At 70.6% G+C, this 57,671-nt stretch carries 49 protein-coding genes (2 of these 49 cut by a window edge); 30 read left to right on the top strand and 19 right to left on the bottom strand.

Features of this window, described 5'->3' with window-relative positions; genetic code table 11:
* The 5 genes from ACI2K4_RS32880 to ACI2K4_RS32860 form a co-directional block, all read left to right on the top strand.
* A protein-coding gene (locus ACI2K4_RS32880) for a glycosyltransferase 87 family protein (RefSeq protein WP_404517005.1) crosses the window boundary here: on the top strand, positions 1-1,134 show its 3' portion. Its footprint begins 129 nt before the window's first position; 1,134 of the gene's 1,263 nt are visible here — the last part of the coding sequence; the start codon falls outside the window, past its left edge; its stop codon occupies positions 1,132-1,134.
* Between the two features lie 176 nt (positions 1,135-1,310).
* On the top strand, positions 1,311-2,423 hold the full coding sequence (locus ACI2K4_RS32875; RefSeq protein ID WP_404516990.1) for an endonuclease/exonuclease/phosphatase family protein: 1,113 nt from the start codon (positions 1,311-1,313) through the stop codon (positions 2,421-2,423).
* Between the two features lie 163 nt (positions 2,424-2,586).
* A complete protein-coding gene (locus ACI2K4_RS32870) occupies positions 2,587-3,648 on the top strand; it encodes a glycosyltransferase family 2 protein (RefSeq protein WP_404516989.1) in 1,062 nt (353 codons plus the stop codon).
* A complete protein-coding gene (locus ACI2K4_RS32865) occupies positions 3,645-4,667 on the top strand; it encodes a lysylphosphatidylglycerol synthase domain-containing protein (RefSeq protein WP_404516988.1) in 1,023 nt (340 codons plus the stop codon). The genes ACI2K4_RS32870 and ACI2K4_RS32865 overlap by 4 nt, the downstream gene beginning before the upstream one ends.
* A 163-nt stretch (positions 4,668-4,830) precedes the next feature.
* Positions 4,831-5,460 (top strand): class I SAM-dependent methyltransferase, encoded by a 630-nt coding sequence (locus tag ACI2K4_RS32860; protein WP_404516987.1) that lies wholly within the window; start codon positions 4,831-4,833, stop codon positions 5,458-5,460.
* A gap of 39 nt (positions 5,461-5,499) precedes the next feature.
* Here ACI2K4_RS32860 and ACI2K4_RS32855 read toward each other — a convergent pair whose 3' ends face one another.
* The 3 genes from ACI2K4_RS32855 to ACI2K4_RS32845 all read right to left on the bottom strand — a co-directional run bounded on the left by ACI2K4_RS32855 (position 5,500) and on the right by ACI2K4_RS32845 (position 8,126).
* Complete coding sequence (locus tag ACI2K4_RS32855; protein WP_404516986.1) at positions 5,500-6,306, bottom strand: BTAD domain-containing putative transcriptional regulator; 807 nt, start codon at positions 6,304-6,306, stop codon at positions 5,500-5,502.
* A gap of 96 nt (positions 6,307-6,402) precedes the next feature.
* Complete coding sequence (locus tag ACI2K4_RS32850) at positions 6,403-7,119, bottom strand: polysaccharide deacetylase family protein (RefSeq protein WP_404516985.1); 717 nt, start codon at positions 7,117-7,119, stop codon at positions 6,403-6,405.
* A complete protein-coding gene (locus ACI2K4_RS32845; protein ID WP_404517003.1) occupies positions 7,116-8,126 on the bottom strand; it encodes a glycosyltransferase family 2 protein in 1,011 nt (336 codons plus the stop codon). The genes ACI2K4_RS32850 and ACI2K4_RS32845 overlap by 4 nt, the downstream gene beginning before the upstream one ends.
* A gap of 267 nt (positions 8,127-8,393) precedes the next feature.
* Here ACI2K4_RS32845 and ACI2K4_RS32840 point away from each other — a divergent pair, with 267 nt between their 5' ends.
* The 6 genes from ACI2K4_RS32840 to ACI2K4_RS32815 all read left to right on the top strand — a co-directional run bounded on the left by ACI2K4_RS32840 (position 8,394) and on the right by ACI2K4_RS32815 (position 14,589).
* A complete protein-coding gene (locus ACI2K4_RS32840; RefSeq protein WP_404516984.1) occupies positions 8,394-9,707 on the top strand; it encodes an aspartate aminotransferase family protein in 1,314 nt (437 codons plus the stop codon).
* Positions 9,701-10,747 (top strand): NAD-dependent epimerase/dehydratase family protein, encoded by a 1,047-nt coding sequence (locus ACI2K4_RS32835; protein WP_404516983.1) that lies wholly within the window; start codon positions 9,701-9,703, stop codon positions 10,745-10,747. Before ACI2K4_RS32840 ends, ACI2K4_RS32835 begins: the two co-directional genes overlap by 7 nt.
* A gap of 12 nt (positions 10,748-10,759) precedes the next feature.
* Positions 10,760-11,731, top strand: a complete 972-nt coding sequence (locus tag ACI2K4_RS32830) for a UbiA prenyltransferase family protein (RefSeq protein ID WP_404516982.1) — start codon at positions 10,760-10,762, stop codon at positions 11,729-11,731.
* Positions 11,728-12,741 carry a glycosyltransferase family 2 protein gene (locus tag ACI2K4_RS32825; RefSeq protein ID WP_404516981.1) on the top strand — a complete coding sequence of 338 codons (1,014 nt, stop codon included), beginning with the start codon at positions 11,728-11,730 and terminating at the stop codon, positions 12,739-12,741. The genes ACI2K4_RS32830 and ACI2K4_RS32825 overlap by 4 nt, the downstream gene beginning before the upstream one ends.
* Positions 12,738-13,775: a glycosyltransferase family 2 protein gene (locus ACI2K4_RS32820; RefSeq protein WP_404516980.1), complete on the top strand. Its 1,038-nt coding sequence runs from the start codon at positions 12,738-12,740 to the stop codon at positions 13,773-13,775. The genes ACI2K4_RS32825 and ACI2K4_RS32820 overlap by 4 nt, the downstream gene beginning before the upstream one ends.
* Positions 13,776-14,070: 295 nt before the next feature.
* Positions 14,071-14,589, top strand: coding sequence for a hypothetical protein (locus tag ACI2K4_RS32815; protein ID WP_404516979.1), 519 nt, complete (start codon positions 14,071-14,073; stop codon positions 14,587-14,589).
* 257 nt (positions 14,590-14,846) lie between these two features.
* Here the strand turns inward: ACI2K4_RS32815 and ACI2K4_RS32810 are convergent, their stop codons facing one another.
* Complete coding sequence (locus ACI2K4_RS32810; RefSeq protein ID WP_404516978.1) at positions 14,847-16,538, bottom strand: hypothetical protein; 1,692 nt, start codon at positions 16,536-16,538, stop codon at positions 14,847-14,849.
* Between the two features lie 287 nt (positions 16,539-16,825).
* Between ACI2K4_RS32810 and ACI2K4_RS32805 the strand changes: the two genes are divergently transcribed.
* From ACI2K4_RS32805 to ACI2K4_RS32795, 3 genes are all read left to right on the top strand, one after another.
* Entirely contained in the window at positions 16,826-17,182 is a 357-nt protein-coding gene (locus ACI2K4_RS32805; RefSeq protein ID WP_404516977.1) for a hypothetical protein, read from the top strand.
* Complete coding sequence (locus ACI2K4_RS32800; RefSeq protein ID WP_404516976.1) at positions 17,169-18,212, top strand: T3SS (YopN, CesT) and YbjN peptide-binding chaperone 1; 1,044 nt, start codon at positions 17,169-17,171, stop codon at positions 18,210-18,212. The genes ACI2K4_RS32805 and ACI2K4_RS32800 overlap by 14 nt, the downstream gene beginning before the upstream one ends.
* Before the next feature lie 238 nt (positions 18,213-18,450).
* A complete protein-coding gene (locus tag ACI2K4_RS32795) occupies positions 18,451-19,053 on the top strand; it encodes a class I SAM-dependent methyltransferase (RefSeq protein WP_404516975.1) in 603 nt (200 codons plus the stop codon).
* Positions 19,054-19,120: 67 nt separating this feature from the next.
* Here the strand turns inward: ACI2K4_RS32795 and ACI2K4_RS32790 are convergent, their stop codons facing one another.
* On the bottom strand, positions 19,121-21,595 hold the full coding sequence (locus ACI2K4_RS32790) for a family 20 glycosylhydrolase (protein WP_404516974.1): 2,475 nt from the start codon (positions 21,593-21,595) through the stop codon (positions 19,121-19,123).
* Between the two features lie 282 nt (positions 21,596-21,877).
* Between ACI2K4_RS32790 and ACI2K4_RS32785 the strand changes: the two genes are divergently transcribed.
* Positions 21,878-23,026 carry a magnesium and cobalt transport protein CorA gene (locus tag ACI2K4_RS32785; protein WP_404516973.1) on the top strand — a complete coding sequence of 383 codons (1,149 nt, stop codon included), beginning with the start codon at positions 21,878-21,880 and terminating at the stop codon, positions 23,024-23,026.
* 70 nt (positions 23,027-23,096) lie between these two features.
* Here ACI2K4_RS32785 and ACI2K4_RS32780 read toward each other — a convergent pair whose 3' ends face one another.
* Positions 23,097-23,882 (bottom strand): peptidoglycan DD-metalloendopeptidase family protein, encoded by a 786-nt coding sequence (locus tag ACI2K4_RS32780; RefSeq protein ID WP_404516972.1) that lies wholly within the window; start codon positions 23,880-23,882, stop codon positions 23,097-23,099.
* Positions 23,883-23,984: 102 nt separating this feature from the next.
* Complete coding sequence (locus tag ACI2K4_RS32775; protein WP_404516970.1) at positions 23,985-25,406, bottom strand: short-chain fatty acyl-CoA regulator family protein; 1,422 nt, start codon at positions 25,404-25,406, stop codon at positions 23,985-23,987.
* 228 nt (positions 25,407-25,634) lie between these two features.
* Here ACI2K4_RS32775 and aceA point away from each other — a divergent pair, with 228 nt between their 5' ends.
* Both aceA and aceB read left to right on the top strand, forming a co-directional pair.
* Positions 25,635-26,978 carry an isocitrate lyase gene (gene aceA / locus ACI2K4_RS32770; protein WP_404516969.1) on the top strand — a complete coding sequence of 448 codons (1,344 nt, stop codon included), beginning with the start codon at positions 25,635-25,637 and terminating at the stop codon, positions 26,976-26,978.
* A gap of 47 nt (positions 26,979-27,025) precedes the next feature.
* Positions 27,026-28,627 carry a malate synthase A gene (aceB, locus tag ACI2K4_RS32765; RefSeq protein WP_404517002.1) on the top strand — a complete coding sequence of 534 codons (1,602 nt, stop codon included), beginning with the start codon at positions 27,026-27,028 and terminating at the stop codon, positions 28,625-28,627.
* Positions 28,628-28,688: 61 nt separating this feature from the next.
* Here the strand turns inward: aceB and ACI2K4_RS32760 are convergent, their stop codons facing one another.
* The 3 genes from ACI2K4_RS32760 to ACI2K4_RS32750 all read right to left on the bottom strand — a co-directional run bounded on the left by ACI2K4_RS32760 (position 28,689) and on the right by ACI2K4_RS32750 (position 33,114).
* Positions 28,689-29,318: a VOC family protein gene (locus ACI2K4_RS32760; protein ID WP_404516968.1), complete on the bottom strand. Its 630-nt coding sequence runs from the start codon at positions 29,316-29,318 to the stop codon at positions 28,689-28,691.
* A gap of 133 nt (positions 29,319-29,451) precedes the next feature.
* The gene (locus ACI2K4_RS32755; protein WP_404516966.1) at positions 29,452-32,253 is read right to left on the bottom strand and encodes an AfsR/SARP family transcriptional regulator; all 2,802 of its coding nucleotides are present in this window, start codon (positions 32,251-32,253) and stop codon (positions 29,452-29,454) included.
* Positions 32,254-32,451: 198 nt separating this feature from the next.
* Positions 32,452-33,114 carry a hypothetical protein gene (locus tag ACI2K4_RS32750; protein ID WP_404516965.1) on the bottom strand — a complete coding sequence of 221 codons (663 nt, stop codon included), beginning with the start codon at positions 33,112-33,114 and terminating at the stop codon, positions 32,452-32,454.
* Between the two features lie 101 nt (positions 33,115-33,215).
* Here ACI2K4_RS32750 and ACI2K4_RS32745 point away from each other — a divergent pair, with 101 nt between their 5' ends.
* A complete protein-coding gene (locus tag ACI2K4_RS32745; protein ID WP_404516964.1) occupies positions 33,216-33,746 on the top strand; it encodes a DUF1707 domain-containing protein in 531 nt (176 codons plus the stop codon).
* A gap of 57 nt (positions 33,747-33,803) precedes the next feature.
* On the opposite strand, the gene ACI2K4_RS32740 is transcribed toward ACI2K4_RS32745, so the two are convergent.
* From ACI2K4_RS32740 to ACI2K4_RS32710, 7 genes are all read right to left on the bottom strand, one after another.
* Positions 33,804-36,446: a ThuA domain-containing protein gene (locus tag ACI2K4_RS32740; protein WP_404516963.1), complete on the bottom strand. Its 2,643-nt coding sequence runs from the start codon at positions 36,444-36,446 to the stop codon at positions 33,804-33,806.
* A gap of 257 nt (positions 36,447-36,703) precedes the next feature.
* Positions 36,704-38,002, bottom strand: coding sequence for a low temperature requirement protein A (locus ACI2K4_RS32735; RefSeq protein ID WP_404516961.1), 1,299 nt, complete (start codon positions 38,000-38,002; stop codon positions 36,704-36,706).
* 66 nt (positions 38,003-38,068) lie between these two features.
* Positions 38,069-39,838: a thiamine pyrophosphate-dependent enzyme gene (locus ACI2K4_RS32730; RefSeq protein ID WP_404516960.1), complete on the bottom strand. Its 1,770-nt coding sequence runs from the start codon at positions 39,836-39,838 to the stop codon at positions 38,069-38,071.
* Positions 39,839-39,867: 29 nt separating this feature from the next.
* Positions 39,868-40,047, bottom strand: coding sequence for a hypothetical protein (locus ACI2K4_RS32725; protein ID WP_404516959.1), 180 nt, complete (start codon positions 40,045-40,047; stop codon positions 39,868-39,870).
* A gap of 159 nt (positions 40,048-40,206) precedes the next feature.
* Complete coding sequence (locus ACI2K4_RS32720; RefSeq protein ID WP_404516958.1) at positions 40,207-40,701, bottom strand: sigma factor; 495 nt, start codon at positions 40,699-40,701, stop codon at positions 40,207-40,209.
* Positions 40,702-40,774: 73 nt separating this feature from the next.
* A complete protein-coding gene (locus ACI2K4_RS32715) occupies positions 40,775-42,202 on the bottom strand; it encodes an Nramp family divalent metal transporter (protein WP_404516957.1) in 1,428 nt (475 codons plus the stop codon).
* A 145-nt stretch (positions 42,203-42,347) separates the two neighbouring features.
* A complete protein-coding gene (locus ACI2K4_RS32710; RefSeq protein ID WP_404516956.1) occupies positions 42,348-43,394 on the bottom strand; it encodes a hypothetical protein in 1,047 nt (348 codons plus the stop codon).
* Between the two features lie 275 nt (positions 43,395-43,669).
* On the opposite strand from ACI2K4_RS32710, the gene ACI2K4_RS32705 reads away from it, so the two are divergent.
* From ACI2K4_RS32705 to ACI2K4_RS32685, 5 genes are read left to right on the top strand one after another with little or no spacing between them, the layout of a single operon-like run.
* The gene (locus ACI2K4_RS32705; protein ID WP_404516955.1) at positions 43,670-44,713 is read left to right on the top strand and encodes a LacI family DNA-binding transcriptional regulator; all 1,044 of its coding nucleotides are present in this window, start codon (positions 43,670-43,672) and stop codon (positions 44,711-44,713) included.
* 20 nt (positions 44,714-44,733) lie between these two features.
* Entirely contained in the window at positions 44,734-46,359 is a 1,626-nt protein-coding gene (locus ACI2K4_RS32700; RefSeq protein WP_404517001.1) for an FAD-dependent oxidoreductase, read from the top strand.
* Positions 46,360-46,372: 13 nt separating this feature from the next.
* Complete coding sequence (locus tag ACI2K4_RS32695; protein ID WP_404516954.1) at positions 46,373-47,647, top strand: ABC transporter substrate-binding protein; 1,275 nt, start codon at positions 46,373-46,375, stop codon at positions 47,645-47,647.
* A gap of 10 nt (positions 47,648-47,657) precedes the next feature.
* The gene (locus tag ACI2K4_RS32690; RefSeq protein WP_404516953.1) at positions 47,658-48,623 is read left to right on the top strand and encodes a carbohydrate ABC transporter permease; all 966 of its coding nucleotides are present in this window, start codon (positions 47,658-47,660) and stop codon (positions 48,621-48,623) included.
* A complete protein-coding gene (locus ACI2K4_RS32685) occupies positions 48,613-49,455 on the top strand; it encodes a carbohydrate ABC transporter permease (RefSeq protein WP_404516952.1) in 843 nt (280 codons plus the stop codon). Before ACI2K4_RS32690 ends, ACI2K4_RS32685 begins: the two co-directional genes overlap by 11 nt.
* An 89-nt stretch (positions 49,456-49,544) precedes the next feature.
* Here the strand turns inward: ACI2K4_RS32685 and ACI2K4_RS32680 are convergent, their stop codons facing one another.
* Positions 49,545-50,060: a DinB family protein gene (locus ACI2K4_RS32680; protein WP_404516951.1), complete on the bottom strand. Its 516-nt coding sequence runs from the start codon at positions 50,058-50,060 to the stop codon at positions 49,545-49,547.
* Between the two features lie 203 nt (positions 50,061-50,263).
* Between ACI2K4_RS32680 and ACI2K4_RS32675 the strand changes: the two genes are divergently transcribed.
* Positions 50,264-50,791: a hypothetical protein gene (locus ACI2K4_RS32675; protein WP_404516950.1), complete on the top strand. Its 528-nt coding sequence runs from the start codon at positions 50,264-50,266 to the stop codon at positions 50,789-50,791.
* Between the two features lie 244 nt (positions 50,792-51,035).
* On the opposite strand, the gene ACI2K4_RS32670 is transcribed toward ACI2K4_RS32675, so the two are convergent.
* Positions 51,036-51,548: a hypothetical protein gene (locus ACI2K4_RS32670; RefSeq protein WP_404516949.1), complete on the bottom strand. Its 513-nt coding sequence runs from the start codon at positions 51,546-51,548 to the stop codon at positions 51,036-51,038.
* A 104-nt stretch (positions 51,549-51,652) separates the two neighbouring features.
* Here ACI2K4_RS32670 and ACI2K4_RS32665 point away from each other — a divergent pair, with 104 nt between their 5' ends.
* The 6 genes from ACI2K4_RS32665 to ACI2K4_RS32640 all read left to right on the top strand — a co-directional run.
* The gene (locus tag ACI2K4_RS32665) at positions 51,653-52,606 is read left to right on the top strand and encodes an ABC transporter ATP-binding protein (RefSeq protein ID WP_404516947.1); all 954 of its coding nucleotides are present in this window, start codon (positions 51,653-51,655) and stop codon (positions 52,604-52,606) included.
* A 2-nt stretch (positions 52,607-52,608) separates the two neighbouring features.
* The gene (locus ACI2K4_RS32660; RefSeq protein ID WP_404516946.1) at positions 52,609-53,460 is read left to right on the top strand and encodes an ABC transporter permease; all 852 of its coding nucleotides are present in this window, start codon (positions 52,609-52,611) and stop codon (positions 53,458-53,460) included.
* Positions 53,461-53,471: 11 nt separating this feature from the next.
* Positions 53,472-54,236 (top strand): ABC transporter permease, encoded by a 765-nt coding sequence (locus ACI2K4_RS32655; protein WP_404516945.1) that lies wholly within the window; start codon positions 53,472-53,474, stop codon positions 54,234-54,236.
* A gap of 90 nt (positions 54,237-54,326) precedes the next feature.
* Entirely contained in the window at positions 54,327-54,725 is a 399-nt protein-coding gene (locus ACI2K4_RS32650; RefSeq protein WP_404516944.1) for a DUF1992 domain-containing protein, read from the top strand.
* Between the two features lie 108 nt (positions 54,726-54,833).
* Complete coding sequence (locus ACI2K4_RS32645) at positions 54,834-57,035, top strand: SGNH hydrolase domain-containing protein (RefSeq protein WP_404516942.1); 2,202 nt, start codon at positions 54,834-54,836, stop codon at positions 57,033-57,035.
* A 239-nt stretch (positions 57,036-57,274) separates the two neighbouring features.
* On the top strand, positions 57,275-57,671 hold the 5' end (the start) of the coding sequence (locus ACI2K4_RS32640) for a low temperature requirement protein A (protein WP_404516941.1). It continues 839 nt past the right edge of the window; only the first 397 of its 1,236 coding nucleotides appear in the window; it begins with the start codon at positions 57,275-57,277; its stop codon lies beyond the right edge, outside the window.

Genomic DNA, 57,671 nt, shown 5'->3' with positions numbered 1-57,671 from the left:
TTCTGGTGGGACCTCGCGGCCTACCGCACCGGCGCGGCGGCCGCGGCCGGCGGGGACGGCCGGCTGTACGACGTGGCGGTCCGGGGCGCGGACGGGATCGAGCTGGGCTTCACGTACCCGCCGTTCGCGGCGCTGCTGTTCCAACCGCTCGGGTACGCGCCCACGGAGGTGGCGATCGGGCTCTGGGCGTTCGCCTCGGTCCTCGCCCTGCTGGCGGTGATCCGGCTGACCTGGCGGGCGGTCGCCCCGACGGCGGACCGCCGGGCGGTGCCGGCGCTGGTCGCCACGGTGCTGGCGCTGCCGCTGTTCGCCGTCTCGGGGCACCTCCAGGCCGGTCAGGTCGGGCTCTTCCTCATGCTGCTGGTGCTGCTCGACCTGACCGGCGACCCGTCCCGACGCTGGTACGGGCTGGGCGTCGGGATCGCCGCCGGGATCAAGCTCACCCCGCTGATCTTCGTGGTCTACCTGCTCGCCACCGGACGCCCGAGAGCCGCCGGTACCGCCGTGGCCGGCTTCCTCGCCACGGTCGGCGTCGGCTTCGCCTGGCGTCCCGCCGACTCGGCACGGTTCTGGGGCGGCACGCTGCTCGACTCGTCCCGGGTGACCGGCGACCCCCGTACGATCCTGAACCAGTCGCTGCACGGCGCGCTGGCCCGGCTGGCCGACTCGGCCGAGGTCCGACACCTCTGGCTGCCGCTGGCGGCGCTGGTCGCGGTGGCCGGGGTCGGGGTCGCGGCCTGGTGCGCCCGCTCCGGTGACCACCTGCTCGGCGTGCTCGCCTGCGCCGCGACCGGCCTGCTGGTCTCCCCGGTCTCCTGGCATCACCACTGGGTCTGGGCGGTGCCGGCGCTGGTGCTGCTCGCCGAACGTGCCTGGCGGGTCCGCAGCCGCCCCGGGCTGGTCGTGGTCGGCCTGGGCTGGCTGCTGCTGGTGCTGAGCACGACCTGGGTCCTCGCCGGAATCCAGGGCTGGGACCTGCACTTCCGGGGGGCGGGGTTGGTCTACAGCAACCTGTACGTGCTGATCGGGCTCGCCGCGCTCGGGTACCTGCCGTTCCACCTGCGGTCGGTCGGGTCGGCCGCGACGAATCGCCGTACCGGCGCACGCCGTCGCCCCGTCGGCGGCACCGCGTGAGCGGCGGGCGGACGCCGGAGCGGCCGTCACCGAACGCAGTCAAGGTCGCGTACAGCACCGGTCCAGGGAAGATCGCGAGCGGGCCGGTAACGTCGCCTCGTGTCGAACTTCCCCAGCGGGGCGACCCGTGGTCCGTCGTCCCCCCGCCCGGTCCGGGCCACCCGGTGGATGCCGGCATGACGGTGACCGCGCCGGTGGCGCCCGAGACGTCGACCGCCGGCCCGACCGGCCGGCGGCGCAGCTGGCGCTGGTGGCTCTACTCGGCCCTGATCGCCGCCGGTCTGCTCTGGCTGGCCTTCACCGTGGCACACCTGGTGCTCAGTGGCCGGTGGTGGCTGTGGCTCGCGGTCGACGCGATCCCGCCGATCTTCTTCGTGGCCGTGCCGGTGCTGCTCGCGGTCGGGGCGGCGCCGTGCCGCCGCTCGCGCCGGCCGGTGGCCCTGCTCTGCGCCGCCGCGCTGTTGCTCGGCGCGCCACTGTCCGGGATCAACGTCCAGGCCCTGCGGGGCGGGGACGGACCGGCCCCGGCGGACGCGATCCGGGTCTTCTCCTGGAACACCGGCTACTGGGACGAGGGTGGCGAGACCGAGGCGATGTACCGGGTGCTGCGGCAGGCGGACGCGGACGTCTACCTGTTGCAGGAGTACTGGTACGCCAACACGCCCGAGCCGCTCGACCCGACGGTGGCCCGGTTGCGGACCGAGTTCCCCGGGTTCCACGTCGCCACGGTCGGCGAGTTGGTCACCGTCTCCCGGTTCCCGATCCTGCGGCAGGTCCCGCTGGAGGCGCCGGACATGCCGCCGCCGGCCGCCGGCTCGGCCGAGCACTGGCTGTACAAGACGCTCCGGACCGACCTGGATCTGGGCGACGGGCGGGTGCTGTCGGCGTACAACTCGCACCTGCCGGTGCAGTTGTCCCCGGACGACGGCCCGTTCGACGGCGACTTCTACCGGGTCATCCGGGAGCAGCACGCCCAGCGGGAACCCCAGTTGCGCGCCCTGGCCCGGGACGTGGCGGGCAACGACAACCCGGTCCTGCTCGCCGGTGACCTGAACACCAGCCCGGCAATGGGCGACCTGCGCGAGCTTCCCGAGGGGCTGCGCGACGCCGGCTACGCCATGCCGTCGCTCTATCCGGCGTCCTGGTCCGACCTGCCGCCCTTCCCCCGCTGGTGGCGGCTTGACTGGGCGTTCGTCTCGCCCGGCGTCCGGGTCCACTCCTACCGCTTCGGCTCGGCCGAGGGCGCGTCCGACCACCGCTCGCAGGAATTGGTGATCTCCACCGGATAGGCGCCGCCGGAAAGGCTTCTCCCGCGCACGTAATCCCGTCACGGGCCAGGTCCGCAATTCCGTGCGGACCAATTCGCGCGCGCCCCGGAGACCGTCGAGAAATTGTACGACGAAGATATCGGCAACCATTGTTTTCCGGTGGGACCGGCACTAGCCTCGATTTGTGCGAGTCTCGGTGGTCATTCCGAACTACAACAAGGAAAAGACGATCAGGGCCTGCCTGACGGCGGTCTACGCGCAGACCCACGAGCCGGCCGAGGTGGTGGTGGTCGACGACGCCAGCACCGACCGGTCCCGGGAGATCGTCGGCGAGTTCGACTGCGTGCTGGTGGCCTTCCCGACGAACCGGGGCGTCTCCGCCGCCCGTAACGCGGGTGCGGCCCGGGCCGGCGGCGAGCTGCTCTTCTTCGTCGACTCCGACATCGCGCTGGCGCCGGACGCGCTGGCCAACGCCGTACGGATCCTGCGGGCCCATCCGGAGTGCGGGGTGGTGCAGGGGATCTACGACCTGCGCCCGTTGTTCGAGGACGGGCCGGTCGAGTCGTACAAGACGCTGTTCGAGCACTTCTGGCGCCGGGGCGCCGACGGGGTGAGCAGTTCCACCATGTTCGCCCTGACGGCGGTGCCACGGCGAGTGTTCGAGCTGGTCGGGGGCTTCGACGAGGGGCTGCGCGACGCCGAGGACGTCGAGTTCGGCACCCGCCTGCCGGCCGCGTACGAGATCCGGACCAGCGCGCTGGTGGTGGGGCGGCACGACGACGTGGACCGGCTGTGGCCGTACCTGTCCGAGCTGTTCCGCCGCGCGTTGACGTACGCCGACGCGGTGGTGCTGGCCCGGTGGGCGGCCCGGCCGGGGACGGACGGGTCGGCCTCCCCGGCTGCGCGGCCGGACGGGACACGAGCGCCGCACCGGGTCGACCTGGGCGCCGTCGCCGGCCTGACGAGCAGTGCCGGCCTGGTCGCGACCCTGCCACTGGCGCTGCTCTCCCCCTGGCTGCTGGCCCTGCCGCTGACCCTGCTGACGGTCTGGCTCACCGCCGACCGGGCGCTGCTCGGCTTCGCCCGCCGCGAGCGGGGGCCGGGATTCCTGGTCTTCGCGGCGGTGATGCGGTTCCTCACCCACCTGACCGAGTTCGTCGGTCTGACCGTGGGCGTGCTGCGGGCGTTGGCACGGCGGTCCGGACCGGGTCGGGTCCGGCCGGTGGCGCTGGAGTCACGGCGATGACCTCCGCTGGCCCAGGCTCGCGCGAACGCACCGTCGGCGGGTCCAGGTTCAACTGGTGGCGGCTGCTCAACCAGGTGCTGGTCGTGGTCTTCGTGGTCGGCCTGACGGTCGGCCTGGTGCTGTTCGTACGCGACCAGGACTGGGCACCGGTGCGTGACCTGGCCACCCGGCTCGACCCGGTCCAGGTCGGGGCGGCCCTGGTCGCGGCACTGCTGATCAACGCGGCCGGGCTGCTGCTCGGGCTGGTCTCCTGGCGCGCGCTCTTTGTCGACCTCGGCGCCCCGGTCGACCGGTGGACCGCCTACCGGTTGTTCTTCGTCGGCTTCCTGGCCAAGTTCGTGCCCGGTCGGTTCGTCGCCCTGCCGGTGCTGCTCCGGATGGGCAAGCAGATCAACGTCGGGCCGGTCCGGCTGGCCGGTGTCTTCATGCTGAGCTGGGCGGTGGTCGCGCTGACCGGGATGACCGTCGCCCTCGCCGCCGGGCCGGCGGTGCTCGGCGGCACCGCCGGCTGGATGCTGCTCGCCACGGTCCCGCTGGTGCTCCTCTTCGTCCGGCCCGACCTGCTCAACCTCGGTCTGACCACGGCGACCCGACTGTTCCGCCGGCCACCGCCGCAGGTGACCGCCTCACCGGCCGGTCTGCGCCGGGCGATCACCTCGCAGTCGCTGTCCTGGGTGGTCTCCGGGCACCACCTCTGGCTGCTCGCGGTCACCGCCGGGGCTCCGCCGCTGAAGTCGTACCTGGTCTGCGTGGCCGGATTCGCCGCGGCGACGGTCGCGGGTCTGCTGGTGATGGTCGCCCCGGACGGGCTCGGCGTACGGGAGGCGGTGCTCATGGTCGGCCTGGCCACGGTGATGCCGGTCTCGGTCGCCACCCCGGTGGTGCTGGCCAGCCGGCTGGTCTGCGCGCTCAGCGAGGTCGCGATCGGCGCGGGCGGGCTGCTGCTCGCGCAGTACATGCACCGCCGCCGGACCACCGCCGTAGCCGAAGCCAGACCGGACCCGGCACTGGCCAACTGAACGCTGTTCCCGCTTTCTCAACACAGATTCGACAGCCCGTAATCTGACCGCGTCGATGATTGTCGGTGATCTCATGTCCAAAGGGCTCTTCCGGGCACTGTCGCGGCTGACCAGTCTTCCGGTACGGAGATTCGTGCGACCCAATCGCAGAATCAACGCGGCGATGTGGGACACGCAGTACGCGCTGGGTCTGTGGAGTTATCTCGACGGTATGTCCGACGGGACCGTACCGCTGTCGCTGATCGAATCCTGGGCACCTCGCCCGACCATTCTCGACCTGGGTTGCGGCACCAGCGCCAACCTTCCCCTGGCTCCCGGGCGCTACCGGCACTACCACGGGGTCGACATCAGCCGCAAGGCGATCGCGCAGGCTCGCGCGCTCGACCGCCCGGACACCTCGTTCGAGGTGGCCGACATCCGCGCCTTCCGCAGCGCCGACCGGTACGACGCGATCCTGCTGCGCGAGGTCATCTACTACCTCTCCGCGGCGGAGTCGACGGCGCTGCTGCGGCGGCTGCCGACCCTGCTCACCGAGCGCGGCCGGATCGTGGTGCAGGTCTACGACGTGGCCCAGACCAGCGACTTCGTGGAGATCATCCGGAGCTGCGGGGTGCCGGTCGTCGCGGAGCTACCGACCCGGCTCGGCGACGGACCGGCCGGCGCCCTCTTTGTCCTGGGTCCGGGGCAGGTCGGCGACGTCGCCAGCGAAGCCGACAACGCCGGGTCGACGCCGTCGGTGGCGGGCAGGTCGACCGGCGAGTCCACCCCGTCGGTGATCCCGCCGCCCGGGTGACCGGCCACACCGCCGCCATGCCGGTGGCCGGTCACCCGTTCAGACCGAGACGCGCCGGTCCCACCAGGGGCGTACCGTGACCGGCTCGCTCCGCAGCAACCTGCGGTGCAGGTCCTGCAACTGGTGTCCCGGTTCCACCCCGAGCCGGTCGGCCAGGGTGATCCGGGCGTCCTCGAAGGCGGTGAGCGCCTCCGCCCGGCGTGAGGTCTGGCCGAGGGCGACCAGGAGCAGTTCCCAGAGCCGTTCCCGCATCGGCTGCTCGGCCAGCATCCAACGCAGCTCCGAGATCAGGTTCTCGTCGTCGCCGAGCAGCAACCGTACGCCGGTGGTCTCCTCCACGACGTCCTGGCGCAGCTCGGTCAGGCGGATCCGCTCGGCCTCGGCCAGCGGTCCGGTCGCCTCCTGCAACGCCGGCCCGGACCACTTCCCCAGCGCCCGCTGGAAGTGGTGCAGCGCCTGCGGCAGATCGGCCTGGGCCCGAGCCCCCCGGGCCAGCTTGATGTCCCACTCGAACCGGGTGATGTCGACCGACCCGTCCGGGATGTCGAGGGTGTAGCCGGGGCGGGTGGAGCGGAGCACCCGGGCCAGCGCCGGTCTGCGCCCCGGCGGCTCCAGCACCCGCCGCAGCCGCCCGATGTAGGTGTGCACCATGTTCTCGACCGAGTTCGGACGGCGCCCGACCCAGATCGCGTCGACGATCTGCGCCACCGACATGACCATCCCGCTGCGCAGCGCGAGCACCGCCAGCACCTCCCGTTGGCGGGGGGTGCCGAGATAGAGATTCACCCCGCACCGCTCGGCCCGGATCGGGCCGAGGAGTGTGATCGACAGGTCGTCGTCCTGCATAGGTCTCTCTCCCACCAAGCTGTCGACCGACACGGCCCCCGCTGACCATCGGTTTCGCCCCGGCTCCGGTGGGGACCGCCCCGACACGCCCACCGTCTACCGCCCGTCGACCGGGGTGACGAACCGCAGCCCTCGACCGAGCAGGCGGGGCAGCACGGTTTCGAGGGCCTCGACGGTCTGCGACCGGTCGCCGCCGCCGTCGTGGCAGAGCAGCACCTGACCGGCGCGGCCACGCGACAGCGACCGGGTGATCCGGGGTACGCCCGGACTGCGCCAGTCGCTCGGGTTGACCGTCCAGTCGACCGGGGTCAGCCCGAGGTCGGCGGTGGTGGCCAGGACGGACCTGGACCAGTTGCCGCCCGGGGCGCGGAAGAGCCGCGTCGAGACACCGGTCGCGTCCTCGATCTCGGACTGGGTCCGGGAGATCTCGTCGCGCATCCGCTGGCGGGAGAGCGCCGCGAAGGGCTGCGGGTGCGACATCGAGTGGTTGCCGAGGGTGTGACCGGCGGCAACGATCCGGCGGGCCAGGTCCGGCCGTTCCCGGACCCGCCCGCCGATGAGGAAGAAGGTGGCCCGGACCTGGTGCCGATCCAGCAGGTCGAGCATCAGGGGCGTCCACTCGGGGTGCGGACCGTCGTCGATGGTGAGCGCCACCCCGGCACCCGGCACCCCGAACGCGGGCCAGTGCCGGCCGCCGAGGGTGGCATGTCGGCGCAGGAACTGTTGGCCCCGGATCGCGAAGAACAGGTAGTGCAACGCCTGCGCGGACAGGTACGACCAGGGGCGGACCACGTCGTCCCGGTTGCCGGTCATCGTTCCGGCTCCGGGACCGGCAACCGGCTCGGGCCGAAGTTCCGGTCGGCCAGGTGCCGTACGCCACCGACCGCCGCCCCGGCGACGACGCTCAACTGGACCAGCAGGTGTACGCCGTAGAAGAACACCGCGAACGCCGGTCCCCGCTGGCGCAGCACGAACCGGAGCAGCGCCGGTTCGACGGCGGCGAAGAGCCCGAACAGGCCCAGTGGCAGCAGCAGGAACAGCGGGCCGAGCAGCCCCAGGGGCAGGGTCAGGGGCACCAGCAGGGCGGTGAGCAGCCCGGCCGGGGTGTTGGCCCGGATGCCGGCCGGTCCCCGCTCGGCCAGGGCGACCGGGACGAGGAGCTGGGAGCGGCCGAACTGTTTGCGGAGCAGCTTGCCGAGGTGGCTGTCGTCGTCGTGCCGGCAGACCACGGTGTCGGTGAGCACGGTGCCGTACCGGGCGGCGAGCCGGTCGCCGAACTCGACGTCCTCGGAGGCGCGCAGGTTCTCGTCGAAGAGGCCGACCTCGTCGAACGCCACCCGACGGGTGACGCAGACGGCGAAGAGGGTGGTGCGTACCCGGCCGACGTTGCGCAGCCGCCAGTGGTGGCCGTGCAGCAGCCGGTACGCCTCGACCGGGCCGTCGTCGAAGAGTGGCCGCAGCGCGTAGATGCCGTGTACGCAGGCGACGTCCGGCTGGTCCCGCAGGATCGCCAGCGCGTTGTCCAACGCGTCCGGCTCCGGGGCGCAGTCGGAGTCGACGAAGAACAGCATCTCGCCGGTGCTGGCGAGGATGCCCCGGTTGCGTCCGGCCGCCGGCCCCCGGTTGCGCTCCGCAACCAGGACCCGGCACGGAAACTCCCCGGCGATGGCCCGGGTGTCGTCCACGCTCGCGTCGTCGACGACGATAACCTCGGCGACCGGGTGTCGCTGTGCGTAGACGGCCTCGAGGCATGCCCGCAGCGTCTTCGCACTGTTGTACGTGGGGATGATGACCGACACCGTCGAGCGCATGATCAACACCTCACCAGGGCGGGGACGAATGGTCGGGGACATTGACACATCGAAAACGATCGTGCCGCGACCACGCTATCTACCCGGTATGTCAGTGGCAAGCGTTGCCTTACGTAGTCAAGGTTCCGTCCAGGGCCGGTCCAGAAAAGATTCCGGACCGAACTATAGCGTCGCAGTATGTCCAATTTGGTCAGCCTCGACGATTGCGAGCGGCTCACTGTTCGTGAGGTGCATGACCTCTATCGCCGATACGTGAACTCCAGCCAGGTATCCCTCATGACCTCCTTCGGGTTCGGCCGGGAATTGGTCGACCACGCGGAGGGCGCGTACCTGGTGCTGCGCGACGGGCGGCGCATCCTCGACCTCACCGGCGGCGTCGGCGTCCTCAACCACGGGCACAACCATCCGCGCATCGTGGCGGCCCGGCAACGGTTCGCCGAGCAGCGGCGGATGGAAGTGCACAAGACGTACTTCTCGCCCTACCTGGCCGCGCTCGGGCACAACCTGGCCCAGCTCCTCCCCGGCGACCTCTCCATGTCGTTCCTGCCCAACTCGGGCGCGGAGGCGGTCGAGGGCGCGGTGAAGCTGGCCTACAAGTACCACGGCGGCCGGCGCCACAAGATCCTTCGGGCCGACTGCGGATTCCACGGCAAGCTGCTCGGCTCCGGCGGCCTGACCGGTCAACCGCAGTTCGCCTTTCCCACCATTCCCGGCATCGTCCCTTTCACCTACGGCGACCTGGAGTCGGTCCGCGCCGCGGTGGCCGCCCATCCGGATGACGTTTACGCGGTGATCGTCGAGCCGTTCAGCGCGTCGACCATACAGTGGTGTGACGAAGACTTTCTCCGTGGACTGCGCGAACTCTGCGACCGGCACGACATTGTTCTCATCTTCGATGAGATTTACACCGGCTGGGGCAAGACCGGCAGCCTGTTCTATTTCATGCGGTACCCGGGACTGGTGCCGGACGTACTCACCACGAGCAAGTCCTTCGGCGGCGGGAAGTCGTCCATTTCGGCCTTTGTCGCTCGCAAGCCGATTTTCCGCAAGGCGTACGACAACCTCACCGACGCGCTGTTGCAGAGCACCAGCACCACCTACTACGGCATGGGTGAGGAGTGCGTCACCGCGATCGAGGCGATCAACATCGTGGTCGAGGACGACTACCCGGGCCGCGCCCGCGAGCTGGAACGGGTACTGGAACCGGCCCTGCACCGGCTGGCCAAGGAGTACCCGGACGCGGTGGGTCGGGTCGCCGGGGCCGGCGCGCTCTGGGGCGTACACATCGACGGCGGGCCGAAGATCCTCGACCTGGTCGCCCGGATCGCCCCGGCCGGCATGGCCCGCGATCCCCGGTTCAAGGCAAAACTGGTCACCTGCGCGGTGATCAACGCGCTCTACCAGGACCACCAGATCTTCACCTACTACACCCTCAACGGGCTCAACCCGCTGATCATCGGCCCGTCGCTGGTCACCGACCCGATCGACGTGCAGCGCGCCACCGAGGCGCTCGGCGAGGTGCTCGACCAGGGCCTGACCCGACTGGTCACCCGGTTCGTGGCGCAGAAGGTGGGGTCGTCGCTGTGGTGATCACGATTACCGGGGCGGCCGGAATGCTCGGCTCCCGGCTCGCCGAGCGGTTCGCCGCGGACGGGCACGAGGTACGCGGGGTCGACCTGCGCCCCGGGCCGGACGTGAGCGTGCTCGGCGACATCCGCGACCCGGCCCTGATGGCACGGGCCGCCGACGGGGCCGACACCCTGATCCACTGCGCGGCGGCGCTGCCGAGCTACCCGACGGGCGAGATCCGCTCGATCATCGTGGACGGCACCGGCAACGTGCTCGGCGCCGCGCGTCGGGCCCGGGTACGGCACGTCGTGCACGTCTCCTCCACCGCCGTGTACGGGCTGCCGAAGGTGGTGCCGACGCCGGAGGAGCACCCCCGCGCACCGGTCGACGCGTACAGCGCGGCCAAGGCCGAGGCGGAGGAGGTCGCCGAACGCTTCCGGGCCGACGGCACGCTGATGTCGATCCTGCGCCCGAAGACCTTTCTCGGCCCGGGACGGATGGGGCTGTTCGCCATGCTCTTCGAGTGGGCCGAGGAGGGGCGCAACTTCCCGGTCCTCGGCCGGGGCGACGTACGCATCCAGATGTTCGCCGTCGAGGACCTGGTGGACGCCGTGGCGACGGTGCTGCGGGCTCCCGACGACCTGGCCAACGACACCTACAACCTCGGCGCCGAGCGGTTCGGCACCCTGCGCGAGGACTTCCAGGTGGTGCTGGACGCGGCCGGGCACGGCAAACGGGTGGTGTCGCTGCCGGCCCGGCCCGCGCTCGCCGCGCTCGGCCTGCTGGAGCGCACCCGTCTCTCCCCGGTCTACGGCCGGTTGCTGCACAAGCTCATGGGCGACTCGTACGTCAGCGTCGACAAGGCCCGCCAGCGTCTCGGCTTCGCGCCCAAGTTCTCCAACGCCGACGCCATCCTGCACACCTACCGCTGGTGGCGGGAGCAGCGGCAGTCCCCGGCCGAGCCGACGTCCGGCGCGGCCGGGCAGGCCACCCCGTCCGGGCGGACCAGCCGCGATCCGTGGCGGCAGGGTGCCCTCGGCTTCGCCAAGATCTTCTTCTGAGCGGGGGAAAGAGTGACCGCCGTCGAGACCACGGTCGAGCGGCCCGTACCGGCCCCCGCGACCGGCCGGGCCGCGAGCGCACCCGCGCTGGCCCGGCATTTGATCACGTTGACCCGGCCGGGACACTGGGTCAAGAACGTCCTGGCCGTACCGCTGGCGCTGGTCGACGCGCCGGCCTGGACCGGCTCGGCGTTGCTGCGTACCGGCTGGGCGGTGCTGGCGTTCACGCTCGCCTCGTCACTGATCTACGTCGTCAACGACATCGCCGACCGCCGACTCGACCGGGAGCACCCGGTCAAGCGGCACCGGCCGATCGCCTCGGGCCTGGTCCCGCTGCCGGCGGCCTGGCTGCTCGCCACCGGACTGGCCGGTCTGCTGGTCGCCACCGTGCTCGCCGGGCCGGGCATGTCGTGGTGGCCGCTGGCCGTGTACCTGGCCCTGAGTGCCGCCTACAGCCGGCGGCTCAAGCACCTGCCGCTGCTGGACATCTGCGTGATCGCGGCCGGATTCGTGCTCCGCGTGCTCCAGGGCTACGCGGCGGCCGGTGGTGTCCCGTCCACCCTGATGCTCACCGCCGTCTTCACCGGCTGCCTGGTGCTGGTGCTGGGCAAGCGACGCGCCGAGCTGGCCGCCGCCGGGGTGAGTCACCGGCCGGCGCTGGCCGGTTACAACGTCCTGCTCGCCGACCACCTGCTCGGCCTCAACGCCTCGCTGGCCGCCGCCACCTTCCTGCTCTACCTGCACACGGAGGCGCCGATCGACCCGTACCGCCCGGTGGTGCTGACGGTCGTGGTGCCGCTGGGCCTGCTCGCCGCCTTCCGCTACCTTCAATCGGTCCTGGTGCTCCGGCTCGGCGGTGAGCCCATCCGGGCCCTGCTACGGGACCGCATGATCGTGACCAGCGCCGTCCTGATCGGTACGACGCTGGCCGTCGCGGAGGTCGCTGCCCGCTATCCGGAACTGCTGAGATGGATGGACAAGTGAACAACCCGCTCGTGTCGGTCATCGTGCCGAACTACAACTACGCCAGAGCGCTGGGCCTCTGCCTCACCTCGATCAGGGAACAGACCTATCCCCACCTGGAACTCATCGTGGTGGACGACTGCAGCACCGACGACTCGGTGACGGTCGCCGAGTCGTACGGCGCCCGGGTGCTCCGTACCCCGGAGAACTCCGGACCGGCGGCGGCCCGGAACCTGGGCGCGGCGAACGCGTCCGGTGAGATCCTGTTCTTCATCGACTCGGACGTGGCGGCCAAGCCCGACGCGATCGCCAACGCGGTCGAACTGCTCGGCTCCGACCCCGAGATCGGCGCGGTCTGCGGCAACTACGACCCCGTCCCGCTGATCCGGGACAGCCTGGTCGAGGAGTACCGCTGCCTGCAACAGTCCTACTGGCTGATCGCCGACGAGGGCCGGATCATGACGCTCTACACCGCGCTGCTCGCCGTGCCGGCACGGGTCTTCGCCGAGATCGGGCCGTTCAACCCCCGGCTGCGCGAGACCGAGAACGCCGACTACGGACTGCGGCTGGCCCAGCGTTACCAGATCTGGCTCACCCCCCGGGTGCGCGGCGTGCACGACCACGACCACGAACTGCGGGTGCTGGTCCGCAAGGTGTTCACCCGGACCGCGCTGCACATCCCGATGTACGCCCACAAGCCGGAGTTCCCCGGCGGGCTGAGCAGCGGCCCCCGGGCCTGGGTGAGTATCGCCGCGCTGCTGACCGTGCTCACCCTCGCCCTGCCCCCGCTGTTCGGGCTCGCGTTCCTCCTGGTGCCACTGGCCGCGTTCGCCGCGTTTGTCGCCGGGGACCTGCCGATGCACCGGTTCGTGGCCCGGGAACGGGGACCGGTGTTCCTGGTCTACTTCGTGCTGATGCACTTCCTCCTGAACCTGGTGATCGCCGCCGCCGCCTTCAGCGGCGTGGTCGCCTGGCTCAGCTCCGGCCGGTTCCGCCGGCTCTACCAGCGCCCGGAGGCGGTCGCCCGATGACGTCGATCCCACTGGTCTCGGTGATCGTGCCGAACTACAACTACGCCGAGTCGCTGGACCTGTGCCTGCGTTCCATCCTCGACCAGACCTACCCGAACATCGAGATCCTGGTCGTCGACGACTGCAGCACCGACCAGTCGGTCGAGGTCGCCGAGGCGCTCGGCGTACGGGTGGTCAGCACCGGGGTGAACGGCGGCTGCGGCCAGGCCCGCAACGTCGGCGCCGCCAACACCCGGGGCGAACTGCTCTGTTACGTCGACTCGGACCTGGTGATGGCCCCCGACGCGGTGGCCAACGCGGTACGCCTGCTCGACGCCCAGCCCGACGTCGGCGCGGTCTGTGGCATCGAGGACCCCGAACCGCTGCTGCACGACACCGCCGTGGCCCGCTACCGGGGATTGCAGTACCACTACTGGTCGATCAGTTCGGAGGGGGACATCGGGTTCCTCTTCCCGGCGGTCTGTGTCATCCGGCGCGACGTGTTCGACGAGATCGGGCCGTTCAACCCGGCGCTGCGGCAGACCGAGGAGGTCGACTACGGCTACCGGCTGACCCGGCGTTACCGGATGGTGCTCACCTCCGCCGTACGCGGACGGCACGACCACGACCACGAGTTGCGTGGGTTGCTGCGCAAGCTGTTCCACCGGGGACGGTTGCGGATCCCGCTGTACGCGCGGGCGCGCCGGTTCGGCAAGGGTTTCGAGACCGCCTCCCGGGCCTGGGGCAGCCTGGCCGCGTTCGCCGTGTTGCCGGCACTCGCGGCGCCGCTGCTGCTCGGTGCCTGGGCCGCGGTGCTACCGGCCGGGCTGCTGGCCGCCTCGCTCGCCTGCGACGCCGGCATGTACGCCTTCGTCCACCGCCGGCACGGCTGGGCGTTCCTGGTCTTCTTCGCCGGTCTGCACTTCGTCGTCAACGTGACGATCACCCTGGGGGTGGCCGCCGGGACGTTGCAGTGGCTGGCCTCGCGGACCTTCCGGCAGCTCTACGACGCCTCGTTCCCGGTGGAGGGTAGGCCGCTACCGGGAGCGGCCTGAGCGACGCTCCCAGGGCTGCCTCGGCCGGCAGCCCTGGGTGGCCCGCGACCATCGGCGGCGGTGGCGAGGACACTCCCCCGTTGCCGCCGGAGCGACGAGCGCCCACACCCACCGCCGCTGACGACCGCCGCACTCCAGGGCACACCCGTTGCGCAGACAACGCCTCCCGGGCTACGCCTGTTGCGCGCGACGGCGGTGAGCATACGCCCGTATTGAAAACACACTCAACAGTTGTGTCCCACACCGGCGGCGGTACGGTACGAGCGTTCATCGCTCGTTCATGACAGGAGTGACGATGGCCGAGCAGAGCCCGTGCGGCGCCGACGTGCCCGCCCTCGACACCCTGGCCGGCAAACTCGAGTTCCTGTTCGACAACATCCGGCCGACCGCCGACGAGTTGGGGGCGAACGACGAACCCGGCCGCCGCTACACCATCAGGGAGATCGCCAACAAGATCAACAAGGCGGCGGCGTCCGACCCGGACGCGCCGACGATCAGCGCGGCGTACATCGGCGAGATGCGCCGGGGGGTGACCACCGACCCGCGGGCCTCGCACATCCTGGCTCTGGCCAGGGCGTTCGGCGTGGACCCGGGTTTCCTCATCGACCGCCGGGTGACCCGCGTCGTGCAGGAGCAGATCGACCTGCTCAACGAGCTGCGCCAACTGGACGTACGGCACGTGGCCCTGCGCTGGGTGCTGCGCGAACAGGGCCTCTCGGCCGACACGTCCCGACTGATCGAGCAGATCGTCGAGCGGTGCCGACAGCTCGAGGGCCTGGACCTGGTCGAGACGCGGTCCGATCGACCGCAGTGACACCCGAGCGCTCTCCCGGGTAGCGCGATCGCCGCGTTCGTGCTTTTATTAACGACAGAAAGGCCGGTCATCTCCCCCCGTGGATGCCCGGCCCTTCTCTTTTCCACCCCTCCCGACACCCGGACCCGTCGGACACACCGGCCCGCCCGCACGACCGGCCGCCGTCCGGGATCGGGCGGTCCCGATCCCGGACGGCGGCTCGTGGCGTTACCTGCCCGGTCGATCCCGGCCAGCCGGACGGAACCGGCCGGAGGCGATCAGCCGAAGCAGTTGGGCACCGGGTCGGCGCTGCCCGAGCAGTTCGTCGGCCGGTTGTCGATGATCACGGTCCGTTCGTCCACCGTGACCAACGTGCCGTCCGCGAAGATCCCGCCGGGCGGGTCCAGGGAGTCGTTGCGGGACACCCGGCTCTCGGTCAACGACAGGCTTCCGCCGTTGGTCCAGATGCCGCCGCCCTGCGAACTCGCACCCACCGTACGGTTGGAGTCGACCAGGCTCCGGCGTACGACCAACGAGCCGTCCACGTTGAACAGCCCGCCACCGGCCTCCTGGGCGGTGTTGTCGGCGACCTTGGTCTCCTCGACCACGACCTCGCCACCGCCGTTGTAGATCCCGCCGGCCAGACCGCCCGCGTTGTTGCGGACAACCTCGCTGTGCCGGATGTGCAGCGACGATCCGGTGTTGAGGATGCCGCCACCGGCGGCGGTGGGCGCGGTGCTCTCGTTGTCCAGCACGCCGCTGTACACGATCTTGGTGATGGCGTTGCTGCCGGCCTGGATGCCCCCGCCGAGACCCACCGCGACGTTGCGGGCGATCTTGCTCCGGCTCACCGAGAGGGTGCCTCCGGTGTTCGAGATCCCGCCGCCGTCCCGGGCGGTGTTGTTGTGGCTCACCTCGACACCCTCGACAACGAGGGCGCCGTCGGTGTAGATGCCGCCACCGTGGCCGAGCGCGCTGTTCTCGCTGACCTTGGTCGCGTACACGCTCTTGTCGTGGTCCCAGCCGTCCTTGCTCCAGCCGTCCTTCGTCCAGCCGGGCAGGCCGGCGCCGTCCTCGGCCGGCTCGGCGCCCTCCACCGAGCGGGCCTCGGCGGCCTCGTCCTCCGCCGCGCCGTCGGCCTCGTCGCTCGACGTCTCCGCGTCCTTGGGCTGCTCCCGCGACTCCTCGCCGGCCGCCCGTCCCTCCTCACCCCTGGACGGATCGCCGTAGTCGCGCTCCTCGCCGGAGACGATCGCGGTGATGCCGAAGTTGGCGATGCCGCCGCCGACCGTCGTGCTGCGGTTGCCGACCACGGCGCTCTTCTCGACCACCGCCTTGCCGCCGGACTGCACCAGCAGGCCACCGCCGCCGTCACCGCTGCGGTCGTCCCCGCCCCGGACCGTGACACCGCTGAGGACCAGCTCGCCGCCGGGGCCGACGTTGAAGATGCGGAACGGCGCGGCGTTCGCCGCCCGTTCGATCTTCGCGCCCTCGCCCTTGATCGCGACCGGCTGGGTGATCACGGGTAGCCCGTCGTCGCCCTGGTGGACGGTCAGGCTGTACGTGCAGCCCTTGGTCAGCTTGAGCTTCGCGCCGTCCTCGGCGTTCGCCTCGACCAGCGCCGAGATCAGCTCGTTGGAGTCGCACCCCACCTGCCTGGCGTCCTTGTCCCACTCCGGGCGCCAGCCACCGGGATCCTGACCGCCGTTGTCGTTGCCGCCGTCGCTGCCACCGTCCGCGCGCGCGTCGGCGGCGAAAAAACGCGGCAACCCCAACGCGTTGGTGGCACTGGCCAGGGCGGGCGCGCCGCTCATCCCGGCCACGGCGGCCAGGCTGGCCACACCGGCCACGCTGGCCACACCGCCCACGTACCGGCGGACCCGCCGGATGCCGCCGGACAGCGCCGAATCGGTGCCTTCGACACCGCTCGGGACATCTTGGTGTTCCGGTAGTTGGTTGGACATCATCACTGGCTGTTCCTTCCTCCTACGTCACGTGCCGACAGGGCCACAAACGTGGTCGCGGCCACTGATCGTCACCGTAGGCGGAGGTTCCCGGCAATGCGGGCTTATATGAATAGTTCACACATTTGGCACAACCACCCCTTTGCCGACACGCCCGTACGCGGGACCCGCCGGGGCTCCGGCTTGTCCCCGCCGGCTACCGTTTCGGGAAGTACGGCGACACCGGCAGGGCGGTCGCGCGGCGCCCGGTACCGGGTGGGTAGGTGCGCGAACACGATCAGTACAGTAGGGACGTGTCTCTATGGATCGCCGCAATCTGGGGACTTGTCGGCAGCGCCGTCTCCGAGGCGCTGAACCTCTACGCGATGATGCGCCCGACCACCGAGTCGAAGGGCCGCTGGCAGTGGCCGTGGCGGGACCGCCGCGACCGTCCGATCGTGATGTTCGCGGTGCTGCTCCGGGCGCTCGCCGGCACCGGGCTGGCCGCCGCCGCGTGGGCCGGCGGACTGGCCACCACCGCCTTTGCCACGTTCACCTTCGGCGTGGCGGCACCGCTGGTGATCGCGAAGATCTTCGACCAGATCAGGGTGCTCGACCAACCGTCGAGTCAGGACGTCCGGTCGGAACGGAGCGACGATGACGCCGCGTGAGAACCCGTTCCGGCGGCTGGCCTCCGCGCTCGCCGCCCAACCGTCCACCACCACCGCCTCCGTACCGCTGCCGACCCGCACCAGGTTCGCCGCCGCGCTCGCGGCTCGACCGGTCAGCCGCGCCAGCGGGACGAACAGCCAGAAGCCAGCGCTGGACCGACACACCGAGCCCGGCGACAAGCTCGCCGACCGGGTCAAGTGGGTGCTGGCCCATCTGCTCGGCACCACCCCGGACCAGTTGCGGGTGGACTCCGACGGCGACATCGGCGTCCGCGCCGGCTCAGCCATGATCTTCGTACGGGCACAGGAGGATCCGCCCCTGGTGGACGTCTTCTCCCCGCTGCTGACCGGGGTGCAACCCACCGAGACGCTCTACCGGCGACTCTCCGACCTGACCAACGGCATGATCGTCGGCCGGGTCTACTGCACCGGCGACACGATCTGGGCCTCGATACCCGTGTTCGGGCAGGACTTCCAGGCGAGCCACCTGCTGCTGGCGATCCAGGCGATGATCGAGCTGGCCGACGACCTCGACGACCACCTGCGCCGGGAGTTCGGCGGCAGCCGTTTCTTCGGTCCCGAGGCGTCCGGCATCGTGCCCGTTCCCGATCCCACCGGCTACCTGCGGGATCTCGCCGACAGCGGGGAGTCCCGGGCGGGCCGGATCCTGGCGGACCTGCTGGCCGACCGAGGCCGTACGGACGAACTGCGGACCCGGGCCGAGAACGGCAACGGGCACGCCGCCGCGCGGCTCGCCGTACTGCTGCTGGACCGGGGCGAGGCCGACGACGCCGAGCACTTCTGGCGGCTCGCCGCCGACCAGGGCGAGCCCTCCGCGCGGGCCGAGCTCGCCGACCTGCTGGTCACCCGGGGCCGGGTCGAGGAGGCGGTCGAGTTGCTCCGCGACGGGCCGACCGACGACCGGCGTTCGCTCGGCCTCCTGCTCACCCTGCTCACCGAGTCGGGCCGGGTGGAGGAGGCGGTCCACCTCCTGCGCGACCGTAGCCCCCGGACCGACGACGACCGGTAACAGCGCGTCCGTACCCATCCCCGGCCGGCGCGCGGGGCACTCGGCCGAGACGGTCGGGCACCACCGGGACATGGCCGCCGCTCCTTCTCCCCCGTGCCGTCGCGACCGGGCCACGGACGCCGTCGCGGCTTACGTTCGTCACGGTAGGTGGAACTGCGAACCGACGGGGGCTTACGTGAAGACTTCCCACGTTCGGGGCGGCGCCGGCCGGCGCCGACGACCCGGTTACGGTAACGACATGGGGCAAGCGACACGCTGGGTGACCGATACCGATCCGGGACACTCGCAGTGGTACATCGACCGGTTCCGTCAACTGGCGGCCGACGGCGCAGACCTCGCGGGTGAGGCGCGACTGCTGGACACGCTGGTCGCGCCGGGCTCGCGGATCCTGGACGCGGGCTGCGGCACCGGCCGGGTCGGGGCCGCACTCGCCGCGCGCGGTCACCGGGTGGTCGGTGTCGACGCCGACCCCGCGCTGATCGAGGCGGCCGGCGTGGACCACCCCGAACTGACCCTGCTCGTCGGTGACCTGGCCGAGCTGGACCTGCCCGCCGTCGGGCAGACCGAGCCGTTCGACGCCGTCGTGGTGGCCGGCAACGTGATGGTGTTCGTCGCGCCCGGCACGGAGGGCGCGGTGCTGCGTCGGATCGCCGCGCACGTACGCCCGGACGGGGCGGTGGTGGTGGGATTCCGTACCGACCGGGACTACCGGCTGGAAGCCTTCGACGCGGACGCGTCGGCCGCCGGTCTCCAGGTGGAACACCGGTTCGCCACCTGGGACCTGCGCCCGTGGCGGGCCGACGCGGGCTTCGCCGTCACCGTGCTGCGCCGCCCCGCCTGACCGCCGGTCGAGGACCGGGGCGGGTTCGACCGGCTTCCGGCCGCCGAACCCGCCACAATCATGCTGGTCAGAGTCCCTTGCACTGCCCGACGACGGGCCCGCGTACGGTGTTGCGCAGCCCGTTGTCGGTCGGCGCCGGACTGTTGCCGGTGCAGGAGAGCGGGCCGTTGACCGTGTTGCCGGCGACCAGTGGTGCCGGGGCGGTGGTGTTGCCGTGCAGGACGACCGGGCCGCTCACGTCCACCCGCTCGACGATGACGTCGCCGGTGCTGCCGGTGATGCTCACCGGACCGCTGACCGTTCCGCCGATCAGTTCGACCAGGACACCGTCGGTGGCGGTCACCGGTCCCCGGATGGTCGCGCCGGTGGCGATCAGCGAGGCGCCCGGACGTACCACCACGGGGCCGGCGACGGTGGCCCCGGGCAGGCAGGTCACCCCGTCGGTGAGAACGAGCGGACCACGGTGGCCGCCGGTCACCGTCGCGGTGCAACTGCTCGCCACCACCGTGAACCGGGCGGTCGTGGTGCCGCCACCGGGACGGGTGGCGGTGACCGTGGCCTGGTAGACGCCGTCCCGGGCGTAGGTGTGGTCGGCCACGGCCGAGTAGATGCCGTTCACGCTCCTGTTGGTGCCCGGGGTGCCGGTCAGGGTCGCCGCCGAACTGGTCCCGTCGCCCCATTCGACGGTCGCCGACACCTGGTCGGCGGTGGTGCCCGGGGCGACCACCGAGGCCACCTCGCCGCCGACCGTACGGTTCGCGGTGGTGCGGTCGGGGGCGGCCACGTCGACCCGCCACGGCACCTGCGGCGAGGGGTAGAAGTTGTGGCCCCGCGCCTGCCACCGGGGACCGTGCGCGGCCAGCCGGCCGACGAAGGAGGCGAGGTTGCGCTCCGGGTGCTCCCTCGGCGACCAGCCGATCTCCGCCGTGGCCGGCATCCGGGGGAAGAGCTGGAACTCGATGTCCGGCAGGTTGGCCAGCGTCTCGGACCACATCGGCGCCTCCACCCCGAGGATGTGGGTGTCGGTCACCGCGGGGAGCGTGACCCCGCCGGTGGTCCGCGCCGGGATGTACGTCGCCGGGTCACTGCTGCCGGCGGACCAGTTGTAGAAGTGCGACACGTCGAGCCGACCGGCCCAGCTCAGCCCGAGCGGGCTGCCGACGAACTGCTGCATGTCGAGATAGGTGTGGTTGGCCGGGGACATGACGACCTTCATGCCCTTCTGCACGGCAAAGCGGGCGGTGTCCCCGGCCGCCCCGGTCGGGTTCCCGTTGCTCCAGAACTGGGCCACCGCCGCCGGGGCGTCGGGGCGGTCGAAGTTGGCGGTGGCGATCTCGGACCAGCCCATCACGATCTTGTTCTGGGCCTTCACGATCTGGGCCGCCCGGTCGACGAAGTCGACGAACCGGTCGTGCGCCAGGGTCGACGTCGGGACCTCGTCCCCGCCGAGGTGGTAGTACGGGCCGGGGCTCAGCGCGCTGAGCTGCTCGGTGATGTCACCGATGATCGCCCAGGTGTTCGGGCTCTCCGGGCAGAGCGCGCTGTAACCGACCGCCCCGGTGAGGTTCCAGACCGGCGGCGTACGGGTCGTGCAGTTCACGTCGGGCAGGACCGGGTTCGCCTGCGGTCCGGCGTACGACATCACGATCGCGTTGGTGTGACCCGGGGAGTCGACCTCGGGGATCACGGTCATGAACCGTTGCGCCGCGTACTCGACCACGTCGACGTACTCGGCCTGGGTCCAGTAGCCACCGGGGTCGTTGTTGATCGAGAACTGGGCGCCGATGGTGGTGAGCTCGGGCCGACCGTTGATCGCGATCCGGAAACCCTGGTCGTCGCTGACGTGCAGGTGCAACACGTTCAGCTTGTACGCCGAGGCGTGGTCGATCAGGCGCTTCACGGTGGCCGGCGTCTGGAAGTGCCGGGCGATGTCGAGCATCGTTCCCCGGTAGCCGTACCGGGGGACGTCGGTGATCCGGACGCCGTCGACCGTCCACGGACCGGGCCGGACCGTCGGGCTCTCGATCCACGGCGGGAGGAGCTGTCGCAGGGTCTGCACCGCGTAGAAGAGTCCGGCCGGCTCGGCCGCCTCGAGGCGTACGTTCGCGTCGGAGACGTCGATCCGGTAGCCCTCGTCGCCGAGGTCGGCGGCTCCGGTCAGCCCGAGCAGGATGTCCCCGGCCCCAGCGGCGCCCTCGACCACCGGCAGCGGGTAACCGGTCGAGGGCCGCAGCACGGCGGCCAGGCCGTCGGCGATGCGCGCGGCCGAAGCGCCACCGGACACCAGCACGATCCTGGTCCTCGGCCCGACCACAAAACTCTGTCCCGGCACCGCTGCACGCTGCGCCGGCACCGGGATGACCTGGGCCGGTCCGCTCGGCGCCGTGCCGGCCGGCGCGACGTCGGGCCGCGCCTGCGCCGGTGTCGCGGCGACCATCGTCTGGACCGCGAGCGCCAGGGCGAGTACGGCGCCGCCGAACCGCCGCCGCCCCCGTCGCGTCCACCTGTGCCGGGTGCCGGGTAACCGACCGGACGTCTGCATTGTCACGCTCCCTCGTCGGGGTGCGCGGCGCCCGCCGGGCCCCGGTCCCCCCACCGCTTCACGGTCGGTTGGGTCGGCCGGGCGTGGTGGCGGTCGACCAGCGCGGATTGAGTGATCAACGTCGATGACGCTGGCCGAATGATAGGCACCGGGGCGACGTACTGTAAAGACTCCTTACATTGCGTGACCCGCCGCCGGGTTGGCCAGCACGGGTCCGGCGGACGTCCGGTTCTGGGAACGTGGGGTGCGGAGGGTGGCGTACCCGGCGACGGAGGGTCTGGCATGTCCGACTGGCGGTCACGGTCACGGCGACCGGCCAAGCGTGGCCGACGCCGGTCCGGCGAGCGCTACCGCCAGCCCCCCGAGCTGTCGATGGACCCACGGGCCACGCCGGAGCCCGCGCCGGTCGAGCAGAGCGTGGTCACCTCCGGCATCTACCGGGACGGGCACCGGGTAGCCAGCCCCGACAGTGTGTCCGGGATCTGCCGGCGGCTGCCGGAGCAGCCCGGCACGATGGCCTGGATCGGGCTCTACCGACCGGCGGAGAGCCAGCTCATGGCGGTGGCCGAGGAGTTCTCGCTGCACGAGTTGGCGGTGGAGGACGCGGTGGTCGCGCACCAGCGCCCCAAGCTCGAACGCTACGGCGAGACCCTGTTCGTGGTGCTCCGGGCCGCCCGCTACCTCGACGACCTCGAACAGGTCGACTTCGGCGAACTGCACGTCTTCGTCGGTCCGAACTTCGTCCTCACCGTCCGGCACGGCGAGGCGCCGGACATGGGCGCGGTACGACGCCGGATGGAGGGCGACCCCGACCTGCTGCGCCGTGGCCCGGAGGCGGTGCTGTACGCGATCCTGGACGCGGTGGTGGACGGGTACGCCCCCGTGGTCGCCGGACTCCAGCACGACATCGACGAGATCGAGACCGAGGTGTTCGGCGGGGACCCGAAGGTGACCCGGCGGATCTACGAACTCTCCCGCGAGGTGATCGAGTTCCAGCGGGCCTCCCGTCCGCTGCTGGACATCCTGCGCGGGTTGAGTGCCGGCTTCAGCAAGCACGGCACCGACGAGGAGCTCCAGCGTTACCTGGGCGACGTGGCCGACCACGCGACCACCGCCGCCGAACGGGTGGACGGGTTCCGGCAGATCCTCACCGACATCCGTACGCTCAACGCCACGCTGGTCTCGCAGGCACAGAACGAGGAGGTCAAGCGGCTGACCGAGGCGAGCTACACGCAGAACGAGGAGGTCAAGAAGATCTCCGCCTGGGCCGCGATCCTGTTCGCGCCGACGCTGATCGGCACCATCTACGGGATGAACTTCGACCACATCCCGGAACTGCACTGGAGCTTCGGCTACCCGTTCGCGCTGGCCCTGATGGCGCTCGTCTGCACCTGTCTCTACCTGGTGTTCAAGCGCCGCGACTGGCTCTGACCCGGCGACCCGTGGCGGTGACACCGCGCCCGCCGTGGAGGAGACGGCCGCGGTGTCACCGGGACCAGGATCAACAGCGGGGTACGCCGGGAATGTAGCCGTCGTAGCCGGTCAGCACGTACGTGTCCGAGATGAACCGACCGGCGCCGATCCGGTCCCAGATGTTGCTGGTGCCGTACGTGCCGGTGACCGTGGTGCCGGTGGTCTGGCACTGGATGGTCACCCGGGCACCGTCGGCGACCGAACCCACCACGCCGTAACCGGTCCCGGGGCCGGAGCGGACGTTGAGGTCGATGCCGGAGGTGTTCACCGTGCCGCTGCCGGTGCCGCCACCACCGCAGGCGTTGTCACTGGTGTAGGTCTTGGTGCCGTAGTAGAGGGCGAGCGTGCCGTTGAACCGGACCTGGGCGTAGGACCCGTTCAGCCGCTGCTCGTAGTGCAGGTGCGGACCGGTCGAACCGCCGGTGCTGCCGACGTAGCCGATCACCGTGCCGTACCCGACGGTCGACCCGACGCCGATGCCGGTGGCGAAGCCGCTCAGGTGCGCGTAGTAGGTGGTGTGACCGCCACCGTGGTTGATCCGGAGGTAGCGGCCGTAGCTGGTGTTGCCGAGGTTCGTCGCCACGTCGACCGTGCCGGGCGCGCTCGCCACCACCGGGTCGCCGTCGTCGTTCGTACGGTTGAAGTCGATCGCGGGCGCCGGGCTGTGGTCGGTGCGGGTCTGGCCAGACCACGACTGCCCGCACGGGAACGGGACCTTGAAGGTGGGCGCGGCCATCGCGGGTGCCGCCGGCACCAGCACGCTGGCCGCCAGCAGCAGTCCGGCACCAAGCACGGTCAGCAGACGTCTGCGCATTCGGTGTCTCCTCTGTCGAGTTCTGCGTCGGCGGGCCACAGACTGACAGAGCGATCATGAACGAGATAGGCGATCATTGATCTCGGGTAGATGAACAGCGGTTCACCGATCCGGTTCGGCGACCGGGTACGGCGCGAAGGTGCTGTGGTTCTCGTCGATGGAAAGCCCCCGGCCGATCTGCGGGAACGCGCGCTGCGGGCAGTTGCTCCGCTCGCAGACCTTGCACCCGATGCCGATCGGGACCGCCGCGTCGGCGTCGTCGAGGTCGAGCCCGGTCGAGTAGACCAGCCGACCGGCCTGGCGCAGGTCGCAGCCGAGGCCGATGGCGAACGACTTGCCGGGACGGCCGTAGCGACCCGGTGCCCGGGTGACCGTACGGGCGATCCAGAAGTAGCGCCGACCGTCGGGCATCGCCGCGATCTGGGTCAGGATCCGGCCGGGTGCGGCAAACGCCTCGTAGACGTTCCAGAGCGGGCAGGTGCCCCCGGTACGGGAGAAGTGGAAGCCGGTGGCCGACTGGCGCTTCGACATGTTGCCGGCCCGGTCGACCCGGATGAACGAGAACGCCACCCCGCGCGCCCGGGGCCGTTGCAGGGTGCTCACCCGGTGACAGACGATCTCGTAGCCCACGCCGTAGTGGGTGGCGAGCCGGTCCAGGTCGTACCGGAACTCCTCGGCGTTGGCGTGGAAGTCCTGGTACGGCAGGATCAGCGCGGCGGCGAAGTACTTGGCCAGCCCGATCCGGGCCAGCGTCTCCGACTCCGGGCTGCTCAGCTCCGCCGCCTCCACCAGGTCGTTGAGGGTCTCCCCCACCTCCGCGAAGGCGAGCTGGGTGGCCATCCTGATCGCCAACTGCCCCGGGCGCAGATAACCGGAGAGCCGCAGCAACTGGGTCCTCGGGTCGTACCGGTGCAGTTCCTCGGCCTCCTCGGAACCGGGCTCGCCGACCCGGACCCGGATGCCGTGTACGCCGAGCCGTTGGGTCAGCACCGGACGCATGTCCCCGGGCCGGATGCCGATCACGGAGGCGAGCCGTTCGGCCGCCTCGTCGAGCTCGGCGATGTAGTTGTTCCGCTGGTAGAAGTACTCCCGGATCTCCTCGTGCGGACCCGGCTCCAGCTCACCCGACTCGTGCTCGCGGTCCCCGGTGAGCGCGGCCAACCGGTCGGCGAGCTGCCGGTAGCGGCGGTGCATGGTGACCAGCGCGTGGGCGGTGTGTGGGAGCCGCTGGGCCAGCTCGGCCGCCTCCTCCACCGGGATGTCGATGCGCAGCGTGTCGTCGGAGGAGACCTCCCGGATCTCGGCGGTGAGCCGGGCGGTGTCGTGGGTGGCGAAGAAGGCCGCGTCGACGCCGAGCGACTCGCTGATGCTGAGCAGGACCGGCACGGTCAGCGGCCGGGACCCGTGCTCGATCTGGTTGAGGTAGCTCGGCGAGATGCCGAGCATCCGGGCGAAGGCCGCCTGGGTCATCCGGCGCTCCTCGCGCAGCCTGCGCAGCCGCGCACCCGCCACACTCTTGCGCATCGGCGTCTCCCCTCCCGCGTACTGAGCCGCCAGTTTGCCAATGCTGTCTTCGCAACATTTGCAAATCGGTGGCAAAGATTCGCAACTGTTGGCTCCTTGCGGCCATCGACCAGCGCTTTCACCTATGTCACGGTCGGTTGACAGGGCCCGCCACGTCAAGTGCGCAAGACACGTGGTTGGCAAAAGGCGGGCCGGACCGAACGACGACGGATCGGAAGGACGAGGGCGATGGACGCATTCACGGGACCGGAGACGACGGGTACGACCGACGGGGTACCGGCGGGAGCCCTCACAGCCGCCGCCGAACTGACCCGGCGGTGGGAGCGGGACCCGCGCTGGCGCGACATCCGGCGGACGTACTCGGCGCGGGACGTGCTGCGGCTGCGCGGCAGCGTGGTGGAGGAACAGACCCTGGCCCGACGCGGGGCGCAACGGCTCTGGGAGTCGCTGCACAGCGAGGACTTTGTGCCCGCACTCGGCGCGTTGACCGGCAACCAGGCGGTGCAGCAGGTCAACGCCGGCCTGAAGGCCATCTACCTCTCCGGCTGGCAGGTCGCCGCCGACGCCAACCTGGCCGGTCAGACCTACCCGGACCAGAGCCTCTACCCGGCGAACTCGGTGCCGGCCGTGGTCCGTCGGATCAACAACGCGCTGCTGCGCGCCGACCGGATCCGGCACGCCGAGGGCGGCACCGGCGGCCCGACCGACTGGCTGGTGCCGATCGTCGCCGACGCCGAGGCCGGCTTCGGCGGCGTACTCAACGCGTTCGAGCTGATGAGCGCGATGATCGCGGCCGGCGCGGCGGCGGTGCACTGGGAGGACCAACTCGCCTCCGAGAAGAAGTGCGGCCACCTGGGCGGCAAGGTGCTGATCCCGACCGGCCAGCACATCCGTACGCTGAACGCCGCCCGGCTCGCCGCCGACGTCGCCGACGTGCCGACGCTCATCATGGCCCGTACCGACGCGGACGCGGCGACCCTGATCACCACCGACGTGGACGAGCGGGACCGGGAGTTCGTCACCGGCGAACGGACCGCCGAGGGTTTCTACCGGGTGCGACCGGGGATGGACGCGTGCGTCGCCCGGGGCCTGGCGTACGCGCCGTACGCGGAACTGCTCTGGATGGAGACCTCCACCCCGGACCTGGACGTGGCCCGCCGGTTCGCCGAGGCGATCAAGGCCGAGTACCCGGACCAGTTGCTGGCCTACAACTGCTCGCCGTCGTTCAACTGGCGCAAGCACCTCGACGACGCGACCATCGCCAAGTTCCAGCGCGAGCTGGGCCACATGGGGTACAGGTTCCAGTTCATCACCCTGGCCGGGTTCCACGCGCTCAACCACTCGATGTTCGACCTGGCCCACGGGTACGCCGCCAGCGGCATGCCGGCCTACGTCGAGTTGCAGGAGCGGGAGTTCGCCGCCGAGGCCACCGGCTACACCGCCACCCGGCACCAGCGCGAGGTCGGCACCGGCTACTTCGACCTGGTCAGCACGATCATCAACCCGACCAGCGACACCGTCGCGCTGCGCGGGTCGACCGAGGAGGAACAGTTCACCGGGGCGGTGTCGTGATGCCGGCGACCACGCGTACGCGGTTCACGCTCCCGGGGGCGAACGCCATGCGGTCGCAGATCACGGTCGTGGGGCAGGGCGGGGAGCGGTTCAACGAGATCCTGACCCCGGAGGCACTCGCGTTTGTCGCTCGGCTCGACGCCGAGTTCGCCGGCCGGCGGGCCGAGTTGCTGACCGACCGGGCGAGGCGCCGCGACCGCCTGGCCCGGGGCGAGGAGTCGCTGGGCTGGCTGGCGGAGACCTCGGCGGTCCGGGACGACCCGCACTGGCGGGTGGCCGGCGCCGCGCCCGGACTGGTCGACCGGCGGGTCGAGATCACCGGCCCGCCGGACCGGCGGATGACCGTCAACGCGCTGAACTCGGGCGCCCGGGTCTGGCTGGCCGACTTCGAGGACGCGCTCTCCCCCACCTGGTCGAACCTGGTGGGTGGGCAGCTCAACCTGCGCGACGCGATCGACGGCCGGCTCGACTTCACGACGGAGACCGGCAAGCGGTACCGGGTCGGCCCGGACCCGGCCACCATCGTTCTCCGGCCGCGCGGCTGGCACCTGGTCGAGAAGCACGTCGTGGTGGACGGGCGCCCGGTCCCGGCCGCCCTGGTCGACTTCGGGCTCTATCTGTTCCACTGTGGGCAACTTCAGCTCGACCGGGGCAGCGGTCCCTACTTCTACCTGCCCAAGCTGGAGAGCCACCTGGAGGCACGGCTCTGGAACGACGTGTTCACCGTGGCCCAGGGCCTGCTCGGGATGCCGTACGGCACGATCCGGGCGACCGTGCTGATCGAGACCATCACCGCCGCGTTCGAGATGGAGGAGATCCTGTACGAGCTGCGCGACCACTGCGCGGGGCTGAACGCCGGCCGCTGGGACTACATCTTCAGCCTGGTCAAGACCTTCGGTGAGCGGCCCGAATTTGTGCTGCCGGAGCGGGCCAGGGTCACCATGACGGTGCCGTTCATGCGCGCGTACACCGAGCTGCTGGTGTCGACCTGTCACCGGCGGGGCGGGTACGCGCTGGGCGGGATGGCCGCGTTCATCCCGAGCCGGAACGCCGACACCAACGCGCTGGCGATGGCGAAGGTGCGCGAGGACAAGGAGCGGGAGGCGGCCGACGGCTTCGACGGCTCCTGGGTCGCCCACCCGGGCCTGGTGCCGATCTGCCGGGAGGTCTTCGACCGGGTGCTGGGCGACCGCGCCCACCAGCTCGACCGCCTCCGCGAGGACGTCCGGGTCACCCCGGACGAGTTGCTCGACGTCGCCGGCGCCGGCGGCGAGGTGACCGAGTCCGGGCTGCGGAACAACATCGCCGTCGCCCTGCGCTACCTGGACGCGTGGCTCGGTGGCAGCGGCGCGGTGGCGATCTTCGACCTGATGGAGGACGCGGCGACCGCCGAGATCGCCCGGTGCCAGGTCTGGCAGTGGGTCCGGACCGGGAGCCGGCTGACCGACGGGCGCCCGATCGACGAGGAACTGGTCCGCAAACTGCTCGCCGAGGAGTTGGCGGCGGCGCGTGGCGACGACGACGGGGCCGGGCACCGGTGGCACGACGCGGAGGAGATTTTCGTACGGACCGCGCTCGGCGACACCCTGCCCACCTTCTTCACCACCGGCGCGTACGCGAACCACCTGGTCGGGCGACCCGAGCGGTAGTCGACGTCACCGCCCAGCCCGGTCGTCCGAAGGGGTGACCGGGCTGGCCCGGCGCGACGGGTTACCGGGGCAGCTCGGCGCCGCTCTGCTCGCTCACCATGTACGCGGCGTACCAGTTGGCCCAGTTCGGGTCCTCCGCGCCGGTACGCTTCTCGTGCTCGCCGTGGGCGGCCGACGCGCGTTCGAGCGCGCTGGTCAGGTCGTCCACCGAGCCGAACGACGTCACGCCGCCCTCGATCCGCCCGGGAAGCCGGGTGGTCACCTCCTGCAACAACCACTGGTTGCCGTCCGGGTCGCTGAACGAGGCGCGGGAGAAGTAGCTGCGACGCTCGGGATCCGGACCGTCGAGCGGGCCGTCGGGACCGAGGTGGAAGATCCCGCCCACCTCGACGCCGGCCGCGAGCAGTACGTTCCGGGTGGTCTCCAGGTCGTTCACGATCACGTACTGGCTGGCCGAACCCGGGGCCGCCGAGGTGAGGTTCGCGCCGAACTGGACCGAGCATCCGGAGCCGTGCGGCGTGAGCTGGACGATGCCGACCGGTGTCTGGTCGAGTCGCCACCCGAGTCGCCGGTAGAACTCCTTGGCACGCTCGACGTCCGAGACCGGGATGACGGCCACCTCGATCTTCATGTCGACGTTCTGGACCGTGGTTTCGCCCGTGCCGCCGCCGCGTACGTCGGTCTTGCTCATCGAGCCTCCCTGGGCCGAGTCAGCCGTCCTGGCCGCGCCCTGCGGGGGCCACCGGTGGGCAGGGTCTCGGTTACAACGTACTGCTCGGGCGGGTGCGCGACGCCCGGTTCGGCGGTTTGACGGGGGTGGCCGATCAGGGCGTCTGCCGGGCCCGGACCGCCTCGGCGTCGGGGTGGCCCAGGTCGTCCAGGATCGTCAGAGCCCTGCTCCACGCGGTCCGGGCGGCGTCCCGGTTGCCCGCGTCGCGGTGGACCTCGGCGAGCCGGCCGAGCCCGTCCGCCTCGTTCCACCGGTCACCGGCCCGGCGGTACAGGTCGATCGCCTCCCGGTAGCTGGCGATCGACTCGTCGTACCGGCCCATCCGGTGGTGGATGTAGCCGATGCTGTCCAGCGTGTGTGAGAGGCCCATCAGCGCGTCGGTCTCGCGCAACACCGCGAGCGCCTCGTGGCAGCACCGAAGGGCCTCGTCGTACTCCCGCAACAGCGCGCGGTACCAGCCGATGCTGTTGAGCGAGTTCGCCTGACCGATCCGGTGCCCCGCGCGGCCGAAGAGCTCGTGGGCCCGCTGCGCGTGGCCCAGCGCCTCCTCGTGGCCGCCCTGCCGCTCGGCCACCACTCCCAGCACCATGTGGATACCGGCCTCACCAAGAGGTTCGCCGAGGGTGCGGTGCAGCTCGGCCGCCTGCCGCAGATGATCGCCGGCCTCCTGGAACTGGCCCAGTTCGGCGTGCGCGCTGCCGATCCACCGGTGGGCGAACGCCAGCCCGACCGAGTCGTCGAGTCGTCCCACCGCACCCACCGTCGTCCGCAGCATCGCCAACTGCTCGTTCCAGTAACCCTGGCGTTGCAGGAAGGGCGCGAGTGTCCAGGACAGGTGCCAGGCGTGTCGGTCCAGCCCGGCCTCCACCGCCAGGTCGATCAGGGCGAGCAGGACGGGGCGTTCGGCGGCGAACCAGGCGATCGCCTCCGCGGCATCCGCGAGCGACTCGACCAGGACACCGGGTGGCGCCTCGCCGACCTCGATCCGGACGCTCGGATGCGGCATCAGCAGGAGCGCGGCGCGGTGACCGGTGTGCAGGTGATGGTCGAGCAGCCGGTGCAGGGCGGCCCGGCGGGCGGCATCGGTCTCGTCCGCCTCGGCCCACTCCACGGCGTACGCCCGCAGCAGGTCGTGGAGCACGTACCGGCCGGGCGCCCGTTCGGCGATCAGGTTGGCGGCGGCGAGTTCGGCGAAGAGCGTCTGCGCCTGCCGCAGCGGGATGCCGGCCGTGCTGGCCGCCGCCGCCACCGTCAGGTACGGACCGGGATGCCAGCCGAGCAGGCGGAACAGCCTCGCCGCCCCGACGCTGAGCGCGGCGCAGGACCAGGAGAAGACCGACCGTACGTCGCTCACCGCGTCGCCGACGGCAAACGGGTCCAGGCTCTGCCCGGCCCCGCGCAGCTCGGCCGCCACCGCCGAGAGCCGGATTCCCGGCCGAGCCGCCGCACGGGCCGCCACGACCGCGAGGGCCAGCGGCAGCCGGGCGCAGAGCTCGACGATCTCGGCGACCGCGTCCGGCTCGGCGGCGACCCGGCCGCGCCCCAGGCGCATGGCGAGCAACTCGTACGCGTCGGAGTCGGACATCAGTTCCAGCGTCATCATCCGGGCGGCCTCGGTCACGGCGAGCGACGTGAGCTGGTTGCGGCTGGTGACGAGGACGAGGCAGCCCGGCGATCCGGGCAGCAGGGGACGTACCTGCTCGGCGTCGCTGGCGTTGTCGAGCACCACCAGCACGCGTCGTCCGGAGAGCAGGCTCCGGTAGAGCCCGACCTGGGCGTCACTCGTGGCCGGGATGCGGTACCGGGGCACCGCGAGCGTGTCCAGGAAACCCCGGACCGCCTCGGCCGGGTCCATCGCCGCGCCGCGCTGGTCGAAACCCCGGAGGTTGACGTAGAGCTGCCCGTCGGGGAACTGGTCGCGGACGCGATGCGCCCAGTAGACCGCGAGCGAGGTCTTGCCCACGCCGGCCGAACCGGCCAGGACCGAGATGACCATGGTCGCGGGCTCGCGGGTCGCGTCGGCCACCAGGCCGTCGAGCAGCTTCAGCTCGCTGGCCCGGCCGACGAACCCGGCCAGCGCGGGCGGCAGTTGCGCGGGCACCGCGTGCGCCGGGCGCGGTGGCACGGCGGGTACGGGTACGGGCACCGGCTCGACCACGGTGGTCACCTTGCCCCGGAGTATCTCCCGGTGCAGGTCCTGCAACTCGGCGCCCGGATCGATGCCCAACTGGTCGGCGAGCCGGGCACGGATGTCGGCGTACCGGTTCAACGCCTCCGAGGTGCGACCGACGACGTGCAGCGCCCGCATCAGCAGCGCCGTCAACGGCTCCACCAGCGGGCTCTCACCGACCATCCGGGTGAGCGGACCGATCACCCCCGCCGCCTGGCCGGACCGTAGCTCCAACTCCGCCCAGGCGATCACGGCGGCCTGTAGGTCCTGACGCCAGGCGTCGCGCATCCGGGCGGCCCAGTCGCCGGCCAGCCCGCCCAGCGGCTCACCCCGCCACAGCCCCAGAGCCTGCCCGTACGCCACGGTCGACCGGGGCGGGTTGACCGCCGCCAGGTCGACGAGGCGGTGGAAACGGTGGATGTCGACCAGGTCCGGATCGACGTCGAGCACGTAACCGCCGGAGCGACGCGAGAGCGCGACCGGTGCCGGGTCCAGGTCGGACGCCCGGGCAAGGGCCTTGCGAATCCCGCTGACGTGCACGTGCAGGGTACGGCGGGCGCCGGTCGGTGCGTCGTCCCACACCCGGTCGACCAGCACTTCGGTGGTGACCGGACGGCCGGCGTCCACGGCGAGCGCCGCCAGCACGAGGCGTTGCTGCGGTGGGCCGAGTTCGACCGAACGCTCCCCGGCGAACAGTTCGACCGCTCCCAACAGCCGAAACTCCACCAACCCTCCACCCGAAAGCAGCACCCCGATCTACCACTAACAATCCGTTAAGAGTTTACGTCATAGCCCTCAAGCATCCTGAAACCAGCCGAAGTGCCGACAACGCACTCGGATCCGCAAGCCCGACCGTGAGGGGGACGGTCGGGCTCGTGGCTGTGGTGCCGATGGCTGTGGTGCCGATGGCTGTGGTGGAGGCGATCAGCCGCCGGCTGGGCGGCGGGCGGGTCCGTTGTCGACGAACCGGAAGGTGCTCCGCAGCGGCGCGTCGCCCAGTTCTTCGAGGATCAGACCGTTGGTGGGCGAATACTGGAGGAACGCCGACTCGTGGCTGATCGCGTACGTTCCCTTGCCCTTGGCGGTGATCGTGAATCGTTGGTCCGGGTCGGCTTCGGCGCAGACGGCCGCCTCGACGCTCAGCGGCTGTGCGTCGCCCGGGTTCCGCACCTGCCAGCAGGACGGCTCGTCGGCGGCGGGGTGGTTGTTCGGCCTGGTGTACGCCTTGATCAGGTATCCGCCGGCACCGAGCGGGGTCGGGACGAACAACTGGCGTCCACTGTCGTCGTCGGCCTCGCCGAGTCGACCGTCCAGCGACAGCCCGCCCTCGGACGCCTGCACCCGCACGATGGTCACCTCGCGCTCGCCCGACAGGGCGGGATCGGTCGCGGCCGAGGGACCGGGCGTCCCGCTGCCCGACGGCGACCCCGTCGGCGCGGCCGGTGGGAGCGTCGCGGATGAGGAGGCGGACGGTACGGCGGAGGCGGACAACTCTCCGGACTGACCGGACTGGCCGGTCTGGCAGCCCAGCAGGGCGGTCGTGCAGACCAGTACCACCGCGCCGGAAACCCACTTCACATTGGACATACCACACCTCTCACCTCGGCGATGGTGGCCATATGCCCTATTTGCGATTGCGGTAAACGTTTCCACGATGGCGGCTGTGTACGCTCTCCTACCCTGGCCCGGTGGACGATTTCGCGGACGACGTGCCAGGCGAGGACCGACCCGTTCCGCAGCGAACGGAAGACGGTCTCGCGTCGTGGCAGCCCCTGCCGGACACCCTCGGCGGTCCACCCGACCTGCGGATCGGGAAGCCGGAGCGGGAGTCGGCCCGGTGGGCGTTGGAGCAGCACCACCGCGAGGAGCGGATCGACGCCGAGGAGTACCATTCGCGCAGACGCGACCTCGACGAGACTCGTACCCGAAGTGAACTGGCCCGGCTCTTCGCCGACCTGCCGACGCCACACCCCAGCCTTCCGGACCCGTCGAACCCGGTCACGCCAACCCCGTCGACCGGCCCCAACGAGGAGTTCACGTCCTTCCACAGCGCGATGATGGCCCTGCTCGGCCTGGGACTGCCGGTCGCCGTCGTGCTCGGCCTGATGTACGACGTCCTGTGGGTGCTGGGGATACCGGTGGCCGCCTCCGTGCTGATGTTCCTCTACCGGCACTCGGTCCGGACGGCCGAGCAGCGCGGGCGTAACGAACGGGCCTGACCCGGTTCGCCGGTCGACAGGGGTGAGGGCGGGTCGTTCCCTCACCCCTGCCATCGACTACCGGCTGCCGCCCCTGCCCACCTGAGCGGTTTCACCGTCGGCCCGGCCGGTGCCCGAAAGCGGGCGACCGTCGTTCGCCGCGACCCCGGCGGCGCTGGCCGCACCGCCGAGCGACACGATCATCGCGTCGGCGTCGCGGACCAGCACCGCGCGTACGTCGGCGTCCGGCACCAGCGTCGCGTCCGAGGCGAGTTCGACAAACGCGGTGAGCTGCTGCACCGCCCGCCGGTCGTTGCCGGCCGCCTCCGAGTCGCGTACCGCGGTCAGCTTGTTGGTGAGCTGGCGGTGCGCCTTGGCGCTGAGCCGGTCGGTCGCCCCGAACCGGTCGAGCAGGTTCGCCATGTCCCGGAACGAGGTGGCCACGAAGAACCGGACCGAACTGGTGTTGGTGTTGCCGGCCCTGTCGGTGGCGGTGACCCGCAACTCGTGCAGCCCCAGGCTCAGGTCGTACAGGGCCTGGAGGGTGTTGTCGCCGTACGGCCTGCCGTCGAGCGTGGCGACCGTGCTGGCGATGCCGGAGGTCGGGTCGACGCCCTGGAAGCTCACCCGCACCTCCTCGCTGTCCCCGTAGAGCTGCCCGTCGGCCAGCCCCGAGACGGTCACCGTCGGCTTCGTACCGTCGATTCGCACCGGGGCGGACCCGGCGGTCTCGACGTTGCCGGCCCGGTCGGTCGACCGGTACCGGAGCACGTGCTGCCCGTCACCGCTGACCTGGACCGGCCCGGTGTATGCGGTCCAGGTCGGGTCGGCGTCGAGCTGGTACTCGGTCGACGCGACGCCGCTGCCGTCCGCCTCGTCGGTCGAGGTCAGCGTCACCGTCGCGGCCGAGGTGTACCAGCCGCCCGTCTCCGTACCGGTGACCTCGGCCCGGGTGACGGGCGCGGTGGTGTCCTGGTCCGGCTGCGCCGGGGTGCCGTACACGTTGACGTCCCAGAGCGAGTAGCCCCACTGGGTGGCCCGTGTGGTGCCGTACACCCGCAGGTGGCGGGCGGTGCCGGAGATGGCCAGGTCGTCGACGCCACCGTCGCCGCTGGTGGTGCCGTGGACCCTGGTCCAGGTGGTGCCGTCGGTCGAGGTCTGCACCTCGTACGCGCTGGCGTACGCCGTCTCCCAGCCGAGCCGGACCCGACTCAGGTCGTACTCGGCGCCGAGGTCGATGGCGAGCCACTGCGGGTCGACCAGGTGCTCGCTCGCCCAGCGGGTGGCCGGGTTGCCGTCGACCGCGTTGCCCGGCAGGTGGGACGAGTTCGGCTCCACCGACGACGCGGTGACCGGACGGCCCCGGGCCAGGTCGTCCCCGGTGGAGGTCTCGTCCGTACGGATCCGGATGTCGCGGTAGTTGATGTCCAGTCCGGCGCCGTCGTTCTGCACCCCGAAGAAGCCCTCGGCGATGTTGCGGGCACTGGTGTAGTCGGTCAGCTTCACCCCGTTGAGGTAGACCTCGACCTGCTGCCCGTGCACCCGGATGTCGTACGTGTTCCACTCCCCCGGCGGGTTCAGGTTCGCCTCGCGCAGAGCGGTGTTCGGGGCCTTGAAGCTGTAGACGCTGCCGGTGGTCCGGGTCGGGTCGGCGTCGGTGGCGTCGATCTGGATCTCGTGCCCGGCGTCGACCGGCTTCCACGGGTCACCCTGCGGGTCCGGGAACCCGATGAAGACCCCGCCGTTGTCGTCGCCCGGCATCATCCAGTCGACCTTCAGCGAGTAGTCGCTGTACGTCCGGGTCGGGTACCAGAGCAGCCCCATCCCGCCGAACGAGGTGAGCGTGCCGTTGTCCAGGGTGAACCCGCCCGGACCGGCCTGGCGCCACCGGTCGAAACTGGCCTGGGTGCCGTCGAACAGCGCGGTGTAACCGGTCTCCGGCCGGCAGTCCGCGTCGGCCTGGTCGGCGACGAGCCGGATGCCGCCGAGCAGCATCTTCAGGTAGTTCTCGTCGGCGTACGACTGGGTGGTGTGTCCCATCCCGGTGTACCAGGACCGGCCGCCGTCGTACTCCTGGCACCAGGTGATCGGGTGGTCCGCGCCCATCCCGCCGCCGCTGTAGGTCGACTCGTCCACGGTGGCGAGCACCTTGACCCGTTCCCGGGGGTTGGTCCGGTAGTTGTACCACTCGTCGGTGTGGTTCCAGGTCGGCGCGAAGTGCGAGGTCGACGGGTTGGCCCGGTCGGAGAACCGGACGGTGGCCGGCTGGGTGGCCGGGTGCGAGTCGAAGTAGCCGCCGACCAGCGCGCCGTACCAGGGCCAGTCGTACTCGGTGTCGGCCGCCGCGTGCACGCCCGCGAAGCCGCCACCGCCCCGGATGTACGCCTCGAACGCCGCCTGCTGCTCGGCGTCGAGCACGTCGCCGGTGGTGGAGAGGAAGACGACCGCCTCGTACTGGGCCAGGTTCGTGGCGGTGAAGGCGGTGGCGTCCTCGGTCGAGTCGACCTGGAAGCCGTTCTCCCGCCCGAGCCGCTCGATCGCCGCGACGCCGGCCTCGACCGACTCGTGCCGGTAGCCGGCGGTCTTGGAGAAGACCATCACCTGGTACGTCTCCGCCGCCGCGGCAGTCTCGGGGGCGGCGCTGGCGGGCGGGGCGAGTGCGCCGAACGAGGTCAGAGCAAGGGCAGCACTGGTGGCGGACGCGAGGATGCCTCGGCGCATGGGTGCTCCTTCCGTGGGGATCGGTCAGGAGGAGCGCGCCGCCGCACCTGTGGAATCGTCACCGAAAGGCCGCCGAGTCTTTCGGGTTCATCGGACTCTGCCGGGCGGGGCGTTGGGGAGTCAAGCCCTTTGATCAAAACGAGCTTCGATCTTTGGTTGCGGTGGTGGGTTGGGGGGCGGCGTGCCCGCTCTGGGCGGTCAGGCTTGGTCCCGTCGTGGGCACGCCGCCCCCCAACCCTGACCGGGTCGACGTTCGGTCATTCGTAGCGGTCGCGGCGCCATTCGGTTTCGCGGTCCTCGTGCACGGTGGCCTCCTGGAGAGCGGACTCACGGAGGACGTGCCGCGACTCGGCGAAGATGACCACCTCGCTGATCACCAGCGCGAAGCAGACCGCCGCGAGCATGCCGATCGCCGCGAGCGCGGGAAGCACGACCGCCAGGGGGATCAGCGAACCGAGGACGAGGATCGCCCCCACCCTGGTCCAGGTGACCGTGCCGAGGATGCGCGCCTGGAAGGCGAGGTGGCCGAGGAGGAACAGGATCACCCCGCCGTAGATGAGCGGGACGCCGGGGCCCTGCTGCGGTTCGGCGAGCGGGATGTGCTCGCTGCTGAGCTGGTGGATCATCTCCTTGTCGCCGAGGGAGAGCAGGATCAGCGCGGCGATCATCGGCAGGTGCAGGTAGACGTACGCGTCCCGGGCGAGCCGGATCCGGGCCAGGTCGTGTGTGCCGTGCATGACCTGGTGCGCGGCGGGCGCGACGATGTCGAAGTACGCCCACCAGAGCGACGCGGTGATGCCGATGCCGAGCGCGGTGCCGATGAACATCGGCCAGGTCTCGGTCCGGCCGGTCAGGTTGGTGCCGAGGCCGACCGAGATGATGGTCTCGCCGAGCCCGACGATGACGATCAACTCGAACCGCTCGACCCAGTGTCCGGCGGAGGCGAGTCCCCAGTGGGAGACGCTGAGGAAGCGGCCGGCGCCGTACTCGATCACGACCGCGATGGTCCAGAGCAGCGTACGGAAGGTCACCTCGTCGATGCCGTGGAACCTCGCCGGGATCAGTCCGGCGATGAAGAGCAGCGTGGTGGTGGTGACCAGCGGCAGCGCGTAGTGCAGGATCTGGCGCCGGAGCACGGGGTCGTCCCGGGCGGAGTACCAGTGCAGCACCACGTGCAGGGCCCGGACGATGAGGTAACAGATCGCCAGCACCAGCGGAGCGTCGAATCCGCTGGTCTCACCGGCGAATGCCTGCGGGATGATCAGGGCGATGGTGAAGGTGGCGACCATGACGGGGAAGACCACCAGCGGCCCGATCCCCTCACCGAGCCTGATCCAGTTCGCCACCACCATGTGCGAGCACCAGCACCACCAGAGCAGGGCCAGGATCAGCAGGCCGTGGTAGAGACCGCTCGGCGTCAGGTCCTGCGAGGTGACCCGGGCGATGCTGAAGAAGACGAAGACAAAGACCAGGTCGAAGAAGACCTCGAGGCTGTTCGCCCGGGTTCCCGGGCTGGCCCGGCGTAGCTGCCCGAGCAGTCCCCGGCGGCGGTTCACCGCCGGGTCCCGTCAGCCCGCACCGTGGCCGCCCGGATCACCGTGACGGGCGGCGCGCGAACGGGCTCACCTGCGGAACTCGTTGATCTTGTCGCGAGCGACGGTGGCGAGGGTGGCGATCCGGTTCGGCTCGCCCCGCAGGAACGCCTCGGTGAACTCCTTCGCCTGCTCGTACCGGATCTTGCCCGGCATCGGCGGCTCGTTCGGGTTGACGTCACAGTCGACGAGCGCCGGGCCGGGGTGCGCCAACGCGTCCCGGATCGCCCCGGGCACCTGCGCCGGGTCGGTGACCTTCGTGCCGTAACCGCCACAGCTTCTCGCCCACGCGGCAAAGTCCGGCTTCGGCTCCGGGTGCCGTACGGCGTACTCCGGGTAGCCGAGGATCATCTGCTCCCAGAGAATCTGCCCGTACGCGTTGTTGTTGTTGATCACGACCTTGACCGGCAGTTCGTGCCGCGCGGCGGTCAGGAACTCGGCCATCAGCATGGCAAAACCACCGTCCCCGACGTACGCGATCACCTGGCGCCCGGGGTGGGCCAACTGCATCCCGATCGCGTACGGCAGCCCCGACGCCATCGACGCCAGGTTGCCGGAGAGGTAGTACTCCCGCCCTCCCCGGATCGTCCAGTGCCGGGCCGACCAGGTCGAGACCGTGCCCGAGTCACAGGTCAGAATGGCGTCCTCGGCGGCGGCCTCGTCCAGACAGCCGATCAGGTACTGCGGCGCGATCGGCGTCCGGCTCGGGTCCTGGAGCGCCTTCATCTCCTGCCGCCAGGTGTCCCGGCCCCGCTGGTGCTTGGAAAGGAAGGACCGGTCGTCGTGGCGCCGCAGCATCGGCAGCAGTTGCTTCAGCCCCGTCCGGGCGTCGGCGGCGACCGCCACCTCGACCGGCAGCCGGATGCCGATCTGGCTGGCGTCGCGGTCGATCTGCACCACCCTGGCCTGTCCGGGCGCGGGAAGGTAACTCCCGTACGGGTACGACGTGCCGACCATCAGCAGCGTGTCGCACTCCTCCATCAGCAGCTCGCTCGGTTTGGTGCCGAGCAGCCCCAGCCCGCCGGTGGTGAGCGGGTGCTCGTCCGGCACCACCTGCTTGCCGGAGAGCGTCTTGACGATCGGCGCGCCGAGCGCGTCCGCTACCGCGAGCACCTCTTCCCGAGCCTCCCGGGCGCCGATGCCGACCAGCATCGCCACCTTCTTCCCCGCGTCCAGCACCTCGGCGGCCCGTTCGAGTTCCCCGGGCGCGGCCGGCACCGGCGGACGCGAGACCACCGGGCTGCTGACCGGGGGCGCCCCCGGGGTGACGTGCCGGTACGGGTCCGCGGCGGCAGCCGCCACCTGGATGTCGTTGGGCAGGCTCAGGTGCACCACCGTGGACTTGGTCAGGGCGTGCCGGATGGCTATGTCCACCACCCCCGGCACCTGCCGCGGGTTCGCCACCAGCAGGTTGTACGCGCCCGCCACGTCCTGGAAGAGCTGGGTCGTCGACACCTCCTGCTGGTACTGCGTCCCCTGCACCGAGGTCTCCTGCATCCCGGTGAGCGCGAGCACCGGGACGTGGTCCATCTTCGCGTCGTACAGGCCGTTGAGCAGGTGGATGGCACCGGGGCCGGAGGTGGCGGCACAGACGCCGAGGCGGCCGGTCGCCTTCGCGTACCCGGTGGCCATGAAGGCGGCGGCCTCCTCGTGGTGCACCAGCACGAACCGCAACCGCTCACGCTGACGACGGAAGCCCTCCATCAGGCCGTTGATACCGTCACCGGGCAGCCCGAACACGGTGTCGACCCCCCAGTCGACCAGGCGTCTGGCCAGGGCTTCTCCGACGATCTCCTGCATCAGTGCTCCCCGTGTCGCCTCGCCCCGGTTCAACGGCGGGTACGGCGGCCGATCAGGTAACCAACAACGAGGGCGACCACCGCCACGACCAGCGCCGGACCGGCGGTCTCGCCCTTGAGCCGCTGGATACCCTGCTTCGGGTCCACCACGGTGCCGGCGGCATCACCGATCACACCGGTCGCCATGTCGCCGAGATGCCCGTGAGTCATGTGCTGTCCCTCCGGGTGCCGCCGCTGTCGTTCCGTCCCGTACCGCCGTCTGGCCTGCTCCGTACCGCCGTCTGGCCTGCTCCGTACCGCCATCGATCCCAGGCGACGATAACTCACCTTTCCCTAGGTATTGGACATAACGGCTCAGATCAAACGCGTCTACGCCGGGTCCGCCGTCCCGCTGGTCGGCGCAGCGGTGCCGGCCGGGTCCACGGGTGGGCGCGGCGCCCTGCGCCGGACGGCGAGGACGGCTCGCACGCACGCGTAGCCGGTGAGCGCGGTGGCGGCGACGACCAGGGTGATCCACCATCGCGGCCGGGGCCCCCGGTCGACATCGCCCACCTCCGCCACCCGGACCTCGCCCAGCAGGCCGGTCGCCAGTTGCAGCCGGTCTACCCGGCGACCCGACCCAGCCCCTGCGGAAGGCGGGCGACGGTCCGGGGCGCGGCACCGGGAGACGACCGCCCGGCGCAGGTACGGCACCGGGTCACGGACGGCGTCCATCCGGCGTAACCACTCGATGAACACCTCCTGCACCACGTCCTCCGCGACCTGCTGGCTCCCGGTGGTGACGTAGGCCAGCCGGACGAGGACGACGTAGTGCGCGGCGTACACCGCGTCGAAGGTCACCTCCGCGCGCGCGGATGTCTGCACCAACACAACCCTAGGGGCGCAGAGCTCACCGGTTTCGTTGCGCGTCCGGCGGAACCGGGCGCCGCACCGGTCGTCAGCGCAACCAGTCGAGCAGCCGGTCGCCCTGCTGCCAGACGGTCAGCGCGGAGAAGACACCGAACAGCAGCACCGCCCAGACCAGCGCCACCACCCGGACCGAGCGGGGCCGGATCTGCGGTGGCAGCACCCGGCTGTTGAGCACCAGCAGCAGGATCGAGTAGATGAACATCATCAGCCCGCCGACGCAGGCCGAGATGACCAGCAGGATCAGCGGCTGGTCGAAGCCGGCGAGCAGGATCACGCAGCCCAGGCCGACCAGTCCCCAGACCAGCGCGAAGTAGATCCGGCTCTCCGAGTGCCCACGCAGGTACGAGGTCTTGAGTACGTCGGCGGCGAGCCGGCTGGTGTAGTCGACGATGCCCATGGCGGCGGCGAAGAGCGAGATCGCCCCGATCACCCAGAACAGGGTGCCGAACCAGGAGCCCACCATCTCGCCGAGGCGCTCCCCCTCCACCCTGAGGAAGGAGACGCTGTTCGCCAACCCGGGCACCCCGTGCACGGTCGAGTACGAGAGCATCGACATCAGCACGATCGTGACGAACGAGATCAACACGAAGGTGACCAACTGCTCCCGGTTGGCCAGCCGCCACCAGCGGTGCCACCGGCCCAGGTTCTCGTCGGTCGGCTCGAAGACGAACCCGGCCGTGTCCGGGGCCGCCTCCGGTCGGCCGGTGACCGGGCTGACCAGGCGCGGGACGTACCGGCCCATGCCGAAGCCCTTGTCCCTGATCCAGTTGCTCTGCACCAGGTTCTGCCCGCCGCCGGCACCGGCGAAGACCAGCGCGGAGAGGATCAGCGCGAAGCCGAGTTCGGTCGGGAACTGCGGCGCGACCACGGTGTCCGGCAACGCCCGCCAGGCGTCGGCGCCGACCGCGAATACCGCCGCGACCACGAGGAAGACGACCACGAGCCCGACCTTGACGAACTCGACCCGCTCCAGCGCGGTGTAGATGACCGGGGCCAGGGTGAGCGTCAGCCCGATCACCACCAGCATCCCGACCGCGATCCAGGCGGCGTTGCCGCCGAAGAGGTAGGTCACCATCGTCGCGGAACTCGACGCCCAGCCCGGCCAGAGGTTCGCGAAGTAGACCATCACCGCGAAGACCAGACCCCAGTGCCGCCAGAACCGGGAGAAGCCGGTGAGCGCGGTCTCGCCGGTGGCGAGGGTGTAGCGCTCGATCTCCATGTTGAGGAACCACTGGGTGACGATGCCGACCGCCGCCGCCCAGAGGAAAACCAGTCCGACCTGCGAGGCGATGTACGGGAACAGGATGAACTCGCCCGAGGCGAGCCCCACCCCGGCCGCGATCACCCCCGGCCCGATCACCGGCCAGGCCGACGCGGGCGGCTCCGGCAGATCCCGGACACCGACCCCCGGCAGGTAGCGGGTGGGAAAACGATCAGCGGCACTACCGGTCATCATCGACCTCCAAAGGGACGGAACGTGCCGATACCCGTAGACCACCTTCGATCAAACCACTGTGGACGTCAAGGTCGGGCCGACCGTGCCCGGCGCGGGAATCAAGCCTGACGGCCCGCGCCGGGCACGGTCGGCCCGACCCAACCCGTCACACCTGACGCGCCACACAGATCCGAGCATCAAGCCGCGGCCCGGCCTCGTAGATCATGTACGACACTCCCCCGTCGGTGCCGAAACTCGGCGACGCGGTTCGACCGTTGTCGGAGGCGATCGGCGTGTGGAACACCCCGAGGTGCACCTCCCGGTCGAAGTCGTTGCCGACCTCGGTGAGGTACATCCGCCCGCTGTTGCCGTGGTAGACCACGTACGCGGTGCCGTTGCGGGTGAGCAGGTGCGGCGCGGAGATGTCGGTCAGGCCGTCACCGGATGGCGAGACCAGCGGGTTCGGCGCGAACTGCCACTGGTCCCAACCGTTCGGCGACCAGCCCCAGAAAATCTTCCGGGTGCCCGGCCGTACGGTGTGCGCGCCCATGAAGAGCATGACGTACTTGTTGTTCCGCCCGGCCACCCGGTGCTCGAAGACCCGCGCGTAGGAGGTCTCGGTGGTGTTCGGCACCAGGTTGGTGCTGAGGATCGGGGTCTCGTTGGTGAAGGTGATCCCGTCGGTCGAGCGGGCGACCCGGGTGGTGGTGTTCTCGCCGTGGAAGTAGAGGAAGAACTCCCGGCTGGAGGCGTTCCAGACCACGTGCGGGGAGGAGACGTGGCTGACCGTGGTGGTCGGTAGCACCCGGTCGACGATCGGGTTGCCAGGGTGCTCGGTGTAGGGACCCTCCAGCCGGTCGGCGTAGGCGAGGCAGATGCCGCCGGGCGGGTCGTGCGGCGCGTAGTAGAGGTAGTAGCGGCCCCGGGCACCGGAGATCTTGTCGTAGACCCCGCGTACGCAGGGAAAGATCGTCTCGCCGGTCGGGTTGTAGACCAGCGGCCGGTCGAAGGCGTCGCGGACGTACCGGTAGCTGGGGAAGCCGGCGGGTCCGGCGAGCGCCGCCGGGGCCTGGGCGAGGGCGCCGAGCGCGCCGCCGGTCGCGGTCGCGGTGCCCAGCAGGGCCGCGCCGCGCAGCAGGCCGCGCCGGCTGAGGCCGCCCGCCCGCTCCGGCTGCCCCGGCTGGTACGGCGATTTCGGGTACGGGTGAACCATGCGTTGGCTCCGATCGTGAGGGGACGCTCGTCGATCGTGGAGCGGACGGATCGCCATCACGTTGAGTGAGTTGATCGTCCGACCAGGACGGTAGGTCGTGGTCGATGAGTCTGCGCCGGGGCGGCAACGCCGTCAAGGTGCTAATACGAATTATCACGGCCGGATAGATGGCAACGGATTCATCCGCAGGTCTTGACGGGAGCGCCGGACGAGGCTCAAGATTTCACCTCGTTGTAGCTAATGCGTATTAGCCCAGAAACGAATGGACACGGAACGTGACCGGAGCGCGTAGGCGAGTCACCCAGCACGACATCGCCCGGATGACCGGCGTCAGCCAGGCGACCGTCTCGCTGGTGCTCAACGGCCGGGACGACGGCAGCGTGCGGATCGCCCCGGAGACCCGGGAACGGGTGCTGCACGCCATCCGTACCACCGGCTACGTCGCCGACCCGGTGGCCCGCCGGCTGGCCGCCCGGCACAACCGCATCCTCGGTGTCTTCACCTACGAACCGGTCTTCCCCGCCGGCACCGGCGACTTCTACCACCCGTTCCTGGTCGGCATCGAGCAGTGCGCCGAGCAGCTCGGCTGCGACCTGCTGCTGCTCACCAGCGCCCCGGTCGCCGACGGCCACCGCCGCATCTTCCACGACGACAACCGGCTGCGCCTGGCCGACGGTTGCGTCCTGCTCGGCCGCTCACTCGACCCGGACGAGCTGGCCCGGCTGGTCGCCGAGGGACAACCCTTCGTCTCGGTCGGCCGCCGGGACGACGCCGGTGGCCCGGTGCCGTACGTCGGCGCCGACTACCCGGCCGCGACCGCCGCCGTGGTCCGCCGGGCGCTGGAGCTCGGCCACACCAGACTGGCCTACCTCGGCCAGGGCACCGGCCCGGAGTCGCACGCCGACCGGATGAGCGGCTACCGGACCGCGCTCGACAGCGCCGACCTGCGGGTACGGCACGAACCGACCGCCGACCGCTCCCCCGCCGAGCTGCTCGACGCGCTGCTGGAAGCCCGGGTCACCGCCGCCGTCGTGGAGGAGTACGCCGACGGCGTCGCCATCGCCCAGGTGGCTCGGGAACGTGGGCTGGACGTGCCGGGTGACCTCTCCGTGCTGGCGCTCGGCGACCCGACCCGACCGGCGGCGGCCACCGATCTCGACCTGACCGGGTTCCGAATCCCCCGGCGGGACATGGGCTGGCAGGCGGTCGAGGTGCTGACCGGACTGATCGAGGAGAGCCCGGAGGTCGTACCGCAACGGCTCCTGCCCTGCCAGCCGGTCGACGGCGCCACCCTGGCACCCCCGGCGACACCCGAATGAGAGGACAGATCTTGCCAGACATGCGGACCGAGGTGCTGGTCGTCGGCGGCGGGCTCGGCGGCGTCGCCGCCGCGCTGGGCGCGCTGCGAGCCGGCCGATCCGTGGTGCTGACCGAGGAGTACGACTGGCTCGGCGGCCAGCTCACCAGCCAGGCGGTGCCGCCGGACGAACACTCCTGGGTCGAACAGTTCGGCGTCACCGCCAGCTACCGGGCGCTGCGCGACGGCATCCGGGACTACTACCGCCGCTACTTCCCACTCACCGACCGGGCCCGGCACTCGGTCGCGCTGAACCCGGGCGCCGGCCACGTCAGCCGGCTCTGCCACGAGCCCCGGGTGGCGGTGGCGGTGCTGGAGGCGATGCTCGCGCCGTACCGGGGGGCGGGGCGGTTGCGGGTGCTCCAGCCGTACCGGGCGGTGGCCGCCGACACCGACGGCGACCGGGTGACCGGGGTGACCCTCGCCCACCGGGACAGCGACGAACGGGTGCACGTGGTCGCGCCGTACGTGCTCGACGCCACCGAGACCGGCGAGCTGCTGCCGCTGACCGGCACCGAGTACGTCACCGGCTTCGAGTCCCGGGGCGAGACCGGGGAACCGAGCGCGCCGGACGACGCGCAGCCGACCAACATGCAGGCGTTCTCGGTCTGCTTCGCGATCGACCACGTCGACGGCGACCACACCATCGACCGCCCGGCCCGGTACGACTTCTGGCGCGAGTACCAGCCGCCGTTCTGGGGAGACCGGATGCTGTCGTTCCGCTCCCCCAATCCGCGCACGTTGGAGATCTCGGAGCGCAGCTTCACCCCGAACCCGGACGACGACCCGTGGCTGGTCCTGGCCGACCAGCGGGTCAGCCCCGGCGACGGCAACCTCTGGACGTTCCGCCGGATCGCCGCCCGCCGCTCGTTCCGGCCGGGTGCGTACGACAGCGACATCTGCCTGGTCAACTGGCCGATGATCGACTACTTCGAGAGCCCGCTGATCGACGTACCGGACCCGGAACGGCACGTCGCGGCGGCCCGGGAACTCTCCCTCTCGGTCCTCTACTGGTTGCAGACCGAGGCGCCCCGGGCCGACGGCGGGACCGGTTTCCCCGGGCTGCGGCTGCGCGGCGACGTCACCGGCAACGGCGGCATCAGCAACGGCGGCGACGTGTCGCACAGCGGCCTGGCCCAGGCACCGTACATCCGCGAGGCACGCCGAATCCGGGCCGAGTACACCGTGGTCGAACAGGACCTCTCCCTGGACGTACGCGGGGACAAGGGCGCGGCCAGCTACGCCGACTCGGTCGGGGTCGGCATGTACCGGATCGACCTGCACCCCTCGACCGGCGGGGACAACTACGTCGACGTCGCCTCCTGCCCGTTCGAGATCCCGCTCGGCGCGCTCATCCCCCGGCGGGTGGAGAACCTGCTGCCAGCCGGGAAGAACATCGGCACCACGCACATCACCAACGGTTCGTACCGCCTGCACCCCGTGGAGTGGAACGTCGGCGAGGTCGCCGGACTGCTCGCGGACTTCTGCCTGGCCCGGCGGGTCACCCCCCGCGCGGTGCGCTACACCCCCGGCCTGCTGGCCGACTTCCAGAACCGCCTCGCCGACGAGGGCGTCGAGCTGCGCTGGCCCGACATCGCCGGCTACTGAGGAAGGGACCTTGATGAAGAACCGGTTGACGGCCGTCGTCGCGCTCACCGCGCTGCTCGGCCTGAGCGCCTGCGGAGGCGGCGACAGCGGCGGCTCCGACGGCCCGGTCTCGCTGCGGATGACCACCTGGTCGGCGAACGAGGCGCACCTGAAACTGCTCGACGAGATCGCCACCGAATATCGAGCCAGCCACCCGAACATCACCGGGATCACGTTCGACCCGATCCCGTTCGAGAGCTACACCACCACGCTGACCACCCAGATCGCCGGTGGCAATCCGCCCGACCTGGCCTGGGTGCTGGAGAACGCGGCCCCCGACTTCGTCTCCTCGGGTGCCCTGGTGCCGCTGGACGACACCCTCAAGGGCACCGACGGCTACAACTTCGACGAGCTGGCACCGGCCGCGACCAAGCTCTGGCAGCGCGACGGCAAGCTCTACGGCTACCCCTTCTCCACCTCCCCGTTCGGCATCTTCGTCAACACCGACCTGGTCAGGGCGGCCGGTGCGAAGACCCCGGCCGAACTGATCTCCGCCGGCACCTGGAACTGGGAGAACGCGGTCGCCACCGCCTCCGCCGTGGCGGCGAGGACCGGCAAGGCCGGTCTGGTCGTACGCGACTTCGACTACAAGGGCTGGGACTTCCTCTCCACGGTCTGGACCGGCTGGGGCGCGCAGGCGTGGAGCCCGGACGGTAGGAGCTGCGGCTTCGACGCCCCCGAGATGGTCGACGCGATGACCTTCCTGCACAAGGCGATCTTCACCGACAAGGCGCTGCCCGGACCGGGCACCGCCGCCGACTTCTTCGCCGGTGAGGCCGGTATGACCATCACCCAGATCTCCCGGGCGTCGCTGCTGGAGAAGCAGACGTTCGGCTGGGACCTGGTCCCGCTGCCGGCCGGGCCGAAGGGTGCCTACTCGGTGATCGGGCAGGGCGGCATGGGCGTGCTGAAGAAGGGCAAGCACGCGGAGGCCGCCGCCGACTTCCTGGCCTTCCTCACCAACCCCACCAACTCGGCGAAGCTGGCCCAGTTCTTCCCGCCGCCGCGTACCCCGCTGCTCACCGCCGAGACGCTGGCCAAGACGAACCCGCTGCTCAAGCCGGAGCAGTTGCAGAAGGTGGTGATCGACGGCATCGCCAACGGGGTGGTCAAGCCGAGCCACACCGGGCAGGCCGAGCTGAGCCAGGCCGTACGGGCCGCCCTCGACCCGCTCTGGAAGGCCGACGCGGACGTACGGGGTGTGCTCGGCGGGGTCTGCTCGGCGATCAAGCCGCTGCTGGGCAAGTAGGAGATCACCGATGCCGGTCCTGACGGACGACGTGGCGGGCCGGGCCGACACCCGGCCCGCCCCGGGCGACACCCGGCCGCCGACGCGGCCCGGATGGTGGACGTCCCGGCGGCGGGACCAACTCGCCGGTCTGCTCTTCGTGACCCCGCAGCTCGTCGGCAGCGTGCTCTTCGTGCTGCTGCCGCTCGGGCTGGTGGTCTGGTACAGCCTGCACGAGTGGAACGTGCTCGCCGACACGTTCGACTTCGTCGGTACGGAGAACTACCGCAAGCTCGCCGACGACCCGAACCTGCCGTCGGTGCTCCGGGCCACCGCGATCTTCTCCGTCGGGCTGGTCGTGCTCAACCTCGGGCTGGCGCTGCTGCTCGCCGTGCTGCTGAACCAGAAGCTCCGTGGCACGGTCGTGTTCCGTACGCTGTTCTTCTCCCCGGTCGTGGTCTCGCTCGTCGCCTGGACCATCGTGTGGGGTTTCCTGTTGCAGGACAACGGCGGGGTCAACGGGGTGGCCGGCGCGGTCGGCGTCGACGGCCCCAACTGGCTGCGCGGCGAGTGGACCGCCCTGCTGTCGGTGATCGTGGTGCAGGTGGTCAAGAACGTCGGCCTCAACATGGTGCTCTTCCTGGCCGCGTTGCAGGGCGTGCCGGCCGAGCTCTACGAGGCGGCGCGGGTCGAGGGGGCCAGCCGGTGGACCCAGTTCCGGCGGATCACCGTACCGCTGATCAGCCCGACCATCCTGCTCACCTCGATCATCACGGTGGCGGGCGCGTTGCAGGTCTTCGCCCAGATCGCCGTGCTGACGCAGGGCGGGCCGGGAACCTCGACCACCGTGCTCGTCTACTACCTCTACCAGCAGGCGTTCCAGTTCCACCAGTTCGGCTACGGCTCGACCCTGTCGGTGCTGCTGTTCCTGATCGTGTTGGCGCTCACCGTCGTGCAGTGGCGGATGCGCAGGAGGTGGGTCTTCCATGAACAGTAGGCTCCCGCTGCGGGCCAGGGTGGCGCTCTACGGTGTCATCTGCCTGCTCGCCGTGCCGTTTGTCTTCCCGACCTGGTGGATGGTCACCTCGTCGTTCAAGCCGGTCGCCGACATTTTCGCCTTCCCGCCGTCGCTGATCCCGACGGACTTCAGCTTCTCGGCGTACCAGCGGGTGTTCGAGTTGCAACCGTTCGCGCGGCAGTACCTGAACAGCGCGTACATCGCACTGGTGGTCACGGTCGGCACGCTGGCGGTCTCCGCGCTCGCCGGGTACGCGTTCGCCCGGATCAGGTTCCGGGGTCAGCAGGTGCTCTTCGTGGTGGTGCTGGTCGGCCTGCTCATCCCGAGCGAGGTGACGATCGTGCCGCTGTTCCAGATGTTCAATTCGGTCGGCCTGGTCGACACCCACTGGCCACTGATCCTGGTGCCGATGCTCGGCGCGCCGAGCGTGCTGGCGACCTTCATCATGCGGCAGTTCTTCATCACCCTGCCGGCCGAGTTGGAGGAGGCGGCCCGGGTCGACGGGCTCGGCCGGCTCGCCACCTTCTGGCGGATCGCGCTGCCGCTGGCCCGTCCCGCCCTCGGTGCGGTGGCGATCTTCACCTTCCTGCACAGTTGGAACCTCTACCTGGAGCCGATCGTCTTCCTCTCCACCCCGGAGAAGTTCACCCTGCCCCAGGCGTTGACCCAGTTCGTCGACGCGTACGGCGGACCGATGTGGGACGTACAGCTCTCGGCGGCGTCGATGACCGCGCTCCCGGTCCTACTCGTCTTCGTGCTCGCCCAACGCCAGTTCATCGAGGGCCTCGCCCACACCGGCCTCAAGGGCTGAAATCGCCTCATCTTGATCCACGCGCTCTGAGCTGTCGTCAGCGCCACGCTCTCGACAGCTTGGAGCGCGTGAATCACGACTCCCACGGCTCAGTAGTAGCCGGTCTCGCCGTCGAGCAGTTCCCGGATGGTGTCCATGTGTCCGGCATGCCGGGCGGTCTCCTCGACCATGTGGATCACCATCCAACGCAGGGTCGCGGCGGCCGATCTGTAGTCCGGGTGCCGGCCGACCTGGTCCAGCGAATGGTTCGCGATGATCTCGTTCGAGATCGTGCACTGCCGCTCGTAGTCGGCGAGGAGCTGAGCGAGCGGAATCCCCTCGACCCTCATCTCGGCGTCGTCGGGCTCGTCCTGGAACGCCGGCCCGACGGCCGGACGACCGAGGAACAGCACCTCGAACCAGGTGTGCTCGACCCAGCGCAGGTGGGAGACGATGCCCGCCATGGTCATCAGCGGCGAGGTGGGGATCAGCGACCGGTGGGCGTCCTCTTCGGAGAGCCCCTCGCACTTGAAGTGCACGATCGCGCGCTGCATGTCGTACCAGCCGAGGAGCTGTGTTCGCTCGTCGGCCACGAACGGGGGACGGATACGCGCAGGTGACGACATGCTGACCGACGCTACCGGGGCCAGCACGCCTCCGCAGCCCCATTAGCTGTCGTTCGAGGCCGCCCTGAAGCCGGGGGGTCAGATCGAGCGCGCCCGACGCCGTACCGGCGGTCACTGGTATCAGAAGGTTTCAAGCCGATCGACGATGGCAAAGATTCCGACCCTGTACTAGGTTCATCGCGGGCCTCTACGGTGGGAGAGTCATGGACAGCGGATTTTGGCTGGGACTACTATTAGCACTCCCCATTGGGATCCTGACCAACATCCTCACCCCTCGTGTTCAGCAATGGTTTGCAGGCCGGAGCGCTCGCGCACGGACAGCGCGCGACAGAGAAAGAGAGGCCGACGAGGCCTTCGCCTCCGATCTACGAACCAGCGAGGCGAGATATCTCAGCTACGTGTATCGAAATATCGTCCGGCTCCTGACCTATGTTCTCGTGATTACGATGATCGCAAACTTGCCGTTCTATCTCTACGACACGCTGGACGGTATTCAGAATCTGATCGCCGGCGGCCACGTCGCCGAAATGATTCCGATCATTATCACCCTAGTAACCTTGATTAGCTTGACAACCGCATTCCTCAACACCAGCCGGCGAACCAACAGAGTGACCAAGCTGGTTAGCGGCGAAGTAGCCGGAAGGAGGTCAGGCCGGGATATTTCATCGATGAATCAAGCAGCTACACCGGAACGTTCACCACTCCCACAACAACCTGATGGCGCCGACTAGCGTCTCCTCCTTGAGAGCCGAGCGAGGGTCACCGGTAACAGCGAATTGCCCGACCTCGAAAGACGCGGTGAGGGCGCACCGAGCAAGCGTGGTCCCGCAGTGTCCACCCAGGACCAACCGGGCCGGACAACACCCACCCGGTGGAGACCGTCACGGATCACGTCCGCGGCGTGTCCACGCCTTCGATGACCGGAGGTTCGACACGTTGCCGTCGCCCGAAGCCCGGCTGCGGTGTCATGCCCGGTCAGTGGGCGTACCTGAGGATGATGTCCCTGGTGGAGCCCATGCCGTACCGGTCGGTGTCGCTGGAGAGGGCGGCGACCTCGGAGAGGATGGGGGCGGTGTCGAGGCGCAGTCGCCTGGCCTGGTCGCAGAGCGCCTGGAGGGTCAGGATCTCGTCGCGGGTGTCGGCGCCCTGGTCGCGCGCGGAGAGCAGAATCAGCCGGGCACGGAAGTCGGCGACCGTATGCCACTCGTGCGGCAGGTGCGCGGCCCAGCGGAACGACGGGTACCGGTCGAACAGGGAGCGGATGCTCGCGCGGGTCGACTGGTCATCCGCCGCGTAGCGGTCGACGATCGCGCGGAGTAGCGTTTCACATCGATGCCGTACGCCGAGTTTGTCCATCGGTGGTGTGGCGAACGCCGCCGCCAGCTTCTCGACCCAGTCGGGGTCGGAGGTGTCCACCGGGGCGCGGGCGGCCGGGGCGAAGAGCACGTCAAGCTGCGCCATCCCGTCCTCGATTTCGACCAGTTCCATCCGCCGCTACTCCGATCTCGGGACCACCTGGACGGCACATGCATCTTCTTGCAATACCCTGTTGAATATTTGCATCTGCCTGTCAAATTTTCTACGCTCGGCGGATGACCGCTCCCCTCGTGGAGGCCGTCGGCCTCGTCAAGCGTTACCCGCCCCGCGACCGCCGGTCCACGAGCTTCACCGCGGTCGACGGGATCGACTTCACCCTCCAGCGTGGACGGGCGTTCGGTTTCCTCGGTCCGAACGGCGCCGGCAAGTCGTCCACGATGCGGATGATCGCCTGCGTCTCGCCGCCCACCGCCGGCACCCTGCGGGTGCTCGGCATGGACCCGACCACCAACGGAAGACAAATCCGGGCCCGACTCGGCGTCGTCCCCCAGGACGACGCGCTGGACCGCGAGTTGACCGTACGGGAAAACCTGCTCATCTACGGCCGCTACTTCGGGCTGCCGAAGCAGGTCATCGCGGAGCGGACCGACCGGCTGCTGGAGTTCGCCCAGCTCTCCGAGCGCGGCGCGGAGCGGGTGGAGGCACTCTCCGGCGGTATGCGGCGCCGGCTGACCATCGCCCGTTCGCTGATCAACGAGCCGGAGATCCTGCTGCTGGACGAGCCGACGACCGGGCTCGACCCGCAGGCCCGGCACGTGCTCTGGGACCGGCTGTTCCGGCTCAAGCAACAGGGTGTCAGCCTGATCCTCACCACCCATTACATGGACGAGGCCGAACAGCTCTGTGACCAGCTCGTGGTGATGGACCACGGTCGGATCGTGGCGCAGGGCTCACCCGCCGAGCTGATCGCCGCGCATTCCACCCGGGAGGTGCTGGAGCTGCGGTTTGTCGCCGGTGAGCAGGACACCGCGCTGGAGAAGTTGCGCGCGACGGGGATGACGGACCGGCTGGAGGAGTTGCCGGACCGGCTGCTCTGGTACACCGCCGAGGGCGAGGCCGCGCTGGCTGCCGTACACCGGTTGGGTTTGAATCCGGCCACGGCCATGGTGCGCCGGGCGAGCCTGGAGGACGTCTTCCTCGCGCTGACCGGCCGGACGCTGGTGGACTGAGCATGGCCACCGACACCCTCACCCCGAGCAACCCGAGCAACCCGAGCGGTTCGACCGACACGAACGACCCGGCCGGCGTGACCGGCGTGGGCATGGCGCTGCGGGCGTACCGGTACTGGGCGTTGCGCTACCGGCGGACCTGGCGCGGCACCGTGGTGATCAGCGTCGCGAACCCGCTGCTCTTCCTGGTCGCGATGGGCCTCGGGCTCGGCCGGCTGATCGGCCCGGACACGGCCGCGCTCGGCGGCGTCGACTACCTCGCCTTCTTCGCCCCGGGCATGCTCGCCGCCGCGTCGATGCAGAACGGCATCATCGAGTCGGCCTTCCCGGTGAGCTGGAGCCGCCGATCGGGCGGTGCCTATCCGGTGGCGGCCGGGACGCCGCTGGAGCCCGAGGACATCCTGCACGGCCACGCGCTTTTCATGACGGTACGGGTGGCGATGAGCGCTGCCGCCTTCCTGCTGGTGATGGTCGCCTTCGGAGCCGCGCAGTCCCCGCTGGTGGCGCTGACCCTGCCGGCGGCGACGTTGACCGGAATGGCGTTCGCCCTACCGGCGGCGGCCTGGGCGGTGACGCTGACCAACAGCGAACCGGTGTCCGGGATCTTCAAGTGGGTGGTCATGCCGCTCTACCTCTTCTCCGGCACGTTCTTCGCGGTCGAGCAGCTCCCCGAGGTGCTGCGCCCGATCGTCTACGTCACGCCGCTCTGGCACGGGGTCGACCTCTGTCGCACGCTCAGCCTCGGTACGGCAACCTGGCCGACCAGCCTGGGGCACGTGGCCTACCTGGTCGCCCTCACGGTTGTCGGCTACCTCCTCTGCCGCCGCAACTACCGGCGCCACCTCTACGCGTAGGGAGCTGACCGTTGTCGTCCGCGCACCTGATCGTGCTGCGCCACCTCTGGGTGCTGCGGCACGGCCGACCCTGGAACCTCGTTGTCAACGGCATCTTCGAGCCGTTCCTCTACCTGCTGTCGGTCGGCATCGGGATCGGGCAGCTCGTCGACGACGGCGCGACCGGCGGCGACATCGGGCGCTACGCGGCCTTTGTCGCCCCGGCGCTGCTCGCCACCTCGGCGATGAACAGCGCGGTCAACGAGACCACCTACAACGTGTGGTGGCGGGTACGGTTCGACAAGCTCTACGACGCGATCGTGACCACGCCGATGCGGATGCCGGACATCGCGGTCGGTGAGATCGCCGCGTCGGTGCTGCGCAGCACGCTCTCGTCCACCTGCTTCTTCCTGGTGATCACCGCCCTCGGCATGGTGCACTCCTGGTGGGCGCTGCTCGCCGTGCCGGCCGCCGTGCTGATCGCCTTCGCGTTCTCCGCCGCCGGGCTCGCCGCCGCGACCTACATCCGCGACCAGCACCACCACCAGTACCTGCAACTGTGCATGCTGCCGATGTTCCTCTTCGCGACGACCTTCTACCCGCTGTCGGTGTACCCGGGAGCGGTGCAGGTGGTGGTGGCCGCGCTGCCGCTCTACCAGAGCATCGAGCTGCTGCGCGGGCTGACCACCGGGGAACTCGGCTTCGGCATGGTGGGCGCGGTCGCGTACCTGGTCGCCATGGGGGTGGGTGGGACCTGGCTGGCGAACCGTCGGCTGAGCGGGATGCTGCTCACCTGATCGCCTTCCGGCCCGTCACCGGGCGGGGCAACGGTGCTGGTCAGCGCGGTAAAATCGGCGTACCCAGACGACCCAGGCAGGTGACCCCCGATGCCCGACCGGTACGAGTCCCGGATCGACCGGCAGATCCGCGAGGCACAGGAGCGGGGCGAGTTCGACGATCTGCCCGGCACCGGCAAGCCGCTGCCGGACCGCGGCACCACCTACGACGAGGACTGGTGGATCAAGGACTGGGTCCGCCGGGAGAACCTGACCGGGCTGGCGCCGGCCTCGCTGCGCCTGCGCAAGGAGGCCGAGGAGCTGGCGCAGACGCTTGCCGGCAAGAACTCGGAGCAGGCCGTACGGGCAACGGTCGCGGACCTGAACGAACGGATCGTACGCGCCCGGCAGGGGCTGATCGAGGGCCCGCCGGTGTTCCTCGGCACCTTCGACGCGGACGAGATCGTCGAGACGTGGCGCCGACAGCGGCGACGCTCGACCACCTCTTGAAACAGTCTTTCCGCTCAAAATTGCCCTAACCTCCTTTATCTCCTCATACCATGAAGCCGCTCGGCTCTTCCGGCCGTGACGCGAGGTCGCCGTGGTGCGGAGGATGGGATGGGGCGCTCGGACCGGCACCGCCACCCGGGCGGGCCCCGCGATCTTGACCAGGCCGCAGGGTTCCGCGCCGACATCGAGGGGCTGCGCGGCGTCGCGGTGCTGCTGGTCCTGCTCGGGCACGCCGGGCTGCCACTGCTGCCCGGCGGTTTTGTCGGCGTCGACGTCTTCTTCGTGATCTCCGGATTCCTCATCACCGGCCTGCTGCTCGGCGAGTTGCGCCGAACCGGACGGATCTCCCTGGCTCACTTCTACGCCCGGCGGGCCAGGCGTCTGTTGCCGGCGGCCGGCGTCGTCATCGTCGCGAGCCTGCTGCTCACGTACCTGTTCCTGCCGCGCATCCGGTGGTCGGACACGATCGGCGACGCCCTGGCGAGCACCCTGTACGCGATGAACTGGCGGCTCGCCGAACGGTCGGCCGACTACCTCCGGGCCGACCAGGCTCCGAGCATCTTGCAGCACTACTGGTCGCTCGCGGTCGAGGAGCAGTTCTACCTGCTCTGGCCGCTGCTCCTGGTGGCGGCCGTCTGGCTCGGTTGGCGCGCACCCGGTCGACACGTACGGCGCAGCGTCGGAGGGCGGGCGTTGGTCGCGCTCGCCCTGCTCGCGGTGGCGTCGCTGGCCTGGTCGATCCACCTCGGCCAGGCCGATCCGACGCGGGCGTACGTCGTGACCACCACCCGGATCTGGGAACTGGCCCTCGGCGGCGGGCTGGCGGTGCTCGGCCCCCACCTGCACCGACTGCCCCGTACGGTCGTCGCCGTGACGGGTTGGGCCGGGCTCGCCGCGATCCTGCTGGCGGCGACGCTGCTCGGCCCCGAGGTCAACGGCTGGCCCGGATATCTGGCGCTGCTGCCGACGCTCGGCACCGCCGCCGTCATCGCCGCCGGTGTCGGCACTGTCGGTGCCGGTGCCGGTGCCGGTGTCGGTGTCGCGGGGTGGCGGGCGGGGCCGGCTTCGTTGCTCGGCTGGCGGCCGATCCGGGCGGCCGGCGCCGTCTCCTACTCGTGGTACCTGTGGCACTGGCCGCTGCTGGTGGTGGCGACGGCCCGGTTCGGTCCGCTCGGACCGGCGACCGGTGTCGGGATCGTGCTGGCCTCGGTGGTGCCGGCCGTACTGACCTGTCGGCTGGTGGAGAACCCGGTCCGGCGCTCCGCCGCCCGGCCGGCGTACGCCCTCCGGGTGGGCCTGGCGGCAACCTGTCTCCCGCTTCTCGCCGGGATGGGGCTCCTGCTGGTGCTCCGCTCCCCGGCCCCGACTCCGGCGGGCACCGCCGCACCGGATGCGGGCGCGTCCGCGACCGGCGCACCCGCTCCGCCGCTGGGCGCCGCCGTGCTCGGCCCGGAGCCCCGGGACGACCCGGCCGGGGCACCGGTCGACCACGTCCCGAGCATCACACCGGACCCGCTGGTCGCCCGGGACGACGTACCGGACGCGTACCGCGACGACTGTGTCGCGCAGGCGTCGGAGGCGAGCCTTCGTACCTGCGTCTACGGGGACCGGGAGGCGAAGGTGGAGGTGGTGCTCGCCGGAGACTCGCACGCGGCGCACTGGCTCCCGGCCGTGCAGGTGGTCGCCGCCGAGCGCGGTTGGCGGCTGGTGACGTGCCTGAAGGCGATGTGTCCGTTCCAGGTCGCCCCGATCACCCTGCACGGCAGGCCGTACGAGAGCTGCACGGAATGGAACCGGAGGCTGCGTACGGCGCTCGCCGGGGCAGACCGCCCGGCCCTGCTGATCGTCTCCGGGGTGACCCAGATTCCGCTGGTCGACGGTGTGCTGCCGCGCCCGGGTCGGGCCACGGCCCAGGCGCAGACGGAGGCGTTGGCGCAGACCTGGTCGGAGGTGGCGGGCACGGGGCTGCCGCTGGTGGTCCTCCGGGACACCCCGGCGTTCCGGGTCGACGTCGCCGAGTGCGTCTCGGCGAACCGGCGGGCACTGACCCGCTGCGCGAGTCTGAGGGAGGCCGCGCTCGCCGGTGGACTGCCGCAGGAGCGGGCCGCCACCGGGTTGGCCGGCGTACACCTGGTCGACCTGAACGACGCGATCTGCCCGACGTCGTCGTGCGCCCCGGTGATCGGCGGGACGCTGGTCTACCGGGACAGCCACCACCTCACCGCCGCGTACGCGCGCAGCCTCGCCCCCCGGCTGCACCAGCACCTGCGGGAGGCGCTCTCCGGCGAGTTGCCCGGACGCACCGGCTGAACCGTCCCCCGCCATCGTGGCGCCGGGCCCGCCGTCGTGACGCCGGGCCGCCGTCGTGACACCGGACGGGCCATCGTGGTGCCGGGCGGGAAAGTGGGGTCTTTTGCCGGCCGCGCCTGTGCGGGTTCGGCCTCGGATAGAGTGCGGTTGTCAGCGCGGCGGCGGCGAGGGGACGCCGTCCGAGGCATGCTGACCCAGCCCCTCTGGCGCCCGACTCGTTGTGCGACAGGGGGCGGACGATGGCGGCGGGACGCGGTGCCGAGCTGCTGCGCCCTCCCGCGAGTTCTGGCCGCGCCACGTTCGTGGAGCTCTTCTTCGATCTGGCCTTTGTCGTGGCCCTCACCCGGGTCTCGCAACGATTCGCCGACCTGAGCGACGACACCGGCTGGGCGCTCGCCACGGGGTTCGGCCGTACCCTGCTGCTCTTCCTGGCGCTCTGGCTGATCTGGTCGCACACCACCTGGATCACCAGCCGCTACGAACCGGAGCAGTCGATCATCCAGGCGATCGTGGTCGGCACCATGTTCGCCGGCCTGGTCATGGCGGTGACGCTGCCGCGCGCGATGGAGGAGCGAGCGCTGCCGTTCGCGGTCGCGTACCTGACGGTGATGGTGGTGCGGCCGTTGGTGGTCGCCG

The organism is Micromonospora sp. NPDC050397 (assembly GCF_044901685.1).
GTDB lineage: Bacteria > Actinomycetota > Actinomycetes > Mycobacteriales > Micromonosporaceae > Micromonospora_G.
Note: the sequence above shows the minus strand (reverse complement) of the source record. Positions and strands in the feature narration are given on the sequence as shown.

Coding starts and splice junctions, on each gene's coding strand:
- ACI2K4_RS32875 (WP_404516990.1), top strand. CDS start 1,311: ATGACGGTGACCGCGCCGGTGGCGCCCGAGACGTCGACCGCCGGCCCG.
- ACI2K4_RS32855 (WP_404516986.1), bottom strand. CDS start 6,306: ATGCAGGACGACGACCTGTCGATCACACTCCTCGGCCCGATCCGGGCC.
- ACI2K4_RS32645 (WP_404516942.1), top strand. CDS start 54,834: ATGGGGCGCTCGGACCGGCACCGCCACCCGGGCGGGCCCCGCGATCTT.
- ACI2K4_RS32815 (WP_404516979.1), top strand. CDS start 14,071: ATGGCCGAGCAGAGCCCGTGCGGCGCCGACGTGCCCGCCCTCGACACC.
- ACI2K4_RS32790 (WP_404516974.1), bottom strand. CDS start 21,595: ATGCAGACGTCCGGTCGGTTACCCGGCACCCGGCACAGGTGGACGCGA.
- ACI2K4_RS32715 (WP_404516957.1), bottom strand. CDS start 42,202: ATGATGACCGGTAGTGCCGCTGATCGTTTTCCCACCCGCTACCTGCCG.
- ACI2K4_RS32860 (WP_404516987.1), top strand. CDS start 4,831: ATGTGGGACACGCAGTACGCGCTGGGTCTGTGGAGTTATCTCGACGGT.
- ACI2K4_RS32710 (WP_404516956.1), bottom strand. CDS start 43,394: ATGGTTCACCCGTACCCGAAATCGCCGTACCAGCCGGGGCAGCCGGAG.
- ACI2K4_RS32685 (WP_404516952.1), top strand. CDS start 48,613: ATGAACAGTAGGCTCCCGCTGCGGGCCAGGGTGGCGCTCTACGGTGTC.
- ACI2K4_RS32650 (WP_404516944.1), top strand. CDS start 54,327: ATGCCCGACCGGTACGAGTCCCGGATCGACCGGCAGATCCGCGAGGCA.
- aceA (WP_404516969.1), top strand. CDS start 25,635: ATGGACGCATTCACGGGACCGGAGACGACGGGTACGACCGACGGGGTA.
- ACI2K4_RS32665 (WP_404516947.1), top strand. CDS start 51,653: ATGACCGCTCCCCTCGTGGAGGCCGTCGGCCTCGTCAAGCGTTACCCG.
- ACI2K4_RS32740 (WP_404516963.1), bottom strand. CDS start 36,446: ATGCGCCGAGGCATCCTCGCGTCCGCCACCAGTGCTGCCCTTGCTCTG.
- ACI2K4_RS32775 (WP_404516970.1), bottom strand. CDS start 25,406: ATGCGCAAGAGTGTGGCGGGTGCGCGGCTGCGCAGGCTGCGCGAGGAG.
- ACI2K4_RS32660 (WP_404516946.1), top strand. CDS start 52,609: ATGGCCACCGACACCCTCACCCCGAGCAACCCGAGCAACCCGAGCGGT.
- ACI2K4_RS32670 (WP_404516949.1), bottom strand. CDS start 51,548: ATGGAACTGGTCGAAATCGAGGACGGGATGGCGCAGCTTGACGTGCTC.
- ACI2K4_RS32700 (WP_404517001.1), top strand. CDS start 44,734: ATGCGGACCGAGGTGCTGGTCGTCGGCGGCGGGCTCGGCGGCGTCGCC.
- ACI2K4_RS32795 (WP_404516975.1), top strand. CDS start 18,451: ATGGGGCAAGCGACACGCTGGGTGACCGATACCGATCCGGGACACTCG.
- ACI2K4_RS32750 (WP_404516965.1), bottom strand. CDS start 33,114: ATGTCCAATGTGAAGTGGGTTTCCGGCGCGGTGGTACTGGTCTGCACG.
- ACI2K4_RS32820 (WP_404516980.1), top strand. CDS start 12,738: ATGACGTCGATCCCACTGGTCTCGGTGATCGTGCCGAACTACAACTAC.
- ACI2K4_RS32730 (WP_404516960.1), bottom strand. CDS start 39,838: ATGCAGGAGATCGTCGGAGAAGCCCTGGCCAGACGCCTGGTCGACTGG.
- ACI2K4_RS32840 (WP_404516984.1), top strand. CDS start 8,394: ATGACCTCCTTCGGGTTCGGCCGGGAATTGGTCGACCACGCGGAGGGC.
- ACI2K4_RS32780 (WP_404516972.1), bottom strand. CDS start 23,882: ATGCGCAGACGTCTGCTGACCGTGCTTGGTGCCGGACTGCTGCTGGCG.
- ACI2K4_RS32675 (WP_404516950.1), top strand. CDS start 50,264: ATGGACAGCGGATTTTGGCTGGGACTACTATTAGCACTCCCCATTGGG.
- ACI2K4_RS32760 (WP_404516968.1), bottom strand. CDS start 29,318: ATGAGCAAGACCGACGTACGCGGCGGCGGCACGGGCGAAACCACGGTC.
- ACI2K4_RS32850 (WP_404516985.1), bottom strand. CDS start 7,119: ATGACCGGCAACCGGGACGACGTGGTCCGCCCCTGGTCGTACCTGTCC.
- ACI2K4_RS32695 (WP_404516954.1), top strand. CDS start 46,373: ATGAAGAACCGGTTGACGGCCGTCGTCGCGCTCACCGCGCTGCTCGGC.
- ACI2K4_RS32725 (WP_404516959.1), bottom strand. CDS start 40,047: ATGACTCACGGGCATCTCGGCGACATGGCGACCGGTGTGATCGGTGAT.
- aceB (WP_404517002.1), top strand. CDS start 27,026: ATGCGGTCGCAGATCACGGTCGTGGGGCAGGGCGGGGAGCGGTTCAAC.
- ACI2K4_RS32800 (WP_404516976.1), top strand. CDS start 17,169: ATGACGCCGCGTGAGAACCCGTTCCGGCGGCTGGCCTCCGCGCTCGCC.
- ACI2K4_RS32865 (WP_404516988.1), top strand. CDS start 3,645: ATGACCTCCGCTGGCCCAGGCTCGCGCGAACGCACCGTCGGCGGGTCC.
- ACI2K4_RS32690 (WP_404516953.1), top strand. CDS start 47,658: ATGCCGGTCCTGACGGACGACGTGGCGGGCCGGGCCGACACCCGGCCC.
- ACI2K4_RS32785 (WP_404516973.1), top strand. CDS start 21,878: ATGTCCGACTGGCGGTCACGGTCACGGCGACCGGCCAAGCGTGGCCGA.
- ACI2K4_RS32680 (WP_404516951.1), bottom strand. CDS start 50,060: ATGTCGTCACCTGCGCGTATCCGTCCCCCGTTCGTGGCCGACGAGCGA.